The sequence below is a fragment of the Bradyrhizobium sp. ARR65 genome, assembly GCF_000472385.1.
Lineage (GTDB): Bacteria > Pseudomonadota > Alphaproteobacteria > Rhizobiales > Xanthobacteraceae > Bradyrhizobium.
The window spans coordinates 115,344-158,174 of record NZ_AWZU01000017.1; the positions used below are offsets into that span (position 1 = coordinate 115,344).

A 42,831-nucleotide genomic window follows, 5' to 3' on the forward strand; every position below is an offset into this window, starting at 1 on the left:
TATAGCGAATTGAGGCTTGTTTTGCCAAGCAAAACGCCTGCCAGAACGGCCGCAAACCGCCGCTTGCGAATGCTGCGAGCGCTAAGCACGTGATCCGCCTAATCGTGGGCGGTTCGGCGATCACATCATGCGCAAATCTCTAACTCTGGAGTGCGATCGAACGCAAAAACGATATTCGCTGTTCTGATCGCGCTCCGGAGAAAAATATTTCTCGAAGTGGAAAAGCTCTAGGCCTGATCGAGCCCGTAGAGCGTATGCAGCGTGCGCACGGCAAGCTCAGTATAGGCGGCGTCGATCAGAACCGAGAATTTGATCTCCGAGGTGGTGATGGCGCGTATGTTGATGTTGCGCGCAGCCAGCGCCGCAAAGGCCTTGGCCGCCACGCCGGCGTGGCTGCGCATGCCGCTGCCGATCACAGATACTTTGGCGACGTCGGTTGCGCTGTCGAAACGGGCATAACCGATTCGGTCCTTGGCCGAGGTGATGGTGTCGCGGGCGCGGACATAGTCCGCAGCCGGAACCGTGAAGGTCAGATCGGTGGTCTTTCCGTCTTCGGACACGTTCTGCACGATCATGTCGACATTGATACTGGCATCCGCCAGCGGGCCGAAGATCGCGGCCGCCACGCCCGGCTTGTCCTCGATCTGGCGCACGGAAATCTGGGCCTCGTCCTTGGAGAAGGCGATCCCGGTGACGACGTGCATTTCCATGATTTCCTCCTCGCTGCAGATCAGCGTGCCCGGCGGTGTGCCGTGCGGGTCGATATCCTCTGGCTTGTCGAAGCTGGAGCGGACGAAGATTGGCATGTTGTGCACCATGCCGAGTTCCACCGAGCGGACCTGCAGCACCTTCGCGCCTTGCGAGGCAAGCTCCAGCATGTCCTCGAATGCGATCTTGTCGAGCCGGTGCGCCTTTGGAACCACCCGCGGGTCGGTCGTATAGACGCCGTCGACATCGGTGTAGATATCGCAGCGGTCGGCCTTGATCGCGGCCGCGATCGCCACCGCCGAGGTATCGGAGCCGCCGCGCCCAAGCGTGGTGATCCGTCCGGTCTGCGGGTTGATCCCCTGGAAGCCCGCGATCACGGCGACCTCCTTGCGCTCCTGGAAACGCTTGATCAGCTCGGAGCCGTTGATATCGAGAATGCGCGCCGAGGCGTGGGCGTCGCTGGTCACGATCGGAATTTGCCAGCCCTGCCAGGAGCGGGCCTGGATGCCCATGTTTTGCAGGACGATGGCAAGGAGCCCCGAGGTGACCTGCTCGCCGGAGGCGACCACCGCGTCATATTCGCGGGCGTCGTGCAATGGTGAAGCCTCGCTGCACCACGCCACGAGCTCGTTGGTTTTACCGGCCATGGCAGAGACCACGACGGCCACTTCGTGGCCGGCATCGACCTCGCGCTTCACATGCTGCGCGACGTTGCGGATACGGTCGATATTGGCGACGGACGTGCCGCCGAATTTCATCACGAGGCGGCCCATGACGACGCGCACACTCTCCAAGAGGATAAGTTACCGGCCCGGCGCGAAAGGCGAAGGCACCCGGACCGAAACGCGCTATACATAGGCCGGCGGCTGGGGGCAAGCGGGTTCCTCCGCGGCTGGCTCGAAGAGTAGGCAGCAGGTTCGGACCAGGTGAGGGTGAGGCGAGTTGATGGGGCGTTATGTCGACCAGATCCTGCAGCCCGGTGAAACGGTCCTATATTCCACCAACGCACATTGGATCTTCTATCTGCCGGCCATCATCGCCTGGATCGTGGTGCTCGCGCTTTTGATCGCATGGCGGAGTGCCACCGCCGATTGGCTCGTGCTGCTGTCCCTTGTGACCGCCGCGGTCGTGGCTCTTGTCGCGCTGTATTGGACCTTCAGGGCCTGGTTCCACCGTTTCACCACGGAAACCGACGTGACCGACCGGCGGGTGGTGCACAAGACGGGCTTCATCAGGCGGCGTACCTTCGAGATAGCGCTCGATAAGATCGAGAGCGTAGATGTCAATCAGAGCATTCTGGGCCGGATCTTCAACTACGGCGACGTGACCATCATGGGCGTCGGCGAGGGCAGGGAAACAATCAGAACGATCGCGTCGCCGCTGGCGTTTCGCAGCGCCATCACCGCGCGATAAAGAGCTTGAAGAGTTCATTAATGGCTATGCAGCAGGACCCAAACATCACCCCCGGCGCACCGGGCTCGACCGTCGATCCGGCCGAGGTCGCCAAATTTTCGAGACTGTCGCAGGAATGGTGGGATCCGAAGGGCAAGATGGCGCCCTTGCACAGGATCAACCCGTTGCGGCTCGGCTACATCCGCGACGCGGCGTGCCGGAAATTTTCCCGCAACGTCAGAAGCCTGAGCTGCCTGTCGGACCTGCGCATCCTCGATATCGGCTGCGGCGCGGGGCTACTGTGCGAGCCGCTCTCCCGGCTCGGGGCCCAGGTGATCGGCATCGATCCCTCGCCATCCAACATCGCCGCCGCCAAGCTGCACGCCGATCGCGGCCATCTCTCCATCGATTACCGCTGCACGACGGTGGAGGAGATGGACGTCCGCGAGCGCTTCGACGTCGTGCTGGCGATGGAGGTGGTGGAGCATGTCACCGATGTCGGCCTGTTCCTCAAGCGCTGTGCCGCCATGCTCAAGCCGGGTGGGCTGATGGTGATCTCAACCATCAACCGCAACTGGAAGAGCTTTGCGCTCGCGATCGTCGGCGCCGAATATGTCCTGCGCTGGCTGCCGCGCGGCACCCATCAATGGGACAAGTTCGTGACCCCCGACGAGCTTGCGAAATACCTGCTCGACAACCGCCTCGTGGTGACAGAGGAAAGCGGCGTCGTCTACAGCCCCTTCGCCGACAAATGGAGCCTCTCCACCGACATGGACGTGAACTACATGGTGATCGCGGAAGAGATGGTGTAGCGCACAAAGCGGCTGTCGTCCCTGTGCATGCCCTAGGGCCTGCGCAGGGACGACATGGTTGTCATGCATCACCTGGGTTGATCCCATTCTCGCCACTCGGCACTTTGCTGCCTCATGTTCTCCGTCGCCACGCTCTGGATTCCCTTTACGGTTATCGCTGCGCTCGGCCAGGTCGCGCGCAATGCGATGCAGCGGCAGTTGACGGGGCCGCTCGGCACCTGGGGCGCCACCAATATCCGCTTCCTGTTCGGCTTCCCGTTCTCCTGTGTGTTCCTCGCCCTCGTTCTGCTGGCTTCAGGCGATCCGTTGCCGGTGCCGACGGCTGCGTTCTGGCCATGGCTGATCTTGGGCGCACTGAGCCAGATTCTCGGCACCGGCCTGATGCTGCTCGCCATGAACCAGCGCTCCTTCGTGGTGACGACGGCTTATCTGAAGACTGAGGCGATCCAAACCGCGATCTTCGGCTTTGTGTTCCTCGGCGACCATCTCTCCGCGATGAAGGTCATTGCGATCCTGATCGCTACCGTCGGGGTCGTGATTGCCGCGCTCCGTCCGGGTGGCAAAAGCAATTTCACCGAGTTGAAGCCGACCGTACTCGGCTTGTTCGCGGCGGCAGCCTTCGCGCTGTCGGCAGTTGGCTTTCGCGGCGCCGTGATCACCGTACCCGGCGTTTCCTTCGCGACCGCCGCATCCTACACGCTGGTGTTGGGATTGTTTGCGCAGACGCTGGTACTGACGATCTATCTCGTGTGGCGCGCGCCGGACGTGCTCGGCAAGATCTTCTCGATGTGGCGGCCATCACTGTTCGCCGGCTTCGTGGGCGCCTTTGCCTCGCAATTCTGGTTCCTGGCCTTTGCACTCACCGCTGCGGCCAACGTGCGGACGCTGGCACTGATCGAGGTGCTGTTTGCGCAAGCGGTGGCTCGCTACTCGTTCAAGCAGCCGGTTTCGCTGCGCGAGTTATCCGGAATCGTCTTGATTGTGGCTGGTGTCGCGTTGCTGGTGGCAGCGTAGCATTCACCCCTTCAGCGCGATCAGCACCGCGCCGGCCGAGATCAGCGCAATTCCGAGCCAGCCATTGGGGGACGGCCGTTCGCCCAGGAACACCACGCCGAACAGCGCCACCAGCACCACGCTCAATTTGTCGATCGGCGCGACCAGCGTCGCCGGCCCAAGCTTGAGCGCGCGGAAATAGCACAGCCAGGAGGCGCCGGTGCCGAGCCCCGAGAGCAGAAGAAACAGCCAGCTCTTGGCCGAGATCGGACCCGCATGCGTGAGACGCCCGGTCGCATAGAGGATCAGCGACAGCGCGATCAGCACGATGACGGTGCGGATCAGGGTGGCAAGATCGGAATTGATGTCCTCGACGCCGACCTTGGCGAAGATCGCGGTCAACGCGGCGAAGACGGCCGAAAGCACCGCCCATATTTGCCAGGATGAGAAGGAGATCGGGCTCATGCGCGGGCCTACGTTGGTGTCATTCCGGGGCGCGCGTGAAACGCGCGAACCGGGAATCTACAGCTTGCGGCGCGAGATTCCGGGTTCGATGCTGGCGCATCGCCCCAGAATGACGCTAGAGCATGGCCCGGAAAAGCGTGCAGCGGTTTTCCGAAAAGATCATGCTCAATCAAACAGCCAAAGCGCGATGACAATTTAACCCAATCTCATCGCGCTTGAGCGCGTCAGTTTCGATCTTCCGGCAGCACCGGGAGCGGGGAGACTTCGACGCCTTCCTCGATCAAGGCGCGCGCCTCTTCGGGCGAGGCCTCGCCGTAGATCGGGCGGTGCTCGATCTCGCCGTAATGCATTTTCCGCGCCTCGTTCGGGAAGCGTTCACCGACATTGTCGGCGTTCTTGATGATGTGATCGCGCAATTCCTTCAGCTTGGCCCGCAGTTCCCGCTCCTGCGCCATCATCAGTGCGGTCTGGGCGGTTTGCGCTGCCGGAGCCGCTTCCGGTGACGCGGCAGGCACGGGCGCAGGCGCCGCGCTCTCGCGGCTCTTCCTGCTCACGATCCGCGGTGCCATGATGGCCTTCTCGACCTTGTCGGAGCCGCAAATCGGGCAGCTTACGAGCTTGCGCTTGACCTGAGCGTCGAACGCGGAAGAACTCTGGAACCAGCTTTCGAAATTGTGCTCGCGTTCGCAGCGGAGCGAATAACGGATCATGCCGATCCTCGCACCAGATGCAGATGTTCCGGTCCCGATTTGGGGTCGGCGACGCTGAAACGGCGTCCATGCTGCAATGACGGCACCGCCTTGCGTGCCGTCTCGACCTTCGATGGATCGATCTTGGCCATGATGACGCCGGGCTCAACCCCGGCTTCCGCGAGCACCTCGCCCCAGGGATCGATGATCAGCGAATGACCATACGTCTCGCGCTTGTTCTCATGCAGTCCGGCTTGCGCCGCCGCGAACACGAAACAACCGGTCTCGATGGCGCGGGCGCGCAACAGCACATGCCAATGCGCTTCGCCGGTCTTGCGGGTGAAGGCGGAAGGAACAGTAATGAATGACGCACCGCTCTCGGCCAAGGCGCGGTAGAGCGCGGGGAAGCGTACATCGTAGCAAATGGTCAGTCCGATGCGGCCCCAGGGCAGGTCGGAAATGACGGCGGTCTCGCCGGGCTGGTAATTGGCGGACTCGCGGTAACTCTCGCCGCCCGGCAGATCGATGTCGAACATGTGGATCTTGTCGTAGCTCGCGAGCACCCTGCCGTCGGGCGCGATCAGGAAGGAGCGGTTGACCGCCTTCTCCGGCGAGAAGCGCAGCGCGAGCGAACCGATGTGCAGATAAATCTTCAATTCGGCCGCGAGCGCCTGATACGCCCTCAGCGAGGGATCATCCTGCTCGCTCGAAAGATGCTCGAACAGCGCCTTGCGGTTCAACTGCATCATGTTGCTCACCTCGGGCGTGAGCACATACTCGGCACCTTGCGCGGCGGCCTGTCTGATCAGTTTCGTGCCCTGCTCGAGACTTGGCCCGGGCAGAAGCCCGGTCCGCATCTGCACCATCGCGGCAGTGAAAGTGTTGTCAGCGCTCATGATGAGGCCTTTTCTCCCGCAAGAAGGGCATCGAGTTTGCCGGCGCGGTCGAGCGCGTAAAGATCGTCGCATCCGCCGACATGGGTTTTGCCGATGAAAATCTGCGGAAACGTCGAGCCGGCCCCGGCGCGATCATACATCATTTGCCGGAAGCCCGGATCCCTGGCGACATCGTATTCCGTGAAGACGGCCTTCTTCCGGGTCAGCAGCGATTTGGCGGCCGTGCAATAGCCGCAGCCCGGGCGGGTGTATATCTCGATAGCAGCGGTCATCTCGCGCTCTGATCATTTACGGATTCGTGAATTATATGGGAGCTTTAGGGCTGTCCACAACCCGGGCAAACACCAGCACATCCACCTGCGCTGCTTTGGCGCGCAAGAATGCCCGCGCGCACGCATCCAGCGTGGCGCCGGAGGTGAGGACGTCATCCACCAGGATCACACGTCGTCCGGCAATCTCCGGCCGCCGGTCAGGCGATACCTCGAATGCGCCCTGCACATTGCTCGCCCGCTGCGCGCGGGACAGGCCGACCTGCTGCTCGGTCGCGCGCACCCGCAACAGCAGGTCGCCGCGCAGCTTCACCCGGCTTTGGCGCGCGATGACTTGCGCCAGTGCGCCGGATTGATTGTAGCGGCGGCTCCAGGCGCGCCGCCAATGCAGCGGCACCGGGATCAGCATGTCGGCGCCGGCCAGGAGCTCGCGCCCCGCGGGCGCCATCCAGCGGCCCATTGTCGGCGCAAGATCGGTACGGTCCTGGTACTTCAGCGCGTGTACCAGCGTGCGCGCCACGTCGTCATAGCGCACGGCCGCGCGGGCACGGGTATAGGCCGGCGGATCGGCGATCGCCTCCATCGACAGCATGTCGGGCCCGGGATCATAAACGAAGGGAATGCCGAGCCGCGGACAATAGGGCGGTGCGATGAAGGACAGTTTGGCCCAGCACTCGGCGCAGACGCCCTCGCCATCGACCGGCTCGCGGCAAGCGACGCAGAGCGTCGGGAGCGCGATGTCGAGCGCAAACTTTGCGGCGTGACGCCAGACGCTCCGGCAAGTGCCGAACACGCCGCGGAGCGGGCCAAAAACCGAACGGGACGGAGCGATTTCCACTTCCATTCGTTAAGGCTAGCGCCCGGAACGCAATCGCTCAAGGCGGATTGCCAGATGCGGCGGGACCGGCTTAAGCAAAGAACATGGCTCAGAACCCGATCATCGCCCCAAAGCTGTTCGACCGCGCGCTGCTTGCGCGGCGGCGGCGGCGTGCTTTATCGCTCGGGCCGGCGGATTTCCTGCTGGAGCGCGTCGCAGGCGACATGGAGGAGCGACTCGCCGCGGTGATGCGCGATTTCAGGGATGTCGCGGATATCTGGACGCCGGGCGAAGAGCTGCAAACGCGGCTGCGCCGACGTCTCCCTTCGATCGGGCATGTCGCGCCGTCAGACTCGGCGGAGGAAGGGCTGTCGCTAGCGCCTGAGTCCCTCGACCTCGTGGTGTCGGCGCTGGCCTTTCAGTTCGTCAACGATCTGCCTGGTGTACTCGCGCAGATCAGGCGTGCGCTGCGGCCGGATGGTTTGTTGCTTGCGGCGATGATCGGCGGCGACACGCTGACCGAACTGCGCCAATCCTTCGCCGCGGCGGAAGCCGAATGCGAAGGCGGGATTTCGCCGCGCGTTGCGCCCTTCGCCGACTTGCGCGACGTCGGTGGCCTGTTGCAGCGGGCCGGGCTCGCCCTGCCGGTCACCGATCTCGACCGCATCGTGGTGCGTTACGACAACGCGTTCGGCTTGATGCAGGATTTGCGGCGCATGGGCGCAACCAACGTGCTCACCGAGCGGCGGCGAACGCCGACCCGTCGCAGCACGCTGATCAGGATGGCGCAAATCTATGGCGAGCGCTTCGCCGATCCGGACGGCCGCATCCGCGCCACCTTCGACGTGATCTGGCTTTCCGCCTGGGCGCCGCATGAAAGCCAGCAAAAACCGCTGCGTCCGGGCTCGGCGAAAGCGAGCCTCGAAGAGGCGGTGAAGAGGGGCACGAAGAGCTAGGCCGCTTGCTCGTCATGGCCGGGCCTGTCCCGCTGCTTATCGCGCCGTCATTCCGGGGCGCCTCGAAGAGGCGAACTCTGATGTGCACTTGCACATCAGAGAATCTCGAGATTCCGGGTTCGATGCTTACGCATCGCCCCGGAATGACGGTGCTTCACATCAACAGATCAACCAGATGCGGGATCAGCGGAAGGTCCGCCGGCGGCATCGGATAATCGCGCAGTTTATTGGCGCGCACCCAGGCGAGGTTTTGCCCTTCGCGCGCGATCACCTGTCCTTCCCAGCGCCGGCAGATATAGAGCGGCATCAACAGATGAAAGCTCTCATAGGCGTGGCTCGCGAAGGTCAGCGGCGCGAGGCACGGCTCGCTCACGCTGATGCCAAGCTCCTCATGCAACTCGCGGATCAAGGTCTGCTCCGGCCGTTCGCCCGGCTCGATCTTGCCGCCGGGGAATTCCCATAAGCCCGCCATCGCCTTGCCCGGCGGGCGCTGCGCGATCAGCACGCGCTTGTCGGCGTCAACGAGCGCGCAGGCAACGACGAGTGTGAGCTTGAGATCTGCCATGTGCATTTCAGATCTTTGCAAATTGGGACTCCCCACTGGGGTACGTCATTCCGGGCCACGCTGAAAGCGCGAACCCGGAATCCGGAGGTTGTGGCACGAGATTCCGGGTTCGATGCTGTCGCATCGCCCCGAATGACGCTGGCTCACGACCGATAATCGCCGTTGATGGCGACATATTCCTTGGTGAGGTCGCAGGTGAGCACGCGGTCGCGGCCTTTGCCGAGCCCGAGCGTGACCTTGATCTGGATCTTCGGCTCCTTCATCGCCTTGGAGACTTCGGTCTCGTCATAGCCGACATCGCGCGCCCCGCTCTTGGCGACGCGGATGCCATTGAAGAAGATCGAGAGCTTGTCGCGGTTGGCGGGCTCGCCGGCCTTGCCGACCGCCATCACGACGCGCCCCCAATTGGCATCCTCGCCGGCGATCGCGGTCTTCACCAGCGGCGAGTTCGCAATCGACATCGCGATTTTGCGCGCCGATTGCTTGGAGACCGCGCCTTCGACCAGCACCTCGACCAGCTTGCGCGCGCCCTCGCCATCCCGCGCCACCTGCTCGGAGAGCGTGGCGAGCACGCCGCGGAAGCCTTTGACGAAATCCTTCAGCCTGGGATCGCTGGCGCGGCTGATCTTCGGTGCGCCGGCGCTTGCCGCCGCCCCCGTTGCAAAGGCCAGCAGCGTGTCGGACGTCGAGGTGTCGCCGTCGATGGTGACTGCGTTGAAGGTGTCTTCGACCCCGCTCTTTAAAAGCGCCTGCAACACGCTCCGCGAGAGCGGTGCGTCGGTGAAGACGAAAGAGAGCATGGTGGCCATGTCGGGCGCGATCATGCCCGCGCCCTTCGCCATGCCGTTGATCGTGACCTTGGCCTTGCCGAGCTTGACGGTCGCGGTCGCGATCTTCGGAAACGTGTCGGTGGTCATGATGGCCTTGGCGGCGTCCATCCAGTCATCGGGTGCAGCCGTCTCGGCGAGATTGGCCAGCACGCCGTCGAACTTCGTGGCGTCCAGCGGCTCGCCGATGACGCCGGTGGATGCAAGAAACACCTCGCTCACGCTGCAGCCGACGGCCTTGGCGGCGATCGCGGCCGTCATGGCCGTCGATTGCCGTCCGGTCTTGCCGGTGAAGGCGTTGGCGTTGCCGGAATTGACCACCAGCGCCCGTGCCTTGCCGCCGGACAGTTTGGCCCGGCACCATTCGACCGGTGCCGACGGGCATTTGGACCTGGTGAAGACGCCGGCCACCGCGGTGCCCTTGTCCAGCACGGCGAGCAGCACGTCGGTGCGCCCCTTGTAACGAATCCCTGCGGCGGCGGTGGCAAGCTTCACGCCCGCAATCGCGGGCATGGTGGGAAAATCGGCGGGCGCAAGCGGGGAGACGGTCGTGGACATCTAAGCTTCCGGCGGCTGGTGATGCGGGAAGCGCTCTGTATCATCTCGGCTATGCGAACGGGAGAGGGCGGCCACGCGATTTACGGAAGGAAGAATCGGGCGGCCACACAATTGCTGTCGTCCCGGCTCAGCGCTCGCCACGCTCACTTGGCGGGGCGACGAGAAACGAAAGCCCCGGCTCAAGGCCGGGGCGACGTCGAATTTGCTCTACTTCTTGGAAGTTGTATCCGCCGGCTTGGCCGCGTCCTTTGCGGCGTTGGGTGCCGTCGGCGTGTTGGCGGCCTGGTCCATGCGCTCGATCTTGGCCCCTTCGCGCAGCTTGGCCACATAATCCGCCTGCGCCTTGCGCGTCACATAGGTTTCAATCTGGCTCTTCACCTGATCGAATTCCGGCGGCTTGCGGTTGCGCTTCTCCTCGACCTTGATGATGTGCCAGCCGAACTGGGTCTTGACCGGATCGGAGATCTTGCCCGGCTCGAGCGAGAAGGCGACAGCCGAAAATTCCGGCACCATCTGGTCCTTGGTGAAGAAGCCGAGGTCGCCGCCGTCGGAGGCGCCGGGATCCTTGGACTTCTTCTTGGCAAGCTCGGCGAAGTCGGCGCCCTTGTCGAGATCCGCCTTGACCTGCTTGGCCTCGTCCTCGGTCTCGACCAGGATGTGACGGGCATGGACTTCCTGTTCGCCGGCGATTTGCTTGGAAGCGTCGTCATAGACCTTCTTCATCGCATCGTCGGTGGTTGCGGCCTTGCCTTCGCTCGCCAAGAGGCTGTCCATCAGCAGCCGGTTGCGGGTGAACGCCAACCGCTTCTTGAAGTCGTCGCTGTCCTGGACCTTCTTGTCCTCGGCGGCCTTGGCAACGATCTTCATGTCGATCAGGAACGCCAGCACGTTCTCGTTCTTGGTCGAAGGATCCATCTGCGCGAGCGAAGGCCCGAGTTCCTCTTCGGCGAGCGCGACGTCGCTCTGGTGGATCTCGGCGCCGTTGACCTTGGCCAGCACCTTGTCCTCGGCGCGAACCGGGCCGGCGAAAAGCACCAGAGCGAGAGAGCCTGCCAGGGCTGAGGCGAGGAGGAGGCGCGAGCCGGTTTTCGCTACCGCGAACGAGGTGGTCATGGAAAATCCTTCACATATTAGGATGGCTTTAGGCGGCCGGACACTCGCCCAAACAGCAGCCCTTGGCAACGCGAAAAGTCTGTCAATTTGATGAAATCCTTGACAGCGCGGCCAAACCCTGCCGCCGTTGACAAGCCACCGACCGGGCCATATCTCTCGGCCATCGTGTAAGCGGTGATAGCGCTTATTTTTGCTGCGTTTTTTGCCGTTTAACCCAAATTTGCTTAATTCCCACTCATTCGGCGGATGGGCCTCGGAACCAGGACAGCACGCCGGTGCGTCACGGTGAGTTGATAGGGCAAGGGCGGGTGGAGCACTCAGACGCTGCAACGCGTTAATCGCGAGAACAGGAAGACGGTATGATCGGCGCGCTCGCCCGCAAGTTTTTCGGCTCCGCCAACGACCGGCGGATCAAGGGGTACCAATCCCGCGTCGCTGCCATCAACGCGCTCGAAGGCGAGCTTGCCGCGCTCTCCGACGAAGCGCTGAGGGCCCGTACCGAGGAGTTCAGAAAAGCACTCGCGGAAGGCAAGACGCTCGACGACATCCTGGTTCCAGCCTTTGCAACGGTCCGTGAGGCCGCCAAGCGTACGCTCGGCCAGCGCCATTTCGACGTGCAGCTCATCGGCGGCATGGTGCTGCATGAGGGCGACATCGCCGAGATGAAGACCGGCGAAGGCAAGACGCTGGTTGCAACGCTCGCGGTCTATCTCAACGCGCTCGCCGGCCGCGGCGTTCATGTCGTCACGGTCAACGATTACCTCGCCCGCCGCGACGCGGGCTGGATGGGCCAGATCTATTCCTTCCTCGGCATGACCACGGGCGTCATCGTCCACGGGCTCGACGATGCCGAGCGCAAGGCGGCTTATGCCTGCGACATCACCTACGGTACCAACAACGAATACGGCTTCGACTATCTGCGCGACAACATGAAGTACCGCCTGGAGGACATGGTCCAGCGCGGCCACTACTTCGCCATCGTCGACGAAGTCGACTCGATCCTGATCGACGAAGCGCGCACGCCGTTGATCATTTCCGGTCCGCTCGACGACCGCTCCGATTTCTACAACACCATCGACACCTTCTTCCCCAAGCTCGACAAGTCCGACTACGAGGTCGACGAGAAGCAGCGCACGGTGACGCTCACCGAAGCCGGCATGGAGAAGCTCGAGAACCTGCTGCAGGACGCGGATCTGCTCAAGGGCGAGTCGCTCTATGACGTCGAGAACGTCTCGGTGGTGCATCACGTCAACCAGGCGCTGCGCGCACACACACTGTTCACCCGCGACAAGGATTACATCGTCCGCGACGGCGAGGTCGTGATCATCGACGAGTTCACCGGGCGCATGATGCCGGGCCGGCGCTATTCGGAAGGCCTGCACCAAGCGCTGGAAGCCAAAGAGCATCAGCCGGTGCAGCCGGAAAACCAGACGCTGGCTTCCATCACCTTCCAGAACTATTTCCGCATGTACGAAAAGCTCGCCGGCATGACCGGCACGGCGGCCACCGAAGCCGACGAGCTGTTCGACATCTACAAGCTCGAGGTCGTGGAGATCCCGACCAACCTGCCGGTGGCGCGTCTCGATGAGGACGACGAGGTCTACCGCACGCAAACCGAAAAATACGCCGCGATTCTCGCCGAGATCGAGCGGGCCAATGCGCGGCTGCAGCCGGTGCTGGTCGGCACCGCCTCGATCGAGAAGTCCGAGGTCTTGGCCGAGTATCTGAAGAAGCACGGCTACAAGCAGATCGATTTCGGCAAGGAAGGCGCGCTCGACAAGCTCTATGCGGCGGCCCGCGCCGGCAAGCCGGCGAAATTGTTCGCCGTCTTGAACGCCCGCTTCCACGAGCAGGAAGCCTACATCGTCGCGGAGGCCGGCGTGCCCGGCGCGATCACGATCGCGACCAACATGGCCGGCCGCGGTACCGACATCAAGCTCGGCGGCTCCTTGGAGATGCGGATCCAGCAGGAGACCGCAGGGATCACGGATGAGGCCGAGAAGGCAAAGAAGATCGAGCAGATCAAGGCCGACGTCGAGCGCTTCCGCGAGATCGTGCTGAACGCGGAGGAGATCGTCGAGCTCGAGCCGGCCAAGGGCAGCAAGCCGGCGAAGACGGTGAAAAAGCCGGGCGGCCTCTATATCATCGGCTCGGAACGCCACGAGTCCCGTCGCATCGACAACCAGCTCCGCGGCCGTTCGGGACGGCAGGGCGACCCCGGGCGCTCGAAATTCTTCCTGTCGCTGGAAGACGACCTGATGCGCATCTTCGGGTCCGACCGGCTCGACTCCATGCTCACGCGCCTTGGCCTGAAAGAGGGCGAGGCCATCATCCATCCCTGGATCAACAAGGCCCTGGAGAAGGCGCAGCAGAAGGTCGAAGCGCGCAACTTCGACATCCGCAAAAACCTGCTCAAGTTCGACAACGTGCAGAACGATCAGCGCAAGGTCATCTTCGACCAGCGCGTCGACCTGATGAAGGACGAGAGCGTGGCCGAGACGGTCGCCGACATGCGTCACGCCTATGTCGAGGACCTCGTCGCCAAGCACGTGCCCGAACATGCCTACGCCGAGCAGTGGGACGTCGCAGGGCTGAAGGAAGAGCTCAAGCGCGTGCTCGATCTCGATCTGCCGGTCGACGAATGGGCCAAGGAAGAGGGCATCGCCGACGAGGAGCTGCTCTCGCGCATCGAGAAGCGTGCCGACGAGCACATGGCCGCCAAGGTCGCCCAGTGGGGGCCCGAGGTGATGCGCTATGTCGAGAAGACCATCCTTTTGCAGACCCTGGACCATCTCTGGCGCGAGCATCTGGTCATGCTCGATCACCTGCGCCAGGTCATTGGCCTGCGCGGCTACGGCCAGCGCGATCCCCTGCAGGAATACAAATCGGAAGCCTTCAGCCTGTTCGAATCCATGATCTCCCATTTGCGCGAGGCCGTCACCGCCCAGCTCATGCGGGTTGAGATCGTCCCACCGGAGCCGCAGCATCAGGAGCTGCCGCCGATGCAGATATCCCATCTCGATCCGAGCACGGGCGAGGACGAGATGGCGTTCGCCAACGCCTCGCTGGTGCCGCAGGCGCCGACCGGGCGTGGTGTCGAAAACCGCGATCCGAAGAATCCCGCAACCTGGGGCAAGGTCGGCCGCAACGAAGATTGCCCCTGCGGTTCGGGGAAGAAGTATAAGCACTGCCACGGCAAGTACGTGTGAGCCTGAGGGCGCCGTTGCCGCGTGCAGTTTGTAGCGTGGGCAAAGGCGCGCAAGCGCCGCGCCGATCGGTCATCTGATTCGCGGAAGCATTGTTGTGGGCACGCTTCCGCCTTCGCTCTTCCACCTTCGCTCTTCGAGCTTCGGCGGACGCGGTCGAGCTACCGCGGACCAGTCGCCTTGTGTCGGCGCCGTGGACCGTCGGATTCGACAGTCTCAAAGCCCCCGTCGTCGCGTGCATCGCGCGCGGCCGCGTCAGTGCCGACGCGATGCATCTCCTTCACCGGCTTCGACAAGAAGTTCATGGCGGTACAATCAGATTGCGGGAGCGGTCTGGCGACAGCCGATAAAAACGATATTCGGCGCCAGGCTCTTGCGACAGATCAAGGGCGCTTTAAAGCGGGTATACGCGCAAGGACCTGACGGACATGGCATGGCCGGCCGGATTGGCGGGGATTTTCCCCGCATAATCCATCAGTGCCGAGGACAGGCGGATATCGGCCGCGCCTTTGATCGACCCGCTGGTGCGGATCGCGGCGACCGGTTCGCCATCGACCTCGAACACGATATCGGTTGCGGTCCACAGCACACCGAAATCGTGAAAGTCCCTGGCGAAGTTCTCGGCGAAGCGGCTGTCGAAGCCCACCGCGATGGGGAATTTGCCGTCGATCTTGTTGTTGTCGTGGAGCGTCATCCGGTCAATGTTCGGATAATGCAGTTCGCAGACATCGATCTCGAAATGGTCCTCGGTGACGAGCCAGAAGGCGTTGTTGAGGCCGTCGGTGTCGGCGATCTTGATGGTCGCTTCAAAGAAGCCGTAGGCGAAATGCTGCCGGCTGATGATGAAGCCTGTCGACCATTGCGCGCGGCAGCCTGTGGCAGTGCGTGTTTGCAGTTGCAGTCCGGCCGGAGTTGCAACGACATTTTCCGGTCGGCGGCATGACTTCAGATAATCGTCGGACTGCATCAACCATTGCGAGCTGAGCGCCGCCGCCGCGGTGAAGTCGGTCGCGAACGCCGGCTTCCCATGTTGTCCGGCGCGATAGCGCGCGATCGCGGCTCTATCAGCCTCGGTCACGGGGCGCCTCGTTCCCCAAGGCTGATCGGGATTGCCCCAGGTCAGTTTTTGCAGGCTTGCGGCGCGCGAAGCATCCGTTGACGCCGAGCCGAGGAGAGCAAGCAGCAGCCAAGCCATACGCATTCGAGATTCCTTACAAAGGGCTCAGTGCGCGCTTGCCGGACTCCGTGAGTCCGCCGCAGCGCTCGACATCGAATTGCACGTCGCCGGTCCAGGAATAGTAGATCAGGCCCGTGAGCCGGCCTTCGCGCGCAAGCTCGGCGAAATCGCCCATCATCTCCTGCACGACCAGCGCACGGTCTTTCTCCTCGGACGCCGAGCACGTGTTGCCTGCATAGGCAAAGCCCCACTCGGTGATCCAGCACGGCTTGCCGCCGGGAACGCAGATCGGATCGACCAGCGCCCGCGGGCGGCGCATGCGGTGGATCGCCGAAGCCTTGTCGCCCGGATGATCGCCCCAGGGGTACGTGTGCAGGTTGTAGGCATCGTTCTCCAGCTCCAGGCCGGCTAGCGTCACGCCAGTTGCATCCAGCTTGCTCATGAGCTCCTGGAAATATTGGGCCGAGCGCCCCGGATCGAGCGCGGACAACGGCGGGCCCGGCCACATTCCCGGAAACTCCTTCGGCCTGAAGTATTTTTTCCAGTTTCCCGGGCCCGGATGGTCGGTGGGCGCGCGGGCGACGATATTGCCGTGATCGCGGTTGCGCAGGCAGTACGCGTAGTAATAGCCGTCGTGGCCATCGACCGCCGTGCAGTCTCCCTCGCCGGTGATGCGGCCTTCGATGATGGGCTCGGTCCCGGTGATGATTTGGCCAAGGCGGCGCCAGCTCAAGCCGTCATCGTCGGAAACGGTGAGCGACATCGATTTTAGTCCCTGGCCCGGCGCATCGCCGGTTTCGTCATGCACCCAGCCCAACACGCCCTTGCCCGAGCGCTCGACATGGACGATCCACTCGCCGCTCTCGCCAGGCTGCCCGCGCGGCGCCGGCGGCAGCACGGGTCGTGCGGCACCGCTCATGTCGGACGGGGTCGTGCCGTCGATGGCATAAGTGGTGGCGCTGGCGCTGAAGCCGCGAAACTTCCCGCCCGGGAGCTGGATTTCTGTGAAAGGACTGTCGGGATTCCAGGCGAAGGACCGCGCACCACACGCGGCAGGCCGACACGGATGCTGATGCATGGGAGACAAAACTCTGCAGGGTCCGGTCTCGCGTCTTTCGCGCCGTCCGCATGCACGAAGGCCGGCCGGAAAAGCGGCAGGGCGCCGAGCAACACGACGCCGATGACAACGGGAGCGCGGTGCAATTTCATCATGTCTAATGGAGCGCCGGTTTTCCCGACATGTAGGCCGCCAACACGTCGGCCTGCGGCAACGGCTTTCCTGTGGCATCGGTCAGCCAGACGTCGTAGCGAAAATACATCGCAGGTCCGATCGGGATGTCGCGACGCGCCTCATCCAGCACATCGAGAAACGTCTGCACGCATTGCGGCAACGTCCGTCCACTGCGGTTCGGAAAGGCGCGGATCTCGAGAAATCCCCATTCGGTGATCCAGATCGGCCTGTCCCGGCCGAGCGCCGCCACATCCTCCCCCAAGAGGTGACGCACCGAATTCACGATATCGTTCGGCGACGGATAGAGATGCGTGCCGTAGCCGTCGACGTCTTTCAGATAGTTGACGCCGTCCACATCCCGCAGCATCGCGACATAGCGCGCGGGGGCGGGAAAGGCACCGCCCGAGCGGGAATCGCCGCTGTGCGCCATTCCGAAGGTGATGATCTTTGCCTGCGGAAAATATTTGGAAGCATGGGCGATGGCCGCGCCCGTTTGCAGAAACCGGCCATAGCCCTTCAACCAAGTCTTGATTTCGCCGGGCGTGGCCGAACCCGCGTGCCCCCGGGGAACGTCGGCATCATAGCAATATTGGTCGAACTCGCCGCCGAATTCGAAGGCGTCGATCGAGAGCCCGGCGGCTTTGACGGCGCCAAACAAGGTTTGCAGCCGCTTGGCGTATTTCGTCAGGTTGATCTGGCTGAGCCGCTTTTCCCTCCAGCCGCAACGATTGATGGGCAGCGCGCCATCATAGTCCTCGTCCATCGGCATGATGATCGCCAAGACCTTGAGCTGATTTTTCTTCGCGACGGCGATCTCTTCGACGAAGTTTGCGATGGCGCGCTGCGAGCCGCTCGTGGGGGCATCGCGAAGCCACACGAGGCCAAGGTCATGAATGTCCTTCAGCGTCTTCTCCTTCACATCCCTCGGTTGGGTCGACAAGAACGACCGATCGGTGCCGAGTTGAAGGCGGGATTGGGAAGGATTCGCCTGCGCCCAGGCAGGGATCGACAGCAGTCCCTGGAGACACGCGGCAAGGCAGAGCGTTTTGAGTCCGGGACTCATCTAAGACCTGCCTCCGTTGGAGCGGGCTTGGCACGAGTGCTGCGACCGCATGGCCCGCACGGCGAATGCATCAATTTCAATGTTATGATGCATAACGCTATGAAGTGCTACAGTCAATAGGATTGGCGGGATCGGCATGCGCGTTGCGCGTTGTTCGGAACAGGCTTCTTCTGTCGAAAAGCGTCTTCCGCTTTGTCGACCACGGGTCTGAGGTGCTATGTTGCATAGCGTTATCCTATGCTACCGACAGACGAAGCGATGCCCGACAAATTCGACGACAGGGACGGCCTGGAGGAACTTGGTGATCTCCAGCGCGAGATCGTGCAAGTGGTGTGGGCCAATGCGCCTGTTACGGCCGAGGCCGTACGCGAACGCCTGCCGCGCCCCTTGAAGGAGTCGACGGTGCGAACCGTGCTGCGGCGGCTGGAGGAGAAGGGCTACATCACGCACACGATCGATGGCCGCACCTATGTCTATGAGCCGCGTGAGCCGCGCGGGCGGATCGCGGCGCGCGCCGTCAAGCGGATCGTCGATTGGGTGTGCAATGGATCCGTCGAGGAGGTGCTCGTCGGCATGGTGGATTCGAAAATGATCGATCGCCGGCAATTGCGCCGCATCCTCGACAGGATGGATGCGCCCAGGGCGGAGAAGAAATGATCCTCGGCGAGGTCGCGGAGCTGGCGCTGCGTGCGGCCGGGCTTGGCTGCATCGTCTGGCTTGGCCTGAAAGTCGCGCGGGTGCGCAATCCGAGCCTGCGGATGACCGTTTGGACCGCGGTGCTGTGTGCCGCGCTGGCGATGCCCGCGCTGACGCCCCTCATGCGCCTGCCGCTTCCGGCCGACCTGATACGGGCGCGCGCGCAGCCGGTCCTTTCCATCCTTTCTACGCAAGATGACATCTTGCCACTCGCGCCATCGGCCGAGCCGCCGCCGATAGGCGAGGCGCGCTCTGCATCGACCGCTCCCCGCGCTGCGACAGCGCAGTCAGTCAACTGGATCTGGTGGGCGACCGCGGCCTATCTGGTCGTCGCCGGGGCCATGATCATGCGCTTGTTCATCGGCATAGCCGTCATGTGCCGCATCACCGCAGCGGCGCGCCCGCTTCGTGATGGCGCATTTGGGCATGCGAATGTGCGCCTGACCGACGTGGTGCGCGTGCCCGTGACCTTTGCATCCGTCATCCTGCTTCCTGCCGATTCGATCGCGTGGAGCGATCGCAAGCGGCACGTCGTCCTTTTGCACGAGGGGGCGCACATCGCCCATGGCGACTTCTATCGCCTGCTGCTGGCCTCTCTGTACCGCGCGGCCTTTTGGTTCTCGCCCTTCGCCTGGTGGCTTCATCGACATCTCGCCGAACTCGCCGAGATGGTCAGCGATGACGCAGTCGTGGCCGGGACCGGTGACAGCCGCTTCTACGTCGATGTTCTCCTTCAGATGGCCGATGCGGCCGCCGCCATCCCGCCTGCCGGGCTCGCCATGGCGCGATCGAGCAGCTTGCCGCGCCGTGTCGAGCGCCTCTTCGCAACAGCCCCGCCGCAGGCGAGCGGCCGGCGCAAGCGCGTGCTGGTCGCGGCGGCTGTTCTGCCGCTTGCAGTGCTCAGCGCCGGCAGCGTGACACGGGAGCCGAACCTCCCGCCTGCGCCTATTGCGGCAGGTCAGCCCGCCGATCTCGCCCCACACGTGCTCGATCGCTTCATCGGCGATTACCAGATCGGCGTAGGCTCGCTGCTGAAAGTCGTCCGCGACGGAGGAGGATTGAGCGCGCATCTGATCGGCGCGGCTCCCATGCGATTGCGCACGCGGGGGGATCGCGCCTTCATCTCCGAAGCGGGCGATGCGAAGTTCACTTTCGTCGCCGATGCCGAAGGCCAGATCAGCGGATTGGAACTGTACGATGCGCAAGGCAAGCTCGCACGTGGCACGCGGATCGACCCCAGCCTTGCTCAATTGATCGAGACCCGCTTTGCCCAGCGCGTGGCTGCAGCGCCGGACCGCTTTGTACAGCAGCTACCGGCGCCCGGAGGCGACGATCGCCTCAGAAGGGCGATCGAGGACCTCAAACGGGGCGCGCCCGACTATGCGCGGATGAGCCCGCAGCTCGCCAACCAGATGCGCCGACGCGTCTCTATTCTGCACGAGGCACTGTCGGAGCTGGGCGCGGTGCGATCGGTTTCATTCCGAGGCGTTGGACCCGGAGGATACGATATCTATGCCGTCGAATTCGCGAACGGCTCGGCTGAATTCCGGATCGATCTCGGCGCAGACGGCACGATTGACGATCTCACCTTCCGCCCCGAGGGCGACGGGCGCCCGGGCGCGGTCCTCGCCTGTGCGGTCGAACCGACGCTGAAGTCCTCTTCCGATGCAGCTCCGATCAGAGTGTCACTGATCAATCGCAGTGGCGCCAATGTTCGTTTGTTCAGGCTCGGACCTTCCGGGCGGTGGGTTACGAACGGTGCTCTTGAAAACGATGTCTCCACAGACATTTTGACCGACGTGGCTGGTGCCCTCATGGTCGCCGACGCGGAGGGGGCGTGCCGCGAAATCATCTTGCCCGGTCGGTTGACGCGCGTGCATCTCATTTCACCCGGTGGCGCCGAAAATTCAGCGCAAATATATCGGGACCTTCCGGCGAAGGGTGGTTACGAGGCATTGCAAGCCTACATCGCCGGCGTTCGGAGCCGCGAAGTCAGCCAGGATCTGCTGACGCGCGAGGCTGCGTCTGCGATACGCTCCTTGCTGAAGCAAAGGCAGGCGATCCTGGCGAAACTCGGGCCGCAGCTCACGATGTCGTTTCGCGGTGTGGGCGGCGACGGCAGCGACATCTATCGTACTCAGTTCGTCCATGGCACCGCCGATTGGCAAATTGCGCTCACGAAGGATGGCCGGATCAGCAGTGTCTCGCTGCTTCCGTGAGCCATGGGCTTGGAAAACATCTGCGCGCAAAATCTAATTTCTCTTGCCGCATCAAGCTGATTTGGGTCGTCCAGTCCTCAAGCGAAAAATAAACCGCTTTGCGATCACCCCAAATCAGTCGCATCCTCGTTCGCGTCCCGTCTCGATGAGGGGCGTACGCGTCGTCACGGACGTTGGGTGCGGGATGCGATGGACGCGAAAGGTGCTTATAGACGAGCGGCACTGATCGCGGACGGCGAAGTCGCGTGGTTCTGGCGCCCCATGGCTGGCGCTAAGTTGGCGAAGATAGCTTTCGCATCTCGCCGACGACGGTGACAACAAAGTCTGGCTCACCGGGAAGAGCGCGAAGTAAGCCGTAAACCATTCGCGCAGGGAAGGCCGGTGTGATGCCGCCTGTACCTGTGATCGCTTCCGTGTGCATTCTTTGCGCATTTGCCGCACACGGGGCCATGGGTGCAGCGGGCACCCGGCCTTCCCTGCGCCCTCTGTTATCGAGAGGGCCAAACTTCGCAGCATAACTCGGGCGCAGTGCGTCGCGAGAATGTGGATGCATGTCCCTCCGTCGTCATGCCCGCCACCGGTCGGCGCGAAGCGCCGCCCGATGACAGGCTCGCGGGCATCCAGTACGCCGCGGCTCCTCAGTTGAGCTCCGATGCCTCTGGAATACTGGATCGTCCGGTCACGCTAGGGCATGATCCGGAAAAGTGTGAAGCGGTTTTCCGAAAAGATCATGCTCAAACAAGAATCTAAAGCGCGATGGCGATTCGACCTAATCCCATCGCGCTTTAGACGATCACAGCGGAAACAAGTGGCTGTTTGAAATTCGAATCTGAGCTGCCGACTCGTTGCCGGCGATGAATCACTTCATCGCCGAGAAGCGGCTCTCGAACGAGTTGGCCGAGACAATGGGCTGGGCGCCGCTGACCAATCCATCCTTCGCCGGGGCTGACGACGTATCAGACGCCGCCTGGCTGTCGGCGATCGAGCGCTTGAGCGCCGGTGGATGTGCCGCTTGCCTGGCTTCGGCCGACCTTGCTGCAGCCACGCGCGGAGCCGAGGCCTCGGCGCGCGCCTCGTTGTGCTTGGCGTCCGCCACTTTTTGCTTGGCGAGAGGTGGGGCCGGCGGGGTTGTGGTCGCAGTCGTATCGGCCGTCGCGCTGGCAAGACCCATCTTACGGGCGAGACCCGAGAGGAAGCCGCCGGATTGTTCGCCCGATGCCGACGCCATCTTGGTTGCCGGTGCCGCTGTGGGCGCAGGCGCCTCGGGGGCGGGGGCCGCGGCAACGGCCACCGGCTCGTCAGCGCCAGGCGCCCGCGGCGGATTGACAGTCGGGGGGATGGTCCCAGGCAGCTTGGAGTAAGACGAGAGCGCCAGGTCCTGGCCCTGACCGCCGTCGGACAGGCCCGTGCTGGCGCCGGGGACGTGCGAAGCGAACACCTGGTTCATGCCGCCGTCGATACCGGTGTTGAGCTTTGCGACCGGCGTGCCCTTCGCCACCAGCTTGGCGTATTCGGCTTCGTCCTGCTGCTGCTTCTCGCGAACCGGTCCGGCGATCTCCTCGGGCACCACATAGGGCGGGCATTTCGCCGCCGCGTTGAACACCGGATCGCGCGTCGCATCGGGCGCGCGGGCTGCATCGAAGACGTAATGCTTCTCGCAGAAATCGACCTTCGGCTCCTGGCGCGTGACCTCGAAATGATCATAACCTTCCTTGATCATTTTCCAGAACGCCATGCTCGGATTGTTGCGGTGCTTCGCCATATTCGCGGGCGTCATCCGGAACGGATAGGCCTGGAACTGGAAGGCCTTCTGACCGCCGAAGAAGGATTCGCGGCCCAATGCATAGATCTCCGCGATCTGCTCGTCGGTCATCGCGTAGCAGCCGCGCGAGGAGCAGTCGCCATGCACCATGAGCTCCGAGCCGGTGTGGCCGAGCGCACGGTCATAGGCATTGGGGTAGCCGGTGTTGAAGGAGAGATAATAGGCCGATTGCGGGTTCATCTGCGCCGGCGTGATCGAATAAAAGCCTTCGGGCGCCTGGCGGTCGCCTTCGCGCGTCTTCGGGCCCAGATCACCGGACCAGCGGCAGATCGGATAGGTCTTGAGCAGCGCGAACTTGCCGGAGCGGTTCTGCTTCCAGACCTCGAGTTCGGCTTCCTGCTTGAAGACGCGGATCAGGATCGGCGATTGCAGATCCATATCCTTTTCCTGCATCGCCGCGACCAGCTTGGGCGGAACGGGCTGATTGGCCTTGGCGTTGCTCGCGAGCGAAACCTGGTCTGCATCGCAGCCAGCGAGAAACGCGCCAATTGCGGCGAGCGCAGCCGTGGTGGTAAGCGCGCGGACCAGCGAGCGGTTAATCAAGGCAGAAGCTCCACACCCACCGGGCGATCTCGCAACCCCAATTAGCAGCGCGATGCCCTGAAGCCATTGATTAAAATACTACCCTTTGACCCCTGCCCGCAACCTGAACGGGGTGCGCCGGCAGGCCCGATAGCCCCATGGTCAACCGAAAGTTAAATACCGCGTCTTGGCCTAATTGCGGCCGAAAGTGGCGGCCTCACCCAAAAACGGGAGGCAAAAAAGGCGGCGCTCACGGCCGCGTTTGCCGCAAAATTGATCGGTCAGCCGAGCTTTCGGCCGATATCGAGGAATTTTTGCCGCCTTTGCTTGCGGATCGCCTCGGCGTCCAGCCCACGCATTTCATTGAACGCCTGGTCGATGGCTTCGCCGGTCGCGGCGATCATGGCGGCGGGGTCGCGATGCGCGCCGCCCACGGGCTCTTTCAGGATTCTGTCGATCACGCCGAAGCGCAGCATGTCCTGGGCGGTGATCTTCATGTTGTTGGCGGCTTCTTGGGCCTTGGTGCCGTCCCGCCACAGGATCGAGGACGCCGCCTCCGGCGAGATCACGCTGTAGATCGCGTGTTCGAGCATCAGGACGCGATTGGCGGTGGTGATCGCGATCGCGCCGCCCGACATGCCCTCGCCGGTCACGATGGCGACGTTGGGCACACCGAGCGAAAGGCAGGCGTCGGTGGAGCGCGCGATCGCCTCCGCCTGGCCGCGCTCTTCCGCGCCGATGCCCGGATAGGCTCCCGCCGAGTCCACGAGCGACAGTACGGGGATGCCGAACCGATCCGCCAGCTCCATCAGCCGTACCGCCTTGCGGTAGCCTTCGGGGCGCGCCATGCCGAAATTGTGCTTGATGCGGGAGTCGGTGGAATTGCCCTTCTCCTGGCCCATCACGCAGATGCTCTCGCCGCGGAAACGGCCGAAGCCGCCCATCAGCGCCTGATCCTCGCCGAACTTGCGGTCGCCGGCGAGCGGCGTGAAATCGGTGATGAGTCCGCCCACGAAGTCGGTGAAGTGCGGACGCTGCGGATGCCGCGCCACCAGCGTCTTCTGCCACGGCGTGAGATTGGCATAAAGCTCGGTCAGCGCCTGCGCCGCCTTTTCCTCGATCCTGGCGACCTCTTCGCTGATGTCGGTGCCTGACGCCGCCAGCGCCCGCAACTCGTCGACCTTGGAGTCGAGCTCGGCGACCGGCTTTTCGAAATCGAGGTAGGAGCGCATCTGGTCCGGCATAATTCCAATGGTAACGGCGTGTGTGGGAACGAAGCGTGCCCGGAAGGCACGTTTTTCCAAAGGGTTAACGTGTCATCCGGCCGGGGCTGCCCTTCTCGGATCACCTGCTCGAACGGCTTTGGGCGGAAAGCTCTTTCATGGGATCGGGGGCGGAAGTCAAGCGCGGCAAGCGCCTTTCACTTTTCCGCCAGCGGGTGCAGGTCGCGCACGAGGCTCTTCAGCCGCTCCTCCACCACGTGGGTGTAGATCTGGGTCGTCGAAATGTCGGTGTGTCCGAGCAGGGTCTGGACGATGCGCAGGTCGGCGCCGTTATGCAGAAGATGGCTCGCGAAGGCGTGCCGCAGCACATGCGGGGACACCTGTCGCGCGGAAAGCCCGGCGGCGACCGCGAGCTCCTTCAGGTCGCGGGCGAAATGCTGGCGCGTCAGGTGGCCGCTCTCGCCGAAGGAGGGAAACAGCCATTTCGAGCTCACGCTGTTCTTCTTTTTCGTCGCCTTGAGCGCATCCATCGCGGCAAGATAGTCCGCCATCGCCTGCCGCGACGCGTCGTTGAGCGGGACGAGGCGCTCCTTGGCGCCCTTGCCGCGCACCACGATCATGCGGGCGTCGCGCATTGCAGCCGAGCGCGGCAGCGCCACCAGCTCCGAGACCCGCAAGCCCGTGGCGTAAAGCACCTCGAGCAGGCAGTAGAGGCGGAATGTGCGCAGTCGCTGCAGCGGCGAGGCGTCCGCGGCCTGCGTCAGCTCCTTCGCCCGCGCCAGCATGCGGTCGACGTCCTTGATCGACAGCACCTTCGGCAGGCTGCGACCGCGCTTGGGTCCGGACAGGATTGCTGCCGGATCGTCGCTCCGGATCCGCTCGCTCAGCAGGAAGCGGAACAGATGGCGCAGCGCCGACAGCCGCCGCGCAACGCTCGAGGACTTGAAGCCGCGGGTATCGAGATCGGCAAGATAGTTCCGCAAGCCGTCCGTCGTCGCGGCAATAAAGCTCTGGCCGTTGTGGGCAAGAAAGTCGGAGAGGTCGATGAGGTCGCGACGATAGGCCCCAAGCGTGTTCTCGCCGGCGCCCTGTTCCGCCGCCAGCATGTCGAGGAACAGGCCGATCAGCTTGTCGTCAGAAGTCTTGGTGCGCATCCGGTAGATCCCACCGGCTATCTCTTGAGGAATTTGTCCGGCGGAATAGTGACGGTCATCTCCCGCGGCTTGGGATTGACGAAGTTCGCCAACGCATAAATCGCGCCATAGGCGATGGCGCCGATGATGGCGGCGACCGTCAGAAAACGGAACAGGCTGGGCATTTCGGGGCCTTAAACAGGCGCATTAACCATTGAAATCATCCAACATGTTCGCATCCGAGTTGCAAGACTCTCTGGCAAGTCCGCGGGAGGGGGTAGTATAGGTGGCTTCAGCGCGGCCTTGGCCGCGACCTTCTGAGCTGGAAATGCCTGAGATTGTCACGTCACCGACCGAAAATCCCACGCCCGAGGCGGAAATCCGCGCCGCCCTCGGACCGCGGCTGATCGTGCTGGTCGGCATGATGGGGGCGGGCAAATCCACCATCGGTCGGCGCCTCGCGGCGCGGCTGCAGCTACCCTTCGTCGACGCCGACACTGAAATCGAGGCGGCGGCCGGCATGTCGATACCGGAGATTTTTGAGGCCCATGGTGAGCCGCATTTCAGGGATGGCGAGGCGAGGGTGATCGCGCGGCTTCTGGAGGGCGGGCCTGCCGTGCTTGCCACCGGCGGTGGCTCGTTCATGCGCGAGGAAACCCGCCGTCGCGTCAGTGACAAGGCGGTCTCGATCTGGCTCAAAGCCGATGCCGAGGTGATCATGCGCAGGGTCCGGCGCCGTGCCGATCGTCCGCTGCTGCAGACCGCCGATCCCGAAGCCACCGTCACCCGACTGATCAGCGAGCGCGAGCCGGTCTATCAATATGCCGACCTGACGATCGCCTCGCGCGACGTGCCGCATGACAAGATCGTCGATGAATGCTTGGCGGCGCTGCATGCTCACCTTTGCGGCGATGGTGCTGCCACCAACGCATCTTCCAGTATCGTGGGGGCGGCACGGTGACCGCGCGGTTCAAACACTCCGATTCCATCATCGTCGATGTCGCGCTTGGCGATCGTGCCTATGACATTATTATCGGCCGGGACGAGCTCGCTTCGCTTGGTGAGCGGATCGCCGCATTTCGCCCCGGCGTACGCACGGCCATTGTGACCGATCGCAACGTCGCAACCCATTGGCTGGAAAAAACCGAGGCAGCGCTGGCGCGGGCCGGCATTGCAAGTTCGCGCATCGTCGTCGATGGGGGGGAAAGCTCGAAGAGCTATGCGACGTTCGAAAAGGTCAGCGAGGCGCTGATCGCGGCCAGGATCGAGCGCAATGATCTGGTGATCGCGCTTGGCGGTGGCGTGGTCGGCGACCTCGCCGGCTTTGCCGCGGCGACGCTGCGCCGCGGCGTCGATTTCGTGCAGGTGCCAACCACGCTGCTTGCCCAGGTCGATTCCAGCGTCGGCGGCAAGACCGGGATCAATTCGCCGCAAGGCAAGAATTTGATTGGCGCCTTTCATCAGCCGGTGCTGGTGATCGCCGATACCGCCGTTCTCGACACATTGCCTGCGCGGCAGTTCCGCGCGGGCTACGCGGAGGTCGCCAAATATGGCGTGCTGGGCGATGCTGCCTTCTTCGGCTGGCTGGAAGCCAATCACGCGGACATCTTCAAAGGGGGGCCTGCGCGCGAGCACGCCATTGCGACCTCCTGCCGTGCCAAGGCTGCGATCGTTGCGCGCGATGAGCGCGAAACCGGCGACCGCGCGCTGCTCAATCTCGGCCACACCTTCGGTCACGCGCTTGAGGCCGCAACGGGATTTTCCGACCGCCTGTTCCATGGCGAGGGTGTCGCGATCGGCACGGTGCTGGCGGCGGAGTTCTCCGCCTCCCTCGGCATGATCCCGTCCTCCGATGCGGCGCGGATCGAACGTCACCTTGCCGAAGCTGGGCTGCCCACCCATCTACAGGATATCGCGGGATTTGCTCAGGAAGGGCTTGCCGACGCCGATGCGCTGATGGCGCTGATGGCCCAGGACAAGAAGGTCAGGCGCGGAAAATTGACTTTCATCCTGCTGGAGGCGATCGGCCGCGCCGTGATTGCCAGGGATGTCGAGCCTGCACTGGTGCGGGATTTCCTCGGCGCCAAGCTCGCGGGCCACAAATAGCAACTGCCATGGAATGGCTGACAATCTCAGTGGTGATCGTGCTGCTCGCGATCTCCGCGTTCTTCGCAGCAAGCGAAACCGCGCTGACCGGTGCCTCACGTGGCAGCATGCTGCGGCTGTCGAAGCAGGGCAGTCGCGATGCCGCCATCGTCTCCGATCTCGTCGCAAACCGCGAACGCCTCATCGGTGCGCTCCTGCTGGGCAACAACATCGCCAATATCGGCGCCTCCGCGCTCGCGACCGGCATTCTCACGTCGTGGTTCGGGGATGTCGGCGTGCTCTACGCCACGGCCGTCATGACCGTGCTGGTGGTGATCTTCGCCGAGGTGCTGCCGAAGACCATTGCTATCAACGCGCCAGACCGGTTTGCGCTTCTGGTCGCGCGCCCCATGCGGGTCACGGTCACTGTGCTCGGGCCGCTGTCGGCCGTGGTGGAGGCCGTGGTGCGCGTTCTGATGCGGGCGATCGGCGTGAAAATCGGCGCCAATCAGCCGATCCTGTCGCCCATCGAGCGCCTGCGCGGCGCTGTCGATCTGCTCCATAGCGAAGGAAAAGTCGAAAAGACCGACCGCGACATGTTCGGCGGGCTATTGGACCTGCGCGAGTTGCAGGTGTCCGACGTGATGGTCCACCGCACGGAAATGGTGACCATCAATGCCGACCTGCCGCCTGACGAACTGGTGCGGGAGGTACTTGCCTCGGAATACACCCGGATTCCCTTGTGGCGCGACAAGCCGGAAAACATCGTCGGCGTCCTGCACGCCAAGGACTTGTTGCGTGCCATTCGTGCGTCCGACGGTGACACCTCGCACATCGACGTCTCGACCATCATGCTGCCGCCCTGGTTCGTGCCGGATATCCGTCCCGTTTCCGAGCAGCTCAAGGCATTTCGCCGCCGCAAGACGCACTTTGCCCTCGTGGTCGATGAATATGGCGAGGTCGAGGGCATCGTCACGCTGGAGGACATTTTGGAAGAAATCGTCGGTGACATCGCCGACGAGCAGGACGTGGTCGTGGCCGGCGTGCGCGCTCAGCCGGATGGTTCGGTGGTGGTCGACGGCTCGGTGCCGATCCGCGATCTCAACCGCGCCATGGACTGGAATCTGCCTGACGAAGAGGCAACCACCGTCGCGGGCCTGGTGATCCACGAGGCGCGTTCGATTCCTGAACGCGGCCAAAGTTTTACCTTCCACGGCTTTCGCTTCCGTGTGCTTCGGCGCGAGCGCAACCGAATCACTGCGCTGCGGATCGTTCCAGTACCGCGGGAGACCGAGATCGAGGGGCAGAAGCCGAAGCGGGCGGGCACGGCCTTCTAAGACCCCGCGTGGTGAGGAGGCGCGTAAGCGCCACCTCGAACCCTCATGCCGCCTGGAGTGGGCGATGGCGTGAGGTCAGCCTTCCCCCGGCGCCTTGGCGTGGATGGCAAGCGCGTGCACCGAGCCGGCGAGTTCCGCGCTCAGTGCCGCATTAATCATGCGGTGGCGTTCGACGCGGCTCTTCCCTTTGAAGGCATCCGACACGATATAAACCCTGTAGTGCGTCTCGCCGCCTGGCCTGTGGCCTGCGTGCCCTTCATGCAGATGTGACTCGTCACGGACCTCGAGGCTTTCGGGAGCGAAAGCTTCGCGCAATTTGTTTGTGATAATGTCTCGGGTAGCCATGGCTGCGGCAATAAATCCGCTCGCCGGTTTCGTCAATTGCGTCGGGAGTTGAAGGATTCGCAATGTCAAGACTTGAAGCTTTTCGCGTTGCGTAGTCAAAGTCCGCCATGCCGATCGACACATCCAAATTCTTCGATTCCATTCGCATCAACAAGCGGAGTGCGAAGCAGGAAACGCAGGTGCGCGAAGCCGCGGTGCCGTGCCAGTGGCCGGACTGCAAGAATAAGGGCACGCATCGCGCACCCAAGGGCCGCGACAACTCGCGCGAATATTGGCACTTCTGCCTCGATCATGTCCGCGAATACAATCAGTCCTATAACTTCTTTTCCGGCATGAACGCCGAAGCCGTGGCGCGTTATCAGAAGGACGCGCTGACCGGTCATCGCCCGACCTGGAAAATGGGCGCCAATACCAGTGCGCGGCGCGTCGCCGGCAATGCCGCGGATTTCGACGGCGCTGCCGATCCGTTCAGCATGTTCGGCGAGCTCAATGGCCGCGGTGGTTTCCGGACGCGCCCCGAGACCAATTCCAAGCCCGAGACGCGCAAGGTGTTCAATGCCGAGCGCAAGGCGTTGCAGGTCATGGGATTGGAGGCCGACGCCACACTCGAGGACGTCAAGGCGAAATACAAGGCGCTGGTGAAGCAGCACCATCCCGACGCCAATGGCGGCGACCGCTCCACGGAGGATCGGCTGATCGAGATCATCAAGGCCTACAACTACCTGAAGACCGTAGTGCGCGCGAGCTGAGCCGCGCGGCCGTCCGGCACCGGGAGTGGCCGAACGCGGACCTTAACGCTGACCTCTCACCCGCTCGGCTGCCGGCTGCATTTCGTTCTGACGGCGGCGTATCATCCAGCCTGCCAGCGTCACGATCGCCGCGCCGGCGATGACCGCCGCGATCCAGTAGTGCTTAAGGCCGACATGATGCGGGACCCCACCATAGTGGTGCAGTGCGGTGATCGCCAGGACGCCCGGCAGGACGTGTGCTGGTGCCCATAGCAGGACGGCTGGGGCGTTGGCGGCGAAAAAGCGCATTGGCGGCATGCCGAGCGCGCCGGCGGTGACCGGCACGAAGGCGCGGATCGGCGGCACGAACCGCGCAAAAAACACCGCCCAAATCCCCCAGCGCCGGAAGAACGCCTCGCTCTGCTCGACTAGGCGCGGGTATTTGTTGAGCGGCCAGGCGTCCAGAATCTCGTGCTGGGTCCGATGCCCGGCCCAGAACGCGGACCCGTCGCCCAACAGCGCGCCGATCACCGCCGCCGCCAGCACCCACATCAGCCTCAATTCCCCGCCCGGGATCAGCGCGCTCAAGGCCAGAATGATGGTCGAGCCAGGAACGACCGAGCCTACCACCGGAACCGCCTCCAGAAGCGCAGCCAGAAACAGCGTCAGATAGGCAAGCCACGCATTTGCCGAAACGAACGTAACAAGGCTATCGAGATACGAAGTCACAGAATTTCCGTGGCTTAATGGCCGGCCTTTGGTCCGCCGGGTCAAGGATAAGTAGGATCAAGGGTGGAAAGTGCCATGGACAGCGGAACCCTTCCGCCCGCCATAAGAAGGAAAAATGACGGCTGATTCGCAAGGCAGCCCTCCCAAAACCGCGTCACATGCATATCTCAATGAAAAAACAAGGGAACTTTGATTCGGCCGCGGGCTTCTGCGAACCGCTGCCGTCTGCTAGGCTTATTTGAGCATCCAACCGCAGCCGCAACTTGCTATTTGGTTTCGGGAATGCCCGCGACCTCGGAGGATTAATGACGACCGTCGCCCTGCCCAATATTGAAGAGACCGTCGGACTGCCCGACATGAAGGTGTCGGTCCGGCAGGTTTTCGGCATCGATAGTGACCTGGAAGTGCCCGCTTACTCGGAAGTAGACCCGCATGTTCCGGAAGTCGACACAGATTATCGCTTCGATCGCGCCACCACGCTCGCCATTCTCGCTGGATTCGCCAAGAACCGCCGCGTCATGGTCACCGGCTATCACGGTACCGGCAAATCGACCCATATTGAGCAGGTGGCGGCGCGGCTGAACTGGCCCTGCGTGCGGGTCAACCTCGACAGCCACATCAGCCGTATCGATCTGGTCGGCAAGGACGCGATTGTCGTCAAGGACGGCAAGCAGGTCACCGAGTTCCGCGACGGCATTCTTCCGTGGGCGTTGCAGCACAATATCGCGCTCGTGTTCGACGAATACGACGCCGGCCGCCCCGACGTGATGTTTGTGATCCAGCGCGTGCTTGAGGTCTCGGGCCGCCTGACGCTGCTTGACCAGAACAAGGTGATCAAGCCGCATCCGGCGTTCCGCCTGTTTGCCACGGCCAATACGATCGGGCTGGGCGATACATCGGGCCTCTATCATGGCACCCAGCAGATCAACCAGGGCCAGATGGACCGCTGGTCGATCGTCACCACGCTCAACTATCTCGCGCATGACGAGGAGGTCGAGATCGTGCTGGCAAAGGCGCATCACTATCGCACCCAGGAGGGACGCGACACCGTCAACAAGATGGTGCGGCTCGCCGATCTGACCCGTAACGCTTTTGCCAATGGCGATCTGTCGACGGTGATGAGCCCTCGCACGGTGATCACTTGGGCGGAAAACTCGGAGATTTTTGGCGATATCGGCTTTGCCTTCCGTGTGACCTTCCTCAACAAGTGCGACGAACTCGAACGGCCGCTGGTGGCCGAATTCTATCAGCGCTGCTTCAACGCCGAGCTGCCGGAATCCGCGGTCAACGTGGCGCTTTCCTAAGAGATATCGTCCCGGCGAAGGCCGGGACCCAAACCGCGGCATCGTTCAATAGGGCGATGCTGCTGGTTTCTCGGGTGGCAACGACTGCCGGTGGTTATGGGTCCCCGCTTTCGCGGGGACGACGAACTGGATCACGATGACAACCTCCAACATCAAATTCCGCCCCGGAACGAAGGAAGCACCAACCGAGCCTTTCAAGCGGGCGGTCACCGCCTGCCTGCGCGCAATTGCGAAGACGCCCGAGCTCGATGTGAGCTTTGCGGCCGAGCGGCCCGGGCTCGCACCAGGCAAGGCGCGGTTGCCCGAGCCCGCGCGCAAGATGACACGCCGGGATGCGTCGATCGTGCGCGGTCATGCCGATTCGATTGCGCTCAAGCTTGCCTGTCACGATCCCAAGGTGCACCGCCGGCTGATGCCGGGCAATCCGCAGGCGCGCGGCGTGTTCGAGGCGGTGGAGCAGGCGCGGGTGGAAGCGATCGGCGCGCGGAGGATGGCCGGCGTTGCCAAGAATCTAACGGCGATGCTCGACGATCACTTCCATCGCGGCAAGTTCGACGAGATCACGGACCGCGCGGATGCCCCGCTGTCGGATGCACTTGCCATGATGGTGCGCGAGCGCCTGACCGGCCTCGCGCCGCCCGCGGCTGCGAAAAAGATGGTCGATCTCTGGCGTCCGATCCTGGAGGACAAGATCGGCAAGCGGCTCGATCAGCTCGGCCGTTTCACCGAGGATCAGGCGAAGTTCGGCGACCTGGTGCATGATCTGTTGTCGGCACTCGATCTCGGCGACGAACGCAACGCCGAGGCCGACGAGGACGAGAACCAGGACGACAACCGCGAGGGCGAAAGTGAGCAGTCCGGCGCCGAGGGTTCGCCGGATAGCGATGCGGCCCAGGAAATGAGCGCCGATCAGGCTCAGGCGAGCACCGAGGAATTGTCGGAAAGCGCGATGGAGAGCGCACAGGCCTCCACCAGCGATACTTTCGACGATAGCGAACTCGGCGATGACGAAACGCCGGGCGAGGCGACGCGGCCCAATTTCCGCGGCGCCAACGAGCCGCGCGGGCCCGAATATCATGCCTTCGCGCCGAAATTCGATGAGGTGATCGCGGCCGAGGACCTCTGCGACCATGACGAGCTGGAGCGCCTGCGCTCCTATCTCGACAAGCAGCTCGCGCACCTGCAAGGCATCGTGGCGCGGCTTGCCAATCGCCTGCAGCGGCGGCTGATGGCGCAGCAGAACCGCGCCTGGGAGTTCGACCTCGAGGAAGGCATTTTGGATCCGGCGCGGCTGTCGCGCGTGGTCGTCGATCCCTATCACCCGCTGTCCTTCATGCACGAGAAGGAGGCGACCTTCCGCGACACGGTGGTGACGCTGCTGCTCGACAATTCCGGTTCGATGCGCGGCCGCCCGATCACGGTGGCGGCGACGTGCGCCGATATTCTCGCCCGCACGCTGGAGCGCTGCGGCGTCAAGGTCGAAATCCTGGGCTTCACCACCCGTGCCTGGAAGGGCGGGCAGTCACGCGAGGCCTGGCTCGCCGCTGGCAAGCCGCCCAATCCCGGCCGGCTGAACGATCTGCGTCATATCATCTACAAGGCGGCGGATGCACCGTGGCGGCGCTCGCGTAAGAATCTCGGTCTGATGATGCGCGAGGGGCTGTTGAAGGAGAACATCGATGGCGAAGCACTTGATTGGGCGCACAAGCGGCTGCTTGCCCGGCCCGAACAGCGCAAGATCCTGATGATGATCTCTGACGGCGCACCGGTCGATGATTCCACACTGTCGGTCAATCCCGGCAATTATCTCGAGCGCCATCTGCGCCATATCATCGAAGAGATCGAGACGCGTTCTCCGGTCGAATTGATCGCAATCGGCATCGGCCACGACGTGACCCGCTACTATCGCCGCGCGGTCACCATCGTCGACGCCGAGGAGCTCGGCGGCGCCATCACTGAAAAGCTCGCCGAGCTGTTCAGCGAGACCCATGCGGCACCGGCCAAACCGAGCGGGAACGGGCTGCGGCGTCGGCTGCATTCGTGAGCTGATGCGCGCAAACCTCTCTCGCCGTCGCTTTCTTCAGGTCTCGGCGGCGGGGCTTTCGGCAGTCGCGGTGCCGGCGATCGCCTGCGCTCAATCCGCGACGCAACCGCCGGCGAAAACGGGGGCCATCGACGAACATTCCGTCACCTCCCCTGTCTCGATCGGGGTCAACGCGCGGCCCATCCCTTCCTTTGATCCGCGCGACCATTCGCATATCCGTTTTGGTTCGCTGGAATATCGCAGCGGATTGGTGCTCACCTCGTCCTTTCCGGGCTTTGGTGGGCTGTCGGCGATTCGGCTTGATGCCAGGGGCGAGCGGTTCATCGCGCTCAGCGACAAGGGCGGTTGGTTCACCGGTCGCATTGTTTATTCCGGACACGCCATGGTCGGGCTCAAGGAGGTCGAGGCAGCGCCGATACTGGGGCCGGATGGCAAGCCGATCACCGCGCGCGGCTGGTACGATTCGGAGTCGCTCGCGCTGGATCGTCAGTTCGCTTACGTCGGCCTCGAGCGCGTCAACCAAGTCTTGCGCTTCGATTTGTCCGAAGGCTTCACGCGGTCGCGGGGCGAGCTGGTGTCGATGCCGCCCGCGGTCAAGAAGCTTCCCCACAATAAGGGGCTCGAAGCGCTTGTCGTTGTGCCCCAGGGCCTGCCGCTAGCGGGTACCCTGGTCGCGCTGTCTGAGCGAGGGCTCGACCGCGACGGCAATCTCGTCGCGTTTCTGGTTGGCGGACCTTCGCCTGGACAGTTCTCCGTGCGCCGCACGGCCAATTTCGATATCAGCGACGCGGTGCTGCTGGCATCCGGGGATCTCTTGATCCTGGAGCGGAAATTCTCCTGGATCTCCGGAGTCGGTATCCGCATTCGCCGCATTCCGCTTCGATCGATCATGCCCGGCGCGCTGGTCGACGGCCCCGCGATCTTCGAGGCCGATCTCGGTGAGGAGATCGACAACATGGAGGGGATCGATGCCTACGTGACGGCGGAGGGCGACACCGTCCTCACTCTGGTCTCCGACGACAATTTTTCGCTGATTCAGCGCACCTTGCTGCTGCAGTTCACGATGGTGGAGTGATTGTCGCCTACAGGAAAGCCACCGAATCCTCGATGCGCTCAGCCGGCGCGGCGTCTTGATCGGGCCTGCACCCAAACAAGGCAGACCATACGCGGGCGCATTGCCGCCCACCGGCCGGTGCAGTTGGAAATCTCCCCTGCAACCACCTAATCTCTCCCAACGCCGTTTCCTTCCAGTTCCGGAGCTCCCTCGCATGAGCGCCTTGTTTTCCCCGATCGAGCTGCGCGGTCTGTCGCTGCCCAACCGCATCATGGTCGCGCCGATGTGCCAATATTCGGCCGTCAATGGCGAAGCCACGGACTGGCATTTCACCCACATCAATTCGCTGGCCCTGTCGGGTGCCGCGATGTTCTGCATCGAGGCCACGGGCGTGGAGGCGATCGGCCGTATCACACCGGGCTGCCTCGGCCTTTGGAATGAGGCTTGCGAAGCCGCGCTCAAGCCGATCATCGCCTCGGTGCGGAAGCATTCCAACACCGCGATCGCGATTCAGCTTGCGCATGCCGGGCGCAAGGCGTCGAGCCAACGCCCTTGGGAAGGCGGGCAACTGATCCCGCCGGATGAAGGCGGCTGGCAGCCGGAGGCACCGTCTGCCGTTCCACACAAGCAGGACGAAGCGCCGCCGCGGGCGCTTGATCTGCCGGGACTTGCGCGCGTGCGCGATGCCTTCGTTGCCGCGGCCAAGCGCGCAATGCGTCTCGGACTGGATGCGGTCGAGCTGCACTGTGCCCACGGCTATCTGTTGCACCAATTCCTCTCGCCGATCTCCAACCAGCGCACCGATCAGTACGGTGGCTCGCTCCAAAATCGCATGCGCTTTCCGCTGGAGGTGTTCGAGGCCATCCGCGCGGCGGTGCCGCCCGAAAAGCCCGTCGGTATCAAGGTGTCGGCGACGGATTGGGTCGAGGGCGGTTGGGATCTCTCCCAGACCATCGAACTCACCAAGGAATTGAAGCAGCGTGGGGTCGACTGGATCGATGTGTCTTCCGGCGGCGTGTCGCCGAAACAGAAGATTCCGCTTGGCCCCGGCTATCAGGTCCCGCTTGCCAAAGCCATCAAGGCGGAAACCGGCGTCACCACCATAGCCGTTGGCCTGATCACCCAGGCCAAGCAGGCTGAAGAGATCATCGCATCCGGAAAGGCCGACATGGTCGCGCTCGCGCGCGGCATGCTGTACGACCCACGCTGGGGCTGGCATGCCGCCGCCGAGCTTGGCGGTCATGTGAGCGCGCCGCCGCCCTATTGGCGCGCCGCGCCGGCGGAACAAAAGGAGCTGTTTGGCAATACGCGTTTTGGTGTGAGGTAAGGCAGTCCCTCGTGGTGCTGCGGGGGCGGAGCTGCCAATGGGTTTCGCGCCGCAGGCAAAAGGATTAAGGTGGCGGCCTAACGGCCGGTTGGCGCCATGCGAACTCGCTTCAGAAGATTTGCGCACGTGCTGGAGCGTTGCGGGCTCGCGCTGGCCGGCGCGGCCTGCGGGCTCTTTGTCGCGGCCCATGTCGGCTCCAGCATCAGCTTTCTGACCACGCAGGGCTTTCTGCTCATCATGATGATCGTCGGCGCGATCGGCTTCTATCTCGGCATCGACACGCCGCCTTTGCCGTTCCATGATGATGAGCTGGCCGAGCCCAAGGTCGATTCCGCGGAACTCCTGAGCGCGGCAGGCACGTTTTTGGCGACGCTCACCGCGTTCTTCTCGGTCGCGATCATCATTCTGCGCCAGGAGCCACACATCGCCTGGACAATCCTGATCATGTTGGGCTGGTCGCTCGGCGTCGCCATGCAAATCATTTCCGGCGCCATCGCCCGAGCGCGGGAGTAACGGATCTCCAGGGCCGCCATTTTTCTGCTTTCGGCAATCGGCCTCGCACCAGCTTTTTGCGTTCTTCGCAAGCCGGAACAAGCTGCCATGGAACTCCTTTAGCGTATGTGAAGACTGCCTGGAGCAAGTACCATGGGCGCCGAAGTTGAACTTAAGCTTGCAACCTCTCGAAGCGGCTTGCGCAAGGCACTCGCGCTGCCTTGGCTGAGGAAGATGGCGGGCCAGGGGGTCAGCAACCAGGACCTGACTTCGGTTTATTTTGATACCGATGACCGTACGCTGCGCGCGCACGGCGTCTCCTTGCGCGTGCGCAAGAACGGTGAACGACGGTTGCAGACCATCAAGGCGGTCTCCGACCTGCCGCTGGCGCGTTCGGAATGGGAAACCGAGATCGACCGCGACCGGCCGAAGCTGGAACTCGCGGCAAGCACCGCGCTCGCGCCGCTCTTGACGGACGAGATCAGGCAGCAACTGAAGCCCGTGTTCGAGACGCGCGTCGAGCGTGTGGTGATGCCGCTGCAGTTTGGCGACAGCGAGATCGAACTCGCGCTCGATCGAGGCCGCGTCGGAACGGCCGATAGCAGCGTCGACATCGCCGAGATCGAGATCGAGCTGAAACAGGGCGAACGCCACGATGCGGCGCGGTTGGCAAGGCGCCTTGCGCAGAGCGTGCCCGTCACCTTTGGTCCACGCGCCAAATCGGAGCTGGGCTACGCACTGCTTGATCGCGCGCTCGATGCGCCGGTGTTTGCTCGTCCCGTGATGATTGCGCCTGCCTCGACGGCAGCGGACGCCTTTATCATCATCGGTTACGCCTGTCTGCGCCATCTCGCCAGCAACGAGGCCGCGGTGCGCAGCGGCGATCCGGAGGGCGTTCACCAGATGCGCGTCGGCCTGCGGCGGCTGCAGACGGTGCTGTCGCTGTTCAAGAACATGTTGCCGGGCGCGGACACGGAACGCGTCAAGCGCGAGCTGAGATGGCTTACCCGACAGCTTGGACCAGCACGCGACTACGACGTATTCCTTTCCGGGACCGTGAAACCCCATCTCGTCCATCATCCGGACACTGGTGTGTTCGAGGCACTCGCGCATCATCTGGAACGAGAGCGCGACGGTGCCTTTGCGCGGGCCCGCGCTGCGATGGACAATGAGCGCTTCCGCCGCCTCCTGCTCGACTGCGTCCTCTGGCTGCTCGACGGCGAATGGCGCAACAGCGACGATCCGCTGCTGCGCGCCTTGCGCGAGCGCCCGGCGCGCGCGTTTGCGCAAGAGGAACTGGGGCGGCGGATGCGCAAGGTCGTGAAGCGCGTGCGCAAGCTCAAGAGGCTCGATGCGCGCCGGCGGCACAAGCTGCGCATCGCCGTGAAGAAGGTTCGGTACGGCCGGGAGTTTTTCGCAAGCCTCGATCCGGATCGTCGCGGCCGCAAGCTGGACCGTGCACTGAAAAACCTGCAGAGCGCGCTTGGCGAACTCAACGACATGCGGGTGCATGCCTCCTGGGCGCGCGATCTCGCGCGGGCCAATGGCGCGACACGCAGGGCGTTTGCCGCGGGCTATCTGACGGGCCGCGAAGAGGTGCGGGCGGACGAAGTGCTGTCGCAGGCCCTGGCGGCCGGCAAACGCTTGCGAAAAGCGGCGTGAACAGCGTCCCTCAACCCGCTTTGCGCGCGTGATGGCTGTGCAGCTTTGAAGCCAGCAGTCGCCGCCAGTCGTTGAATTCGCCGCTCGCGATATCGCGCGGCCGCTTCAGATCGATGACATATTCGCTGTCGATCCGCCCCGGTCCCGGCGACATCACCACCACGCGGTCCGCGAGGAAGATTGCTTCCTCGATCGCGTGGGTGACGAACAGCACCGTGAGCCCGGTGCGCGACCAGATCTCCACCAATTCATCCTGCAGCCGCTCCCGCGTCATCGCGTCGAGCGCGCCGAACGGCTCGTCCATCAGTACGATCTCAGCGTCGTTGGCGAGCACGCGCGCGATCGCCACGCGCTGCTTCATGCCGCCGGAAAGCTGATGCGGATAGACGTCGGCAAAATTCTGCAGGCCGACGAGCTCGATAAAGCGCTCGGCGGTCTCGTTGATCTCCCGCCAGCCTCGCCCGCGCGACTTCGGTCCGAAGCGGACATTGTCGCGCACGGTGAGCCAGGGAAACAGCCCGTAGTCCTGGAACACCATGCCGCGGCTGGGGCCGGGACCCGTGATCGGCATGCCCCACATCGAGCTCTCGCCGGCCGTCGGCGCCTCGAAGCCGGCGGCCAGGCGCAGCAGCGTGGATTTGCCGCAGCCGGAGGCGCCGATCAGGCAGACGAACTCGCCCTTCTTTACGCTGAGATTGGCGCCGCGCAGCGCCTCGATCGGCCGACCGTTCTGCGCATAGGTCTTGCCGACATTGCGCAGCTCGAGAATGGGGATCTCAGCCATGTGTCGGGCTCCAGGCAAGCCAGCGGCGGCCGATCAGCATGACCAATTGATCGCTCAAGAAGCCGAACGCGCCGATTACGATCATGCCTGCGATCACGATCTCGGTGCGCGAGAGCTGCCGCGCCTCCATGATGATGGCCCCCAGTCCCGTCTGCACGCCGGTCATCTCGCCGACCACAATCACGACCCAGGCAAAGCCAAGTCCCAGCCGCATGCCGGTGAAGATTGAGGGCAGCGCCGCCGGCAGCACCACGCGGAAGAACTGTGCCGAGCCGGTGCAGCCGAGCATGCTGGCCGCCTCGAACAGCCGCGGCTCGACCGAGCGGACGCCGAAGATGGTGTTGACCAGGACGGGAAAGAACGCGCCCAAAAACACCAGGAAGAAGGCCGAGCGCGGCCCAAGGCCGAAGATGATCATCGACAGCGGCAGCCAGGCGGTGACGGGAATCGGCCGCAAGATCTGGATGGTCGGATCGACCGATTGGCGGATCAGCGGCACCCGCCCGATCAGCATGCCCAAAGGCAGCGCCACGATCAGCGCCAGCGCAAAGCCGCCATAGACGCGGCTCATCGACGCGAGCAGATGAATGTGCAGGGTGCGGCTATAGGCATCGTCATTGATGCCGCCGAAGGCGAGGTCCTGAAGCTCCAGCCACACGTCATGGGGCGGCGGGATCAGGCTCGCCGGCCGGCCCGCGGTGGCAAAATGCCAGAGCGCGAGCAGCAGCAGCGGAAAAGCCATCGCCAGCAGCACCGGCCGCAGCCGCGACCATGTGCCTTCGCCGAAGCTTCGGCGGACCGGCAACGGCATCGCGGCCGGCCGTTCCTGCGCGGCAGTGTTCTCGGTCGAGGGTGCCAGCATGCGAACCGCTCAGGTCGGCTTCATGGCATCGACAAAGCTGGTGTCGATGAAGGTTGAGAAATCCGGGATGCGCTTGATCTGCTTCAGCGCCAGCATGTGCTCGGCATAGATCCTGGATTCCTCGATCTCCTGCGGCCCCAGCTTCCATGTCAATTCCACATTGGGCACCGAGGCCTCGATCGCCTCCTTCTTCTGTCCCAGTTTTGCGCTCGCCATCGTCACCATCGCATCCTTGTTGGTCGCGGCATAATCGGTCGCGCGCTGGTGAATGCCGAGCATGACGCGCACCAGCTCCGGCTTTTCGGTGATGAGATCGCGATGGGTGCCGAACACCATGTTGAGCGAGCCCATCGGCGTCGAATAGGGATATTCGACCAATTGGCCGACTCCCGTGGAGAGCGACACGCCGGGCCCCGGTTCGGCGCCGACATAGGCATCGATGTCGCCGCGCGCGAGCGAGATGTGCATCTCGCTGAAGGAGACGCGGACCGGCTCGACGTCCCTGATGCTCATGCCCTCCATCTTCAGCCGCTCCAGGAAAAACACCTCCTGGGTCGTCCCCGGAAACACCGCCACCCGCTTGCCCTTCAGATCCCCAAGCGTGTTGATGCCGGAATCCTTCTTCGCGATGATCGCCATGCCGCGGTTGCAGGTGGAGGCGATCACCACGACCGGCTCGCCCGCGGCCGCGCCCAAGATCGCGGCCGCAATGCCGAAGGCGCCGAAATCGACCGATTTGGTCACCACCGCGTTCTTGCATTCGGTCGGCGTCTCGAACGGGGTGACCTCGACCCTGTAGCCGGCCGGCACGAACTGCTCGTAGAAATAGGGCGCGATCGAATGGATCAGCTTCAATGCGCCGGCGCGGATCACGATCGGCGCGCCCTCCGCGCGCAGAACCGCCGGTGCGGCAATCATTCCGGCTCCAAGGCCCAACAAGAATTCGCGACGCAATAGTTTGGTCATCAGCGCTGGCTCCCTCTGCTGGCTCGGAGAAATGCAACAACCGTGCCGGAAGCGCCTGCTTTTGCGCCGCATCTGCCGCCCTCGCGCCCTTGTGTCCCAGGCTCACGTTCGCCGCATGCAGAGGTGAAGCCTGCCCGCTCCCCGGGCCATGATTCCGCCGCAACCGGGGGAGGTACTTCGTATACTCAAACAATAAGCGCCGGCGCCGATGCCGACGCGTACATAACAAATAGAGGAACGCCCATGGAACTCGGATATTTCGCGATGCCGTCGCATCCGCCGGAGTGCGGCTTCAAAGAGGGTCACGACTTCGACCTGCAGGTGCTGCGCTGGCTGGATGAACTCGGCTACCAGGAGGCCTGGATCGGCGAGCATCACACCGCGCCCTGGGAGCCGCATCCCGCGCCCGACCTTCTGGTCGTCGAAGGCTTTCGCCAGACGAAGAATTTGCGCATCGGCCCCGGCGGCTTTCTCCTGCCCTATCACCATCCCGCCGAGCTCGCGAACCGCGTCGCCATGCTCGACCATCTTTCCGAGGGCCGCCTGAATTTCGGCGTCGCGGCCTCCGGCCTGCCGAGCGACTGGGCGATGTTCAATGTCGACGGCATGAGCGGGCAGAATCGCGAGATGACGCGCGAGGCGCTGGAGATCATCCTGCGGCTGTGGACCGAGCCCGCGCCGTTCACGCACCAGGGCAAGTATTGGACGGTGACCAAGCCCGACGTGATGTTCGATTTCCTCAAGCCTCACCTCAAGCCGCTGCAAGCGCCGCATCCGCCGATCGGCGTTGCCGGCCTCTCCAAGGGTTCGGATACGCTGAAGCTCGCGGGCGAGCGCGGCTTCATTCCGATGAGCCTCAACCTGAACCCGGCCTATGTTGGCAGCCACTGGGAGTCGGTGGAGGCGGGCGCGGCGAAAAGCGGGCGCAAGCCGAGCCGGCGCGATTGGCGGCTGGTGCGCGAGGTGTTCGTCGCCGACACCGACGAGGAAGCCTGGCGGCTTTCGGTCGGCGACATGATGGGCCGCATGATGAGCGAATATTTCCTGCCGCTGCTCGGCCATTTCGGCTTCAAGGATTATTTGAAAGCCGGGCCCGACGTGCCCGATAGCGACGTCAATGTCGAGTATTGCGCGCGCCACAACTGGGTCATCGGCTCGCCGGCGACCGTGACCGAGAAGATCGAGCAGATCTGGCACGAGGTCGGCGGCTTCGGCGTGCTGCTGGTGTTCGGTTTCGACTACAAGCACAAGCCGCAAGCCTGGCACAACTCGCTGCGCCTGTTGAAGGAGGAGGTGCTGCCGCGGCTGAAGCATCTCGATGCAGGGATGGGTAGGGCGGCCTAGCGGCGGGAGGCAGGGGAAGCGAGGCGGCGTCCAAAGCGCCGCCTCGCGCCGTGTTTTGCTGGTCCAATGAAAGGGCGGGGCGTGCTGTCTAAAGCGCGATGGGATTAGGTCGAATCGCCATCGCGCTTTAGATTCTTGTTTGAGCATGATCTTTTCGGAAAACCGCTTCACACTTTTCCGGATCATGCTCTGATCCGTCATCCCCGCGCAAACGGCTTCGCCGTTTGTCGCTGGAGGCGCGAGCCACCGGGTCCGCGCGAAGCCCGGCCCGATGACAGGCTCCACGAGCCTCGAAGGATAGACGGCCACGCTGCAGCATCGGGGCCGTTCATCCTTCGAGACGCGCTTCGCGCTCCTCAGAATGACGGGGATGAAGCTGACCGCTCAGCTACTGCTCCGATTCGATTTTCAAACAG

Annotated in this window: 39 protein-coding genes; 18 read left to right on the top strand and 21 right to left on the bottom strand. The window is 63.5% G+C overall.

What is annotated here, in order from left to right:
- Positions 1-227: 227 nt before the first annotated feature.
- Positions 228-1,481 (bottom strand): aspartate kinase, encoded by a 1,254-nt coding sequence (locus F758_RS0119805; RefSeq protein ID WP_024509499.1) that lies wholly within the window; start codon positions 1,479-1,481, stop codon positions 228-230.
- Positions 1,482-1,653: 172 nt separating this feature from the next.
- Between F758_RS0119805 and F758_RS0119810 the strand changes: the two genes are divergently transcribed.
- From F758_RS0119810 to F758_RS0119820, 3 genes are all read left to right on the top strand, one after another.
- Complete coding sequence (locus F758_RS0119810) at positions 1,654-2,121, top strand: PH domain-containing protein (RefSeq protein ID WP_024509500.1); 468 nt, start codon at positions 1,654-1,656, stop codon at positions 2,119-2,121.
- Positions 2,122-2,141: 20 nt separating this feature from the next.
- The gene (ubiG, locus tag F758_RS0119815; protein ID WP_024509501.1) at positions 2,142-2,912 is read left to right on the top strand and encodes a bifunctional 2-polyprenyl-6-hydroxyphenol methylase/3-demethylubiquinol 3-O-methyltransferase UbiG; all 771 of its coding nucleotides are present in this window, start codon (positions 2,142-2,144) and stop codon (positions 2,910-2,912) included.
- A 114-nt stretch (positions 2,913-3,026) separates the two neighbouring features.
- Complete coding sequence (locus F758_RS0119820) at positions 3,027-3,926, top strand: EamA family transporter (RefSeq protein WP_024509502.1); 900 nt, start codon at positions 3,027-3,029, stop codon at positions 3,924-3,926.
- A 3-nt stretch (positions 3,927-3,929) separates the two neighbouring features.
- On the opposite strand, the gene F758_RS0119825 is transcribed toward F758_RS0119820, so the two are convergent.
- The 5 genes from F758_RS0119825 to F758_RS0119845 all read right to left on the bottom strand — a co-directional run bounded on the left by F758_RS0119825 (position 3,930) and on the right by F758_RS0119845 (position 7,068).
- Positions 3,930-4,370, bottom strand: a complete 441-nt coding sequence (locus F758_RS0119825) for an EamA family transporter (protein ID WP_024509503.1) — start codon at positions 4,368-4,370, stop codon at positions 3,930-3,932.
- 224 nt (positions 4,371-4,594) lie between these two features.
- A complete protein-coding gene (locus F758_RS0119830) occupies positions 4,595-5,080 on the bottom strand; it encodes a DUF1178 family protein (protein ID WP_024509504.1) in 486 nt (161 codons plus the stop codon).
- Entirely contained in the window at positions 5,077-5,955 is an 879-nt protein-coding gene (locus F758_RS0119835; RefSeq protein ID WP_024509505.1) for a carbon-nitrogen hydrolase family protein, read from the bottom strand. The genes F758_RS0119830 and F758_RS0119835 overlap by 4 nt, the downstream gene beginning before the upstream one ends.
- Entirely contained in the window at positions 5,952-6,227 is a 276-nt protein-coding gene (grxC, locus tag F758_RS0119840; protein ID WP_024509506.1) for a glutaredoxin 3, read from the bottom strand. The genes F758_RS0119835 and grxC overlap by 4 nt, the downstream gene beginning before the upstream one ends.
- Before the next feature lie 31 nt (positions 6,228-6,258).
- Entirely contained in the window at positions 6,259-7,068 is an 810-nt protein-coding gene (locus F758_RS0119845) for a ComF family protein (RefSeq protein ID WP_024509507.1), read from the bottom strand.
- 77 nt (positions 7,069-7,145) lie between these two features.
- Here F758_RS0119845 and F758_RS0119850 point away from each other — a divergent pair, with 77 nt between their 5' ends.
- On the top strand, positions 7,146-7,997 hold the full coding sequence (locus F758_RS0119850; protein ID WP_024509508.1) for a methyltransferase domain-containing protein: 852 nt from the start codon (positions 7,146-7,148) through the stop codon (positions 7,995-7,997).
- A gap of 154 nt (positions 7,998-8,151) precedes the next feature.
- On the opposite strand, the gene F758_RS0119855 is transcribed toward F758_RS0119850, so the two are convergent.
- The 3 genes from F758_RS0119855 to F758_RS0119865 all read right to left on the bottom strand — a co-directional run bounded on the left by F758_RS0119855 (position 8,152) and on the right by F758_RS0119865 (position 11,060).
- Positions 8,152-8,562, bottom strand: coding sequence for a (deoxy)nucleoside triphosphate pyrophosphohydrolase (locus F758_RS0119855; RefSeq protein ID WP_024509509.1), 411 nt, complete (start codon positions 8,560-8,562; stop codon positions 8,152-8,154).
- A gap of 143 nt (positions 8,563-8,705) precedes the next feature.
- Positions 8,706-9,947: a bifunctional glutamate N-acetyltransferase/amino-acid acetyltransferase ArgJ gene (argJ, locus tag F758_RS0119860; protein ID WP_024509510.1), complete on the bottom strand. Its 1,242-nt coding sequence runs from the start codon at positions 9,945-9,947 to the stop codon at positions 8,706-8,708.
- Between the two features lie 207 nt (positions 9,948-10,154).
- Positions 10,155-11,060, bottom strand: coding sequence for a peptidylprolyl isomerase (locus F758_RS0119865; RefSeq protein ID WP_024509511.1), 906 nt, complete (start codon positions 11,058-11,060; stop codon positions 10,155-10,157).
- A gap of 359 nt (positions 11,061-11,419) precedes the next feature.
- Between F758_RS0119865 and secA the strand changes: the two genes are divergently transcribed.
- Positions 11,420-14,269 carry a preprotein translocase subunit SecA gene (gene secA, locus F758_RS0119870; RefSeq protein WP_024509512.1) on the top strand — a complete coding sequence of 950 codons (2,850 nt, stop codon included), beginning with the start codon at positions 11,420-11,422 and terminating at the stop codon, positions 14,267-14,269.
- Between the two features lie 391 nt (positions 14,270-14,660).
- Here secA and F758_RS0119880 read toward each other — a convergent pair whose 3' ends face one another.
- The 3 genes from F758_RS0119880 to F758_RS0119895 all read right to left on the bottom strand — a co-directional run bounded on the left by F758_RS0119880 (position 14,661) and on the right by F758_RS0119895 (position 17,614).
- Entirely contained in the window at positions 14,661-15,467 is an 807-nt protein-coding gene (locus F758_RS0119880; protein WP_084305531.1) for a glycoside hydrolase family 16 protein, read from the bottom strand.
- A gap of 10 nt (positions 15,468-15,477) precedes the next feature.
- Positions 15,478-16,521 (bottom strand): hypothetical protein, encoded by a 1,044-nt coding sequence (locus tag F758_RS0119885; RefSeq protein WP_024509514.1) that lies wholly within the window; start codon positions 16,519-16,521, stop codon positions 15,478-15,480.
- A 136-nt stretch (positions 16,522-16,657) separates the two neighbouring features.
- Complete coding sequence (locus F758_RS0119895) at positions 16,658-17,614, bottom strand: hypothetical protein (protein ID WP_157450082.1); 957 nt, start codon at positions 17,612-17,614, stop codon at positions 16,658-16,660.
- A gap of 381 nt (positions 17,615-17,995) precedes the next feature.
- Here F758_RS0119895 and F758_RS0119900 point away from each other — a divergent pair, with 381 nt between their 5' ends.
- Positions 17,996-18,394, top strand: coding sequence for a BlaI/MecI/CopY family transcriptional regulator (locus tag F758_RS0119900; protein ID WP_035722555.1), 399 nt, complete (start codon positions 17,996-17,998; stop codon positions 18,392-18,394).
- A complete protein-coding gene (locus tag F758_RS0119905) occupies positions 18,391-20,652 on the top strand; it encodes a M56 family metallopeptidase (protein ID WP_024509517.1) in 2,262 nt (753 codons plus the stop codon). The genes F758_RS0119900 and F758_RS0119905 overlap by 4 nt, the downstream gene beginning before the upstream one ends.
- A gap of 859 nt (positions 20,653-21,511) precedes the next feature.
- Here F758_RS0119905 and F758_RS0119910 read toward each other — a convergent pair.
- The 4 genes from F758_RS0119910 to F758_RS44245 form a co-directional block, all read right to left on the bottom strand.
- Positions 21,512-23,017, bottom strand: coding sequence for a L,D-transpeptidase family protein (locus F758_RS0119910; RefSeq protein WP_024509518.1), 1,506 nt, complete (start codon positions 23,015-23,017; stop codon positions 21,512-21,514).
- Positions 23,018-23,277: 260 nt separating this feature from the next.
- The gene (locus F758_RS0119915; RefSeq protein ID WP_024509519.1) at positions 23,278-24,240 is read right to left on the bottom strand and encodes an acetyl-CoA carboxylase carboxyltransferase subunit alpha; all 963 of its coding nucleotides are present in this window, start codon (positions 24,238-24,240) and stop codon (positions 23,278-23,280) included.
- A gap of 176 nt (positions 24,241-24,416) precedes the next feature.
- The gene (gene xerD, locus F758_RS0119920) at positions 24,417-25,373 is read right to left on the bottom strand and encodes a site-specific tyrosine recombinase XerD (RefSeq protein WP_024509520.1); all 957 of its coding nucleotides are present in this window, start codon (positions 25,371-25,373) and stop codon (positions 24,417-24,419) included.
- A gap of 17 nt (positions 25,374-25,390) precedes the next feature.
- Positions 25,391-25,537: a hypothetical protein gene (locus tag F758_RS44245; RefSeq protein ID WP_035722523.1), complete on the bottom strand. Its 147-nt coding sequence runs from the start codon at positions 25,535-25,537 to the stop codon at positions 25,391-25,393.
- Between the two features lie 143 nt (positions 25,538-25,680).
- Here F758_RS44245 and F758_RS0119930 point away from each other — a divergent pair, with 143 nt between their 5' ends.
- Genes F758_RS0119930 through F758_RS0119940 form a run of 3 tightly spaced genes read left to right on the top strand, consistent with a single transcriptional unit; the run spans position 25,681 to position 28,774 of the window.
- On the top strand, positions 25,681-26,313 hold the full coding sequence (locus tag F758_RS0119930; RefSeq protein WP_024509521.1) for a shikimate kinase: 633 nt from the start codon (positions 25,681-25,683) through the stop codon (positions 26,311-26,313).
- Complete coding sequence (gene aroB, locus F758_RS0119935; protein ID WP_024509522.1) at positions 26,310-27,458, top strand: 3-dehydroquinate synthase; 1,149 nt, start codon at positions 26,310-26,312, stop codon at positions 27,456-27,458. The genes F758_RS0119930 and aroB overlap by 4 nt, the downstream gene beginning before the upstream one ends.
- An 8-nt stretch (positions 27,459-27,466) precedes the next feature.
- Positions 27,467-28,774 carry an HlyC/CorC family transporter gene (locus F758_RS0119940; protein WP_024509523.1) on the top strand — a complete coding sequence of 436 codons (1,308 nt, stop codon included), beginning with the start codon at positions 27,467-27,469 and terminating at the stop codon, positions 28,772-28,774.
- 75 nt (positions 28,775-28,849) lie between these two features.
- On the opposite strand, the gene F758_RS0119945 is transcribed toward F758_RS0119940, so the two are convergent.
- Complete coding sequence (locus tag F758_RS0119945) at positions 28,850-29,119, bottom strand: BolA family protein (RefSeq protein WP_024509524.1); 270 nt, start codon at positions 29,117-29,119, stop codon at positions 28,850-28,852.
- Between the two features lie 107 nt (positions 29,120-29,226).
- On the opposite strand from F758_RS0119945, the gene F758_RS0119950 reads away from it, so the two are divergent.
- Entirely contained in the window at positions 29,227-29,868 is a 642-nt protein-coding gene (locus tag F758_RS0119950; RefSeq protein ID WP_024509525.1) for a J domain-containing protein, read from the top strand.
- A 42-nt stretch (positions 29,869-29,910) separates the two neighbouring features.
- Here F758_RS0119950 and F758_RS0119955 read toward each other — a convergent pair whose 3' ends face one another.
- A complete protein-coding gene (locus F758_RS0119955; protein WP_024509526.1) occupies positions 29,911-30,576 on the bottom strand; it encodes a DedA family protein in 666 nt (221 codons plus the stop codon).
- A 305-nt stretch (positions 30,577-30,881) separates the two neighbouring features.
- Here F758_RS0119955 and cobS point away from each other — a divergent pair, with 305 nt between their 5' ends.
- The 6 genes from cobS (at position 30,882) to F758_RS0119985 (ending at position 38,459) form a co-directional block, all read left to right on the top strand.
- Positions 30,882-31,880: a cobaltochelatase subunit CobS gene (gene cobS / locus F758_RS0119960; RefSeq protein WP_024509527.1), complete on the top strand. Its 999-nt coding sequence runs from the start codon at positions 30,882-30,884 to the stop codon at positions 31,878-31,880.
- A gap of 136 nt (positions 31,881-32,016) precedes the next feature.
- On the top strand, positions 32,017-33,924 hold the full coding sequence (gene cobT / locus F758_RS0119965) for a cobaltochelatase subunit CobT (protein WP_024509528.1): 1,908 nt from the start codon (positions 32,017-32,019) through the stop codon (positions 33,922-33,924).
- Positions 33,925-33,928: 4 nt separating this feature from the next.
- Positions 33,929-34,999, top strand: a complete 1,071-nt coding sequence (locus F758_RS0119970; RefSeq protein ID WP_024509529.1) for an esterase-like activity of phytase family protein — start codon at positions 33,929-33,931, stop codon at positions 34,997-34,999.
- A gap of 193 nt (positions 35,000-35,192) precedes the next feature.
- On the top strand, positions 35,193-36,305 hold the full coding sequence (locus F758_RS0119975; RefSeq protein WP_024509530.1) for an NADH:flavin oxidoreductase/NADH oxidase: 1,113 nt from the start codon (positions 35,193-35,195) through the stop codon (positions 36,303-36,305).
- A 96-nt stretch (positions 36,306-36,401) separates the two neighbouring features.
- On the top strand, positions 36,402-36,818 hold the full coding sequence (locus tag F758_RS0119980) for a hypothetical protein (protein ID WP_024509531.1): 417 nt from the start codon (positions 36,402-36,404) through the stop codon (positions 36,816-36,818).
- A gap of 132 nt (positions 36,819-36,950) precedes the next feature.
- On the top strand, positions 36,951-38,459 hold the full coding sequence (locus tag F758_RS0119985) for a CYTH and CHAD domain-containing protein (protein WP_024509532.1): 1,509 nt from the start codon (positions 36,951-36,953) through the stop codon (positions 38,457-38,459).
- Between the two features lie 10 nt (positions 38,460-38,469).
- Here F758_RS0119985 and F758_RS0119990 read toward each other — a convergent pair whose 3' ends face one another.
- From F758_RS0119990 to F758_RS0120000, 3 genes are read right to left on the bottom strand one after another with little or no spacing between them, the layout of a single operon-like run.
- Positions 38,470-39,243, bottom strand: coding sequence for an ABC transporter ATP-binding protein (locus F758_RS0119990; RefSeq protein WP_024509533.1), 774 nt, complete (start codon positions 39,241-39,243; stop codon positions 38,470-38,472).
- A complete protein-coding gene (locus tag F758_RS0119995; RefSeq protein ID WP_024509534.1) occupies positions 39,236-40,105 on the bottom strand; it encodes an ABC transporter permease in 870 nt (289 codons plus the stop codon). Before F758_RS0119995 ends, F758_RS0119990 begins: the two co-directional genes overlap by 8 nt.
- Before the next feature lie 9 nt (positions 40,106-40,114).
- Complete coding sequence (locus F758_RS0120000; protein WP_024509535.1) at positions 40,115-41,071, bottom strand: ABC transporter substrate-binding protein; 957 nt, start codon at positions 41,069-41,071, stop codon at positions 40,115-40,117.
- 243 nt (positions 41,072-41,314) lie between these two features.
- On the opposite strand from F758_RS0120000, the gene F758_RS0120005 reads away from it, so the two are divergent.
- Entirely contained in the window at positions 41,315-42,415 is a 1,101-nt protein-coding gene (locus F758_RS0120005) for an LLM class flavin-dependent oxidoreductase (RefSeq protein WP_024509536.1), read from the top strand.
- The last annotated feature ends 416 nt before the right edge of the window (positions 42,416-42,831 follow it).

Bases quoted from the DNA above. Each gene is read 5' to 3' on its own strand.
- F758_RS0119805 (WP_024509499.1), bottom strand. From the start codon at position 1,481: ATGGGCCGCCTCGTGATGAAATTCGGCGGCACGTCCGTCGCCAATATC.
- F758_RS0119810 (WP_024509500.1), top strand. From the start codon at position 1,654: ATGGGGCGTTATGTCGACCAGATCCTGCAGCCCGGTGAAACGGTCCTA.
- ubiG (WP_024509501.1), top strand. From the start codon at position 2,142: ATGGCTATGCAGCAGGACCCAAACATCACCCCCGGCGCACCGGGCTCG.
- F758_RS0119820 (WP_024509502.1), top strand. From the start codon at position 3,027: ATGTTCTCCGTCGCCACGCTCTGGATTCCCTTTACGGTTATCGCTGCG.
- F758_RS0119825 (WP_024509503.1), bottom strand. From the start codon at position 4,370: ATGAGCCCGATCTCCTTCTCATCCTGGCAAATATGGGCGGTGCTTTCG.
- F758_RS0119830 (WP_024509504.1), bottom strand. From the start codon at position 5,080: ATGATCCGTTATTCGCTCCGCTGCGAACGCGAGCACAATTTCGAAAGC.
- F758_RS0119835 (WP_024509505.1), bottom strand. From the start codon at position 5,955: ATGAGCGCTGACAACACTTTCACTGCCGCGATGGTGCAGATGCGGACC.
- grxC (WP_024509506.1), bottom strand. From the start codon at position 6,227: ATGACCGCTGCTATCGAGATATACACCCGCCCGGGCTGCGGCTATTGC.
- F758_RS0119845 (WP_024509507.1), bottom strand. From the start codon at position 7,068: ATGGAAGTGGAAATCGCTCCGTCCCGTTCGGTTTTTGGCCCGCTCCGC.
- F758_RS0119850 (WP_024509508.1), top strand. From the start codon at position 7,146: ATGGCTCAGAACCCGATCATCGCCCCAAAGCTGTTCGACCGCGCGCTG.
- F758_RS0119855 (WP_024509509.1), bottom strand. From the start codon at position 8,562: ATGGCAGATCTCAAGCTCACACTCGTCGTTGCCTGCGCGCTCGTTGAC.
- argJ (WP_024509510.1), bottom strand. From the start codon at position 9,947: ATGTCCACGACCGTCTCCCCGCTTGCGCCCGCCGATTTTCCCACCATG.
- F758_RS0119865 (WP_024509511.1), bottom strand. From the start codon at position 11,060: ATGACCACCTCGTTCGCGGTAGCGAAAACCGGCTCGCGCCTCCTCCTC.
- secA (WP_024509512.1), top strand. From the start codon at position 11,420: ATGATCGGCGCGCTCGCCCGCAAGTTTTTCGGCTCCGCCAACGACCGG.
- F758_RS0119880 (WP_084305531.1), bottom strand. From the start codon at position 15,467: ATGCGTATGGCTTGGCTGCTGCTTGCTCTCCTCGGCTCGGCGTCAACG.
- F758_RS0119885 (WP_024509514.1), bottom strand. From the start codon at position 16,521: ATGCATCAGCATCCGTGTCGGCCTGCCGCGTGTGGTGCGCGGTCCTTC.
- F758_RS0119900 (WP_035722555.1), top strand. From the start codon at position 17,996: ATGCCCGACAAATTCGACGACAGGGACGGCCTGGAGGAACTTGGTGAT.
- F758_RS0119905 (WP_024509517.1), top strand. From the start codon at position 18,391: ATGATCCTCGGCGAGGTCGCGGAGCTGGCGCTGCGTGCGGCCGGGCTT.
- F758_RS0119915 (WP_024509519.1), bottom strand. From the start codon at position 24,240: ATGCCGGACCAGATGCGCTCCTACCTCGATTTCGAAAAGCCGGTCGCC.
- xerD (WP_024509520.1), bottom strand. From the start codon at position 25,373: ATGCGCACCAAGACTTCTGACGACAAGCTGATCGGCCTGTTCCTCGAC.
- F758_RS44245 (WP_035722523.1), bottom strand. From the start codon at position 25,537: ATGCCCAGCCTGTTCCGTTTTCTGACGGTCGCCGCCATCATCGGCGCC.
- F758_RS0119930 (WP_024509521.1), top strand. From the start codon at position 25,681: ATGCCTGAGATTGTCACGTCACCGACCGAAAATCCCACGCCCGAGGCG.
- F758_RS0119940 (WP_024509523.1), top strand. From the start codon at position 27,467: ATGGAATGGCTGACAATCTCAGTGGTGATCGTGCTGCTCGCGATCTCC.
- F758_RS0119945 (WP_024509524.1), bottom strand. From the start codon at position 29,119: ATGGCTACCCGAGACATTATCACAAACAAATTGCGCGAAGCTTTCGCT.
- F758_RS0119950 (WP_024509525.1), top strand. From the start codon at position 29,227: ATGCCGATCGACACATCCAAATTCTTCGATTCCATTCGCATCAACAAG.
- cobS (WP_024509527.1), top strand. From the start codon at position 30,882: ATGACGACCGTCGCCCTGCCCAATATTGAAGAGACCGTCGGACTGCCC.
- cobT (WP_024509528.1), top strand. From the start codon at position 32,017: ATGACAACCTCCAACATCAAATTCCGCCCCGGAACGAAGGAAGCACCA.
- F758_RS0119970 (WP_024509529.1), top strand. From the start codon at position 33,929: ATGCGCGCAAACCTCTCTCGCCGTCGCTTTCTTCAGGTCTCGGCGGCG.
- F758_RS0119975 (WP_024509530.1), top strand. From the start codon at position 35,193: ATGAGCGCCTTGTTTTCCCCGATCGAGCTGCGCGGTCTGTCGCTGCCC.
- F758_RS0119980 (WP_024509531.1), top strand. From the start codon at position 36,402: ATGCGAACTCGCTTCAGAAGATTTGCGCACGTGCTGGAGCGTTGCGGG.
- F758_RS0119985 (WP_024509532.1), top strand. From the start codon at position 36,951: ATGGGCGCCGAAGTTGAACTTAAGCTTGCAACCTCTCGAAGCGGCTTG.
- F758_RS0119990 (WP_024509533.1), bottom strand. From the start codon at position 39,243: ATGGCTGAGATCCCCATTCTCGAGCTGCGCAATGTCGGCAAGACCTAT.
- F758_RS0119995 (WP_024509534.1), bottom strand. From the start codon at position 40,105: ATGCTGGCACCCTCGACCGAGAACACTGCCGCGCAGGAACGGCCGGCC.
- F758_RS0120000 (WP_024509535.1), bottom strand. From the start codon at position 41,071: ATGACCAAACTATTGCGTCGCGAATTCTTGTTGGGCCTTGGAGCCGGA.
- F758_RS0120005 (WP_024509536.1), top strand. From the start codon at position 41,315: ATGGAACTCGGATATTTCGCGATGCCGTCGCATCCGCCGGAGTGCGGC.